The following is a 43,606-nucleotide window of genomic DNA, read 5'->3' as shown; positions in this document are numbered from 1 at the left end:
ATGTCCGGTTCGATGAGCGGGGTGTGGAAACGGGGCTACGGCGAGGTTACTTGGGCACCGCCAGACGAAAGGGGCGGCAACAGACAAACCGAACCTACCGCTACCGCGCCACATCTCGACTCTACCGTGATTAATCGGGTTTTATTCACTGTTTTATGGCCGCATTCGCGATCGGCATTGGAGTTTTCAAAGGCAGAAATGGGATTGATCCCGCTATTCGAACGTCGACGTCCAGGGCAGCGCACCAACGGCAAAAATGCCCGCATCGGATCACGCGAGACCCTCGCGGCAACCGGCCGCAAGTGCCTGTTTTTCCGCGATCCAGGTCAACCGTTGGGCCGTGCAAACGTTCTACAATGGCGACTTCCCCTGATGTGAGTTTCCATGCGCAAATTTTCCCTTCCCGGCTTGACCAGCACGTTTGCAGCCGGCGCGGCGCTCGTCGCGGCAGCAAGCTTCTTCTCCCCGGCAGTTCATGCGAACAACGTGATCGTGCTCAATTCCGGCGAAGCCACGCTGAGCCTGATCGACGAAGCCACACGTCAGGTCATCGATACCGTGCCGACCGGCAAGGAACCGCATCACCTGATGGCGACGCCGGATAATTCCTCGCTGATCGTCGCGAATTCGGTGTCGAACAATCTGATGTTCGTCGACCCGAAAACGGGCAAGCTGCAGCGCTGGGTCGAAAACATCGAAGATCCGTATCAGATCGGTTTCTCGCCGGATCGCAAATGGCTCGTGACGACGGGCCTGCGCCTCGACCGGCTCGACATTTACCACTACGACGGCCACAACATGACGCTGGCGAACCGTCTGCCGCTCGCCGCGATGCCGAGTCACATCGCGTTCACGAACGACAGCAAGACGGTGTTCATCACGCTGCAGGTGTCGGGCGAACTGGCAGCCGTCGATCTCGCCACTCAGACGGTCAAGTGGAAGATGAAAGTCGGCAAGGTGCCGGCCGGCCTGTGGATGACGCCCGGTGACAAGTACCTGCTCGTCGGCATGACGGGGGCGGACTATGTGGCTGTCGTCGACTGGAGAAACCAGAAGGTCGTGAAGACGATCACGACGGGCAAGGGCGCGCACAACTTCCGCTCGCTCGCCGACGGCAAGCACGTCGCGGTGTCGAACCGGGTAGCGAGCACGATCAGCATCATCGACGAGGACACGCTCACCAACGTCGGCGACATCACGGGCCTGATGCCGGGACCGGACGACATGGAACTTTCCGCGGACAAACGGTATCTGTGGGTGACGTTCCGTTTCGCGAAGCACGTCGGCGTGATCGACCTGAGCACGCGCAAGCTGATCCAGACGATCGCCGTGGGCCGCTCGCCTCACGGCATCTATTTCTTCGATCGCGCGCCCGTCACCGCGCCGAACGGAGCGTAACGCGACACATGACGCGGGCGGCGCGCCTTGCCTGAGCGCCCGCCTGCGAGCCGCGCAGCCACGCGGTAAAGTCACGGTAGGCCGAACGCGACGAAGAGCACCATGTTCCACCTGATCGTTTCCAATCTCGATAGCTTCATCTCGTCGATCCAGACGCTGCTGTACGTCGATGTCGTGCAGCCGTTGCTGTTTCGCTTCGACCTGATGGACTACGACGAAGACACGTACGACAGCCTCTACTGGGTGATCGTCGGCGTGCTGGAAGTGCTCGCGATGTACGCGCTGCTGCGGCCGCTCGAAGCGCTGCGGCCGGTGGAGCAGTGGAGGGACCGCAAAGCGGTGCGGGTCGACGTGCTGTACACGTGGATCGCGAAGCTCGGCATTCTCAACCTGTTTTTCTTTTTCGCGCTGCAGCCGTTTTTCGACTCGGTGCAAGGCTGGCTGCGCCTGCATGGCATCGCGAACATCTCGCTCGACAATCTGTGGCCCGGCGTGACGACGCAGCCGATCGTCACGTTCATCATGTATCTGCTGGTGCTCGATTTCGCCGGCTACTGGTATCACCGGGGGCAGCACGGGATCGGCGTCTGGTGGGAACTTCACGCGGTGCACCACAGCCAGCAGCAGATGTCGCTCTGGGCCGACGACCGCAACCATCTGCTCGACGATCTTTTGCAAGCGTGCTTCTTCGCGGTCATCGCGCTCTTCATCGGCGTGCCGCCGTCGCAGTTCGTCGTGCTGGTCGCCGTCACGAATCTTGCACAGAGCGTGCAGCACGCGAACATTCGCATGTACTTCGGCTGGCTCGGCGAGCGGCTGCTCGTCAGCCCGACGTTCCACCGCCGTCATCACGCGATCGGCTACGGCCACGAAGGCTTGAAGTACGGCTGCAATTTCGGCGTGCTCTTTCCGTGGTGGGACATGATGTTCGGCAGCGCATCGTGGAGCCGCGAGATGGAGCCGACGGGCATCCGCGATCAGCTCAGCGGCCGGCACTACGGCGAAGGCTTCTGGGCGCAACACTGGCTGGCGTTCGTGCGCATCGCGCACCGTATCGGCGGCAAGAAGCAGCGGCGCGCGGCCTGACGCGCGCTGTCGACGCACTTTCTCCATTGCCTTTTTCAGAAGCGCACGCGCGCCCGGTAGTCGTCCGCTTCGCGTGCGTCGCCCGATCCGGCGCAGCGGCGCACGTATCTTGCTGCGCCTTGCTGTCCGCGCCGCAAGTCCTGCATTCGCCGTCCGAACTCGACGTGGTTTATCCTGTCCACGTTTTCTTCTTTTCCCTGCGTTCCGGCTACCGTCACTGACTTCGCATGAATGACCTCTTGCGCTCGTTTGGGCGCGCGCTTTCTTCCGTGCTGCATCCGCGCATGCTCTGGCTGACGTTCATGCCGTTTGCGGCGGCGGCGATCGTGTGGGGCGTGGCCCTCTGGTTTTCCTGGCAGACGCTGATCGGCGCGACGCGCGGCTGGCTCGAAGGCTGGCCGCTCACGACCACGCTCTACCGGTTATTCGACTGGCTCGGCTTTTCGTCGCTGCATGCGGCTGTTGCGCCGTTTATCGTGATCGCGGTTGCGATCCCGCTCATCGTCGTGACGGTGCTGCTGCTGATCGCGACGCTGTCGATGCCCGCCGTGATCCGGCATCTGTCCGCGCGTCAGTTCGCCGGGCTGGAGATGCGGCGCGGCGGCACGTGGTACGGCAGCCTCGTCCATGCCGTCTGGACGACGCTCGTGTGCCTCGTCGTGCTCGTGGTCACGCTGCCCTTGTGGCTGATTCCTCCTTTTTTCGCGCTGATCCCGCCGTTGCTGTGGGGCTGGCTCACGTATCGCGTGATGACGTACGACGCGCTCGCGCTGCACGCGAGCAGCGAGGAGCGGCGCGCGCTGGTGAGCCGGCATCGTTTGCCGCTGCTGCTGATCGGCGTGGCAAGCGGGCTGCTCGGCTCGCTGCCGACGCTCATCTGGGCGTCGTCAGTCTGGCTGATCGTGCTGTTTCCTGTCATGACCGCGGCGACCATCTGGATCTATGCTTTCATCCTGGTATTTACGGCGCTGTGGTTCGGCTTCTACTGCCTTCGCGCGCTGCAGCGGATGCGCGCTGAAGAGCACGGCGCGAACGGTCATCACGGTCGCGATGGCCCACACGATGGTGGTCCTTACGGTGCGCGGGACCCGGCGCGCATTTCCTACTGACACTCGACAAGAGGCTGCAATGGCATTTGGCGTCATCATCATCGGCGATGAAATCCTGTCGGGCAGGCGCGTCGACAAGCATCTGCCTAAAGTTATCCAGCTTCTGAGCGCGCGCGGGCTGTCGCTCTCATGGGCCGACTATATCGGCGACGATCCCGCCCGCATCACGGCGACGCTGCGCCGCTCGTTCGCATCGGGCGATATCGTGTTCTCGACGGGCGGCATCGGCGCGACGCCCGACGATCACACGCGCCAATGCGCGGCCGCCGCGCTCGCCGTGCCGCTCGAACTGCATCCGGACGCGAAGGTGCTGATCCAGGAGCGCATCCGCGAGATGCATCCCGCCAACGCGCCGACACCCGTCGATTTCAATTCGCCCGAGAACCTGCATCGTCTGAACATGGGGACGTTTCCGCGCGGCGCGTCGATCATTCCAAACGGCTACAACAAGATTCCCGGCTTCTCTGTCGGCGATCACCATTTCGTGCCCGGCTTTCCGGTGATGGCGTGGCCGATGATCGAGTGGGTGCTGGATACGAAGTACGCGCATCTGCATCACTCGACGCCGCATGCAGAGAAGTCGCTGCTGGTTTTCGAATTGCCTGAGTCGACGCTGACGCCGTTGATGGAAAAGATCGAGCACGACTTTCCGGGCGTGCGCGTGTTCAGCCTGCCGAGCGTCGGCGATGCGGAGCGCGGCGGCATCTATGCGCGCCGTCACATCGATCTTGGCGTGAAGGGCGAGCCCGAGGCCGTCGCGGCGGCGTTCGTGAAGCTGCGCGAAGGCGTGCATCTGCTCGGCGGCGACATCGTGGAGCCGGAGGTGGCGATGGCACAAGCGCAGCCGCGCGGCTGATCGCGTCGAGGCGATATCGGCGCTGCGAGCGGCGCACGCGTTCTGAGGAACATCATTCGCGTGTCACATCGCGCGCGGACGATTCAAATGGAACCGCAAGCGACGCAAACAAAAGCGGCGCACGGTTAGCACCGTGCGCCGCGTGATTCCGGGAAGCCGTCGGCTTCGCTTCTTCGTATTCGTTTCTCGTATTCGAGTCGTAAGTGTCTTACGCGCCGATCCACGGCAGGCCGCGGAAACACCAGCCCGATACCGTCTTGCGATGCCCCTGGCCATCCTTGTCGCCTTCGAAGCCTTCGAGCAGATCCAGCGCCTTCGCGAAGCCGGCCTGCGTGGCGGCAATCGCGGCGAGCTTCGAGCGGGCGGCGCTGCGGCACAGGAACAGCACGGGCGTATCGGGTGTCGCGACCTGGCGCAGTTGGTCGATGAACTCGACATTCGGCACGCCGCCCGGATAGCGCGTCCACTCGACATGCGCATACTGGCCGTCGCCGACGACGGGGCGGCCGACCCAATCGAGCTCGGCGCGCGTGCGGACGTCGACGAGGCGGGTGCGCGGGTCGAGTTGCAGAAGCTCGAACGCTTCGGCAGGCGTGACGGCGCCCGCATACGGAAGCTGGTTTTCGACGCGGCGCTTTTCAGCCTGGCTGTACAACTGTTCGAGCGTACTCATGACAGCAGATCTCCTCGGAGCCAAAAAATCATTCTAGCAAGCACGCGCACGCCGGGACGCACAATCGGAAGCGACGGTCGACGGCACGCGGCAGTGCTTCATTCTGGTGCAAAATGGGCTTCATGCACCAAAATAGTCTATTAAGCAGGTGCGGGTTTTTATAATGCACGACGATGGTGCAAAACCGCGGTTTCTGGCCGCGCAATTCCCGCAAACGGTGTGCGCTGATTCCCCGCAAAGGCGCGTCGGCGTTGGCGCTGCGACGAGCCGGCACGTGCTCGGCAAAAACATGGCATGGAAGCTGCTTTAATGGTCCCGATCAAACTGGCCCGACGCCAGAAACGGTCAACCCACGAGTGCCGGTATTCGAGGGGTGGACGCGTCGGGGCTGGTCAGCTAGATTGGGCGGCGGTCAACCCGCCGAATTCGTTAATCAGGAGATAGGTTATGAGTAAATCCGTGGCCGACGTCATGCAACTCGTCAAGGACGAGGACGTCAAGTTTGTCGACTTCCGTTTCACCGACACGCGCGGCAAGGAGCAACACGTTTCGGTGCCGGTGTCGGCATTCGACGAAGACAAGTTTGAAAGCGGCCATGCATTTGACGGTTCTTCGATTGCCGGCTGGAAGGGCATCGAAGCATCGGACATGCTGCTCGTGCCGGACGCGAACACCGCCTACATCGACCCGTTCTACGAAGAGTCGACCCTCGTGCTGACCTGCGACGTCGTCGAACCGGCTGACGGCAAGGGCTACGAGCGCGACCCGCGCTCGCTCGCGAAGCGCGCCGAAGCGTACCTGAAGAGCACGGGTCTCGGCGACACGGCCTTCTTCGGTCCGGAACCGGAATTCTTCATTTTCGACTCGGTCCAGTGGAACACGGACCAGTCGGGCTGCTTCGTCAAGATCGGCTCGGAAGAAGCACCGTGGTCGTCAGGCAAGGAATTCGACGGCGGCAACACGGGCCACCGTCCGGGCACGAAGGGCGGCTACTTCCCGGTCGCTCCCGTCGACACGTTCCAGGACATCCGCTCGGAAATGTGCCTGCTGCTCGAGCAGATCGGCATTCCCGTCGAAGTCCACCACCACGAAGTGGCGGGCCAGGGCCAGAACGAAATCGGCACGAAGTTCTCGACGCTGGTTCAGCGCGCTGACTGGACGCAGCAGCTGAAGTACATCGTCCACAACGTCGCGCACACGTACGGCAAGACGGCGACGTTCATGCCGAAGCCCATCGTCGGCGACAACGGTTCGGGTATGCACGTTCACCAGTCGATCTGGAAGGACGGCCAGAACATGTTCGCAGGCAACGGCTATGCCGGCCTGTCGGAATTCGCGCTGTTCTACATCGGCGGCATCATCAAGCACGCTCGCGCGCTGAACGCGATCACGAACCCGGGTACGAACTCATACAAGCGTCTCGTGCCGCACTTCGAAGCGCCTGTGAAGCTGGCTTACTCGGCACGCAACCGTTCGGCATCGATCCGTATTCCGCACGTCGCGAATCCGAAGGGCCGCCGTATCGAAACGCGCTTCCCGGATCCGCTCGCGAACCCGTACCTGTGTTTCTCCGCGCTGATGATGGCGGGTCTGGACGGCGTGCAGAACAAGATCCATCCGGGCGAAGCCGCGGACAAGAACCTGTACGACCTGCCGCCGGAAGAAGACGCAAAGATCCCGACCGTGTGTGCCGGCCTCGACCAGGCGCTGGAAGCACTCGACAAGGATCGCGAATTCCTGACGCGCGGTGGCGTGTTCACGGATGCGATGCTCGACGCTTACCTCGAACTGAAGGAAGGCGAACTGCAACGCGTGCGCATGACCACGCACCCGGTCGAATTCGAACTGTACTACTCGCTGTAAGAGGCGCTGCGCCTTGCCTGCGCGTGCGCGGGCAGGCGTAGCCCCGACGCTGCGATCGGTCATGAAGGGACGGCGGCGCCGTCCCTTTTTTGTTGGATCGAAGCGATGACTGTTGTATTGCAGATCGATGTTGCTGTATTGAACCGCGTGCGCTGAAGCCCGCTTCACCATCGCTGCCGGCGGAAGCCAGCGCTCGAGCGCTTGCTGCCGCCCCATGCAACGCTCTCTACCCGACTGCAAGATGGTACTGAAGAACCTGATCAAGGCCAGAAAAGGGCATTCCGACGCGCTGTCGGACGATGTGCAGCTCGTCGAGTCCGGTTTGCTGCCGGGCTTCGAGGCGCTGCCGACGGTCGTGCTCGTGCTCGACAAGCGAACGCTGCGTGTCGCGTTCGCGAACCCGTCGGCGGAATCGATGCTCGAAATGTCGCGCCGGCAACTGACGCAGATGGCGTGGCCCGAGATCTTCGCGAACGGCGAGGAGCTGACGGCGACCATCGCCGCGATCGCCTCTCATCGTTTTCACGCGACGCATCTCGATGCCGTGCTCGAGCGTCCCGGTCACGAGCCGCTGCATGTGCATGCCGTCGTCGGCTTTCTGGAGAGCGCGCAAGACTACGTGCTGCTCGAGCTCTTCGAGAACGAGCGGCACCTGCGCTCCGATCGCGAAGAGCGCATTCACGATCTGACGGCCGTCAACAAGCAGCTGATCCGCAATCTCGCGCATGAGATCAAGAATCCGCTCGGCGGCATTCGCGGCGCGGCGCAACTGCTCGAATTCGAACTCGGCGAGCGCGAGCGCGACGAGCTGCGCGAGTACACGCAGGTCGTCATCAAGGAATCGGACCGGCTGCAGACGCTCGTCGACCGGCTGCTCGAACCGCATCGTCATCCGCATATCGTCGGCGACGTGAACATTCACGAAGTGTGCGAGCGCGTGCGCGCCGTGATTCTCGCGGAGTTTCCGCGCGGACTCACGGTCGAGCGCGACTACGACGTGAGCGTGCCCGATCTTCGCGGCGACAAGGAGCAACTGATCCAGGCGCTGCTGAACATCGTGCGCAACGCGGCCGAAGCGTTGCGCGAACGCATCTCGCAAGGCGATGCGCGCATCGAGTTGCGCACGCGCGTCGCGCGCAAGGTGACGATCGCGAAACGTCTTTGCAAGCTGGCACTGGACTTGCATATCGTTGACAACGGGCCCGGCATTCCCGAAGAGATCCGCGAGCGCATCTTCTATCCGCTCGTATCGGGGCGCGAAGATGGCAGCGGTCTTGGCCTGACGCTCGCGCAGACATTCGTGCAACAACACGAAGGTATGATCGAAGTGGAGAGCCGTCCGGGTCACACCGAGTTTCAGATCCTGCTGCCGCTCAACTGCTGACACGACACGCAATACAAGACTTCTGACGGACCTATATGAAGCCGATCTGGATAGTAGACGACGACCAATCGATCCGCTGGGTGCTCGAGAAAGCACTCGCGCGCGAGAACTTCGCGACGCGCAGTTTCGCGAACGTCCGCGAAGCCGCGGGCGCGCTGGAACACGATAGCCCGCAGGTGCTCGTCTCCGATATCAGGATGCCGGGCGGCTCCGGGCTCGAACTGTTGCAGACCGTGCGCGACCGCGTGCCGGGACTGCCCGTCATCATCATGACGGCGTTTTCCGATCTCGACAGCGCCGTCGCCGCATTCCAGGGCGGCGCATTCGAATACCTCGCGAAGCCGTTCGATGTCGACAAGGCCGTCGAACTGATTCGCCGCGCCGTCGACGAAAGCGTGCGCGGCGAGCATACGTGGGACGACCGCGTCGCCGAAGCGCCGGAGATGCTCGGCCAGGCGCCCGCGATGCAGGACATGTTCCGCGCGATCGGCCGGCTGTCGCATTCGGCGGCGACCGTGCTCATTACGGGCGAATCAGGCACCGGTAAGGAACTTGTCGCGCGCGCCTTGCACCGACATAGCCCACGCGCGAGCGGTCCGTTCATCGCGCTCAACACGGCGGCGATTCCGAAAGATCTGCTGGAATCCGAACTGTTTGGCCACGAGCGCGGTGCGTTCACGGGCGCGCAGGCGATGCGCCAGGGCCGGTTCGAGCAGGCTGAGAACGGCACGCTGTTTCTCGATGAAATCGGCGACATGCCATTCGATTTGCAGACGCGTCTGTTGCGCGTGCTGTCGGATGGGCAGTTCTATCGCGTCGGCGGACACAACCCGCTGCGCGCGAACGTGCGCGTGATCGCCGCGACACACCAAAATCTCGAATCGCGCGTGCGCCAGGGGCTGTTTCGCGAGGACCTGTATCACCGGCTGAATGTGATCCGCTTGCGTCTTCCCGCTTTGCGCGAGCGCAGCGAAGACATTCCGCTGCTGACGCGCCACTTCCTGCAAAAAAGCGCACGCGATCTCGGCGTCGAGCCGAAGCGCGTGTCGGATGAGGCGCTGGCCTATCTGACGTCGCTGCCGTTTCCGGGCAATGTGCGGCAGCTCGAAAACCTCGCGAACTGGCTGACGGTGATGGCGCCCGCGCAGACGATCGAGGTCAAGGACTTGCCGCCCGATCTCGTGTCGACGCAACAGGCGGGCGCGGAGCTGGTGTCGTCCGGCGGAGCGATGCCGATCGATGCCACTTCGGGCGCGGCCGTAGCAAACGGCGCGGCGCCGCTGCTGGGCACGCCCGCCGTGCAGGGCGGCACGGCGATACCGTCGCCTGTCGCCGCATGGGAGAACGGGCTGCGCACGGAAGTCGCGAAGCTCTTGCGCGAGAATGCCGCCGATGTGATGGACGAGCTGTCGCGCCGTTTCGAGGCGGCTGTGATTCGCGAAGCGCTCGACTTCACACGTGGACGCAAGGTGGAAGCGGCGGAGCGCCTCGGCATCGGACGCAATACGATCACGCGCAAGATCCAGGAGTTGAACCTCGAATCCTGATTGCTGGCGCTTTCATCGCGCTCACGTGATGGAAACCAAAGCGGCTCGACGGCGCGACGCGCCATCGAGCCGCTTTTCTATTCGCGATGCAGCTTGAAGTCCACTTCCTCGGGCCGCCCTTCGAGCGACAGCTGCGCCCGCGCCGCCGGCGCGCGGCTCACCACTTTCCCTCGACTCACGACGGCGAGCCGCGCCGCGCGCAAGCGTATCGCTTCGACGGCATCGCGCGCATCGAGCACGACGAGGTTCGCATCGCACCCCGGCTCGATGCCATAACGCTCCAGCCCAAGGATACGCGCCGCGTTTGCCGTGACGGCATCGAAGCACGCATGTATCGCGTCGACGCCTGTCATCTGCGCGACGTGCAGACCCATATGCGCGACTTCGAGCATGTCGCCGGAACCGAGGCTATACCACGGGTCCATCACGCAATCGTGACCGAACGCGACGTCGATGCCCGCCGCCATCATCTCCGGCACGCGCGTCATGCCGCGCCGCTTCGGGTACGTATCCGAACGTCCTTGCAGCGTGATGTTGATCAGCGGGTTTGCAATGGCCGCGACGCCCGCCTCGCGCATCAGCGGCAACAGCTTGCTGACGTAGTAGTTGTCCATCGAATGCATCGACGTCAAATGCGAGCCCGTCACGCGGCCTTGCATGCCGAGACGATGTGTTTGCGCCACGAGCGTTTCGATATGGCGCGACATCGGATCGTCCGACTCGTCGCAATGCATGTCGACGCGCAAGCCCTTTTCGGCCGCGAACTCGCATAGCAGACGCACCGACTCCGCGCCGTCCGCCATCGTGCGCTCGAAATGCGGAATGCCGCCGACCACGTCGACGCCCATCGCGATCGCGCGCTTGAGGTTGTCGAACGCGCCCGCGCTGCGCAGCAGCCCGTCTTGCGGAAACGCGACCAGTTGCAGATCCATATAAGGCGCAACGCGGCGCTTCACTTCGAGCACCGCTTCGACGGCGAGCAGGCGCTCGTCGCACACATCGACGTGCGTGCGGATGGCCAGCAGCCCGCGCGCGACGGCCCAATCGCAATACTGCAACGCGCGAGCGACGAGCGCTTCCTGCGTGAGATGCGGCTTCAGCTCGCCCCATAGCGCAATGCCTTCGAGCAAGGTGCCCGACGCGTTCACGCGCGGCAAGCCATACGACAGTGTCGCGTCCATATGGAAATGCGCATCGACGAACGGCGGCGTGACGAGCGAACCGTTCGCGTCGATTTCTTCGCGCGCGGTGGCCGCGAGCGTCGGCTCGACGGCGGCGATGCGGCCGCCCTCGATGCCGATATCGACGAAGGTGTTCGATTGCGCCGCGCTGCGCGGCAATACGGCACGACGGATGATGAGGTCCATGGGCGGCTCCTTTGCATGATGTCGATTCTATCGGCGGAACAAATGCGTGTGGCGCTGATCCGCATCGTCCCGACGGCATACGACAAACGACCCTGCTGTACCGGCTGGCGGCACGCGATCCGTACCGCTCGCTCGCGCGCGGCCGTCCTATACTCGGCGACGGGATACAACCAACACGAACGGACACGAAGCGACATGAAGACGATAGGCGTGATCGGCGGGATGAGCTGGGAATCATCGGCCGAGTACTACCGGCTGATGAACCGTCACGCAAAGGCGCGCCTCGGCGGCCATCACAACGCGCGCAGCCTGATGCTGACCGTCGATTTCGCGCCAGTCGAAGCGAATCAGCGCGCGGGCGACTGGCATGCGCTCGGCGCGCAGATGGCCGATGCCGCGCGGCAACTGGAGCGCGGCGGCGCCGATCTCGTGCTGCTCGCGACGAACACGATGCATCGCGTGTACGAAGCGATCGAGGCGGCGATCACCGTGCCTTTCCTGCACATCGCCGACCCGACGGGCGAAGCGCTGCGCGCGGCGGGTGTCGAGCGTGTCGGCTTGCTCGGCACGCGCTATACGATGGAGCAGACGTTCTATGCCGGGCGCCTGCGCGAGCGTTTCGGGCTCGATACGCTGGTCCCCGATGACGAGGGCCGTGCGAACGTGCACCGGATCATCTACGACGAGCTGTGTCATGGCGTGATCGAGCCGCCTTCGCGCGACATCTATCGGAGCGTGATCGAGGACTTGAAAGCGCGCGGCGCGCAGGCCGTCATTCTCGGCTGCACGGAGATCACGCTGCTGATCAAACAGGAAGACTCCGCGCTGCCCGTCTTCGATACGACAGCATTGCATGCGCAAAGGGCCGTCGACTGGGCGATCGATTCCGCGCAGTGAGTCCCTGCAGTGAGTCCCTGATACGCGAGCGTCACCGGCCTCTCGCAGAAGCGGGTTAAAAAAATTCGCTCAAGTGTTTGACGCGTGCCGCAGGTGTCAGTACAATTCGCTTCCTCTGACGCGGGGTGGAGCAGTCTGGCAGCTCGTCGGGCTCATAACCCGAAGGTCACAGGTTCAAATCCTGTCCCCGCAACCAGTTTCATGGCACGTGTCCTGCTCCACACGGCCTCAGCATCCGAAGCCCGCATCGCCGCAAGCGTTGCGGGCTTTTGCTTTTTTACTTGCGCACGTTGCCGCACCGAGCCGCGCAGCGCGATCGCGGTAAGATGCGATCCAGCACCCGAGAGAACGAGAACGAGCGATGAAATTAGCCACGTGGAACGTGAACTCCCTGAAGGTTCGTCAGCAGCATGTGATCGACTGGCTCGAACTCAGTCAGACCGATGTGCTGTGTCTCCAGGAACTGAAGCTGCCCGACGAAAAATTTCCGCGCGCCGAACTCGAAGCAAAAGGTTATCGGAGCTGGTTCGCGGGGCAGAAGACCTATAACGGCGTCGGCATTCTCGTGCGCGATGGCGTGAACGTCGATGAAAGCCACATCGTGCGCAACATTCCCGGCTTCGACGACCCGCAGCAGCGCGTGATCGCCGCGACCATCGATGGCGTGCGCGTGATCTCCGCTTACTTCCCGAACGGCCAGGCGCCCGGCACCGACAAGTTCGCGTACAAGCTGCGCTGGCTCGACGCGCTGCACGACTGGGTCGCGAGCGAACTGGCGCAGTATCCGAAGCTCGCGCTGCTCGGCGACTACAACATCGCGCCCGAAGATCGCGACGTGCATGATCCGAAGGCGTGGGAAGGGCAGAACCTCGTGTCGCCGGAAGAGCGCGCGCAGTTCCAGCGTCTCGTCGAACTCGGCCTCGTCGATTCGTTCCGGCTCTTCGAGCAGCCCGAAAAAACCTTCACGTGGTGGGACTACCGGATGCTCGCATTCCGCCGCAATGCGGGTCTGCGCATCGACCACATTCTGCTGTCGAAGCCGCTCGCGGCGAGCTGCACGCATTGCGACGTCGACAAGACGCCGCGCAAGTGGGATCAGCCTTCGGATCACGCGCCCGTCGTCGCGCTGACCGAATAAGCGCACGCGCGAATAAAAAAAGCTGGTCCGGTCATTCCGAACCCGCTTGTCTTGCAGTAGAACGCGCGAGCGCCCGCGTTAAGGCGCTACGCGCGAACGCGCCTGCTGTGCGCCCGTGTCCGCATCGACATCAATGCGCCGCCCCAGGCACTGCGCCAGGCGCCATGCCGTTGTGACGCAGCAGCGCGTCGATATTCGGCTCGCGGCCGCGGAAAGCCTTGAACGATTCCATCGCGGGGCGGCTGCCGCCCACTTCGAGAATCTCCTTGCGATATCGCGTGCCCGTCGCCGCGTCGAGCACGCTGCCGGTGCCCGACTGCGCAGCTTCTTCGAACGCAGCATACGCATCGGCGGATAGCACTTCAGCCCACTTGTAGCTGTAGTAGCCCGCCGCGTAGCCGCCCGCGAAGATATGGCTGAACGTATTCGGCCAGCGCGAGAACGCGGCCTGCGGAATCACGTGGAAGCGCTCGTTGATTTCGCGCGCGAGATCGTTCGCGCTCTTTGCAGCGGACGTATCGAAGTCGACGTGCAGCTTCATGTCGAACATCGAGAACACGATCTGACGCAGCGTGCCCAGGCCGCTCTGGAAGTTCTTCGCGGCGAGCATCTTGTCGAACAGTTCGCGCGGCAGCGGCTTTGCGGTATCGACGTGCGAAGTCATGTCGCTCAGCACGTCCCACTCCCAGCAGAAGTTCTCCATGAACTGCGACGGCAGCTCGACGGCATCCCATTCGACGCCGTTGATGCCCGACACGCCCAGTTCGTCGACGCGCGTCAGCATGTGATGCAGCCCGTGCCCGAACTCATGGAAGAGGGTGATCACTTCATCGTGCGTGAAGCACGCGGGCTTGCCGCCGACGGGCGCCGAGAAGTTGCACGTCAGATACGCGACGGGCGTTTGCACCGCGCCGTCGACGGGCTTGCGGCGCGAGCGCGCGTCGTCCATCCATGCGCCGCCGCGCTTGCCTTCGCGCGCATACAGGTCGAGATAGAACTGCGCGACAAGGCCGCCGTCCTGATTCTCGACGCGGAAGAAGCGCACGTCCGGATGCCACGTGGCTGCCTCGTCGCGACGGATCTTCACGCCGAAGAGCGTCTCCGTGACCTTGAACAGGCCCTTGAGCACCGTGTCTTCGGGGAAGTATTGCTTCACTTCGTTTTCGGAGAACGAATAGCGCTTCTGACGCAGACGCTCGGCGGCGAACGCGACATCCCACGGCTGCAATTCGCCGAGCGCCAGCTCGCTCGCGGCGAACTCGCGCAACTCCTGCCAGTCGTGCTCGGCGTGCGGACGCGCGCGCGTCGCGAGGTCTTCGAGGAACGTCATCACCTGCTCGGGCGACTCGGCCATCTTCGGCGCGAGCGACACTTCAGCGAAGTTTTTGTAGCCGAGCATATGCGCTTCTTCTTCGCGCAGCTTCAGGCTTTCGGCGATGTTCGCGGTGTTGTCCCAGTCGGCGTTGCCCTTGCCGTATTGCGGCCCGAACTCCGATGCGCGCGTGACGTAGGCGCGGTACATCGTCTCGCGCATCGCGCGGTTTTCCGAGTACTGCATCACCGGGAAGTACGACGGGAAATGCAGCGTGAACTTCCAGCCGCTCTTGCCGTCGCGCTCGGCCGCTTCGCGCGCGGCTGCGATCACGTCTTCCGGCAGCCCGGCCAGTTCTTCCTGGCTTTCGGCGATGTACGCATAGGCATTGGTCGCGTCGAGCACGTGATCCGAAAACGCCTTCGACAGCGCGGCCTGATGTTCCTGCAGTTCCGCGAAACGCGGCTTCTGGTCTTCGGGCAGTTCGGCGCCCGACAGGCGGAAGTCACGCAGCGCGTTGTTCAGGATCTTCTTGCGCTCGCCCGTCAGCGATTCGAAATCGCTGGCGGCGGCGATCGACTTGTACTTCTCGTAGAGCGCGAGATTCTGTCCGACGCTCGACCAGAACTCGGTGACGCGCGGCAGGTTCTCGCCATAGACGGCGCGCAGTTCGGGCGTATCGGCGACGGCGTTCAGATGGCCGATCACGCCCCATGCGCGCGACAGCGGTTCCGTCGCGCGTTCGACGGGCTCGACGACGTCGGCCCACGACGCGGGCGTCGACGGCTCGCTCGCGCGGTCGACGGCGGCGTTCGCATCCGCGAGCAGCACGTCGAGGGCGGGCGTCACGTGTTCGGGGCGGATCTCGCCAAAGCGCGGCAGATCGGAGAAATCGAGGAGCGGATTGTCGGATGTCGATTGGGATGTGGACATGTTGCTTCCTGTCTGACGCGTTGAGTGGAGGCCCGGATGACCGTCAGCCGGGCCCGAAACGGAGCGGCGCACATGGCACGGCCCGCACGCGCGCGAGCCGCCGTCTGGCGTCCTGTGGAGCATATTGGGGCGCCATTCGCCATTTCCAGCCGGGATCGATCGGTTGCAGCACAAATTATCAGAACTGCCACCCGCGCGCAGAAGCTGCGGGCTCACGCATATTTGTACCAGAACGGGAAAGTGGGCAAGCGAACGGTCGCAACAGGGATTTTCGCGCATCGTAGAGTGGTCGGCGCGCGCGTCTCGTGTCTTGCGTATGTTTCGCGTGCGCCTTGCGTATGTCTCGCGCGTATCTGTCGTTCACGCCGGTTCGCGCCGATCGCGCATCCTTCAATTGCCGCTCGCCGTTGCGCGGCGGCCGCTTCGCAGCAGGTAGCATCCCGATGACTCCGCCTTCGAGCACTCTCTCGCGCGCGCTCGCTCGCGACGCCAACAACTTCGATCTCGTGCGACTGGTCGCTGCGTGCGCCGTCGTGTATTGCCATGCCTACGTGGTCCAGAGGACGGACGCGACCGACGGCGTCGCGTCTGCGTTGGGGTTCGACGGCGCGGGCAGTCTCGGCGTATACGCGTTCTTTCTGCTGAGCGGACTGCTGGTCAGCGCGAGCTTCGACAGGCAGCGCTCGGTGCCACGCTTTATCGCGTTGCGTCTTGCGCGTCTGCTGCCGGCGCTGGTCGGCGCGTCGCTGGTGGCGATCTTCATCGTCGGGCCGATCTTCACGACGCTCACGCTGCACGGCTATTTTTCTTCGGGCAGCACGTGGCGCAATCTCGACTATTTCTCGACGCTCGTGATGAAGCGCGGCTGGACGCTGCCGGGCGTGTTCGAGCACAACCGTTTCGCACACGACGTGTGCGCGCCGCTATGGACGTTGCCGCTCGAAGTGCGCTGCTATCTGCTCGTGCTGGTCACGGGCGCGTTCGGTCTGCTGTCGACGCGCAAGGGCAGCCTGATCGCCGTGCTGCTCGCGGCGGCCGCGTTTTCGCTGCGCGTGAACGTCGCGGAACTGCACATAGGCTGGCGCGATTTCGCGGACAAGGCGGGCGGCTATTCTTTTTTCCCCGAGCCGTTCTTCTTTCTCGGCATGCTGCTCTATGGATGGCGCGAGCATGTGAACATCAACGGACTGGCCGCGCTCGGACTGATGCTGGTGTTTCTCGTGTTTCGCGATACGGCGGGTGCGCAAGCGCTGTTCTATCTCGCGTTCGTCTACGGACTGCTGTGGGTGAGCGTGACGCCAGCGTTGCGCCGCTGGGTGCCGCGCCATGATTATTCTTACGCGATCTATCTGTATGGGTTCATGGTGCAGCAGTGCGTCGCGGCCCTCGCGCCGCGCATGCCGCCGCTGCTGTCGATACTGGTCAGCGCGCCGTTCATCGTTGCGTGTGCGGCGCTGTCGTCGCGCTGGATCGAGCGGCCCGCGATGAACGGGTGCCGCGCGCGGCTCGCACGCAGCGCGGCGCGCAAACGCGAGCGCAACGCGACGGCCGAAAACGCGCCGACGACGGCAGCGGATCTGACTGTCCGCTGGCCGCCTTTCTGATGATGCGTTAAAGGGCTGACGCCGCGCGCGCGGATGGCTATGGCGATCCGCGCGATTCGACGAAAGAGGGTGGTTGTCCCGAGGGACCGCTCAGGCCTGGCCTGCCGCGCGCTCGGCGGCTTCGATCGTGTTGACGAGCAGCATCGTGATCGTCATCGGGCCGACGCCGCCCGGCACGGGCGTGATATGGCCGGCCACTTCCTTGACGCTCGCGAAATCGACGTCGCCGCACAGCTTGCCGAGATCGTCGCGATTCATGCCGACGTCGATCACGGTTGCGCCCGGCTTCACCATGTCGGCCGTCAGCGTGTTGCGCAGGCCCGTCGCGACCACGACGATATCGGCATTGCGGGTGTATGCGGCGATATCTCGCGTCTTGCTATGGCAGACCGTCACCGTCGCGTTCGCCTGGAGCAGCAGCAGCGCCATCGGCTTGCCGACGATGTTCGAGCGTCCGATCACGACGGCGTTCGCGCCGCTCAACTCGATGCCGTGGGCTTCGAACATCTTCATCACGCCATACGGCGTGCACGGGCGAAAGAGCGGCTTGCCCGTCATCAGCGCGCCCGCGTTCGCGACGTGAAAGCCGTCGACGTCCTTCTCGGGCGCAATCGCTTCGATCACCTTGTGGCTGTCGATATGCGCGGGCAGCGGCAGTTGCACGAGGATGCCGTGAATCTTCGGATCGCGGTTCAGTCCGTCGATGCGCGCGAGTAGTTCCGCCTCCGACATGCTCGCGGGATAGCGGTCGTAAGACGAGAAGAGTCCGTTGTCCTCGCAGGCTTTTACCTTGTTGCGGACGTAGACCTCGCTGGCGGGGTTGTCGCCGACGAGCACGACGGCAAGACCGGGCTGATGTCCGCGGGCGGTGAGGGCGGCGGCGCGCGTGGCGACGTCGGCGCGCAGGGTCTTGGAAAGGGCGATGCCGTCGATCAGTTTGGCTGTCATGGTCGGTCGAGATACGGTGTTCGGAATGCGGGCGGGGCGGGCAGGCGCGGGGCGTGTGGTCACGTTGCCGCGCATGCAGCGCGTGCTGCGCGCGCGTTCGCGACATGCGCTCTCGCGCGGCCGTCGCGAATCGCACGGATGGCGCTCGGAGGCAGGAACAGGTCGCGTGCCGAAAAGCGCACGGCGCGAAAACCGCGCCGCAGCGAAGTTCGACATTATACCGTCGGGGATGGGATCGGTTGGCTTCGTGGATCAGCGCACTGGCCACCGCCGAGGCAAGCGGCCAGTGCGACGCGCGGTCGTCGCGAAGATTTCAACGCGCGTTCGAAGTACGTTCGAAGTACGTTCAATGCGGGGTCAGGGCTGCGTCGCTGTCCACGACTTATCGGGATTGAACGACGTGATCGCGTTCGCCGCGCGTGACGTCTGCGCGCCGAGATTCTTCTCGTAGACCTGGCCGTTCTGGTTGACGATGAAACTCATCACGCCCGTCTTGCCGTATTCCGCCGGCCACGCGACAAGGCCGAAGCCTTTCGACAGCGCACCATCCTGCACGTAGTTCTGCGCGCCGCCCTCGGCGTTCGCGCCCTGCGACGTCAGGATGCGGTAGTGATAGCCGTTGTACGCTTCGCCCGGCGCGACCTGGTGCGGCATCGTCGCGGCGAGCGGCCCGAGCGGGCTGTCGGGTTCGCCGGGCGCCGTGGGCCAGTAGAGTCCGTCGCGCTGGCCGGGCGAGCTGATGAACTTCTGCGCGTAGTGCTGCGTCTGGCTTCGATAGTCGTTTTGCGCATCGACGTAGGCGAGCGACGTGAGAATCGCCGCGCGCTCGTTGCGGCCGATGCGGCGCGTGAGCATCTCGTCAGTGGCGGCGGGCGTGTCGAACTGCCAGCCGCGCGCGCTCTGCACGATCGGAATCGGCAGCGTCCAGCCGTCCTTGCCGACGGCCAGATGCACGCTCTTGCGGCCGTGGCGCGGCGCCGGATCGTCGACGATCTGATGGCCGTTCGCCCATTGCCCGAGGAACGCATAGATGTCGTCCTCGCCGACGTTGGTCGTCGGGATGTAGCGGCCGTAGTTCTTGCCGAGCACTTTCTCCATCGCCGGATGGTCGTTCGTCGCGAGCGCGTCGGCAAACGCGCTGGCGGCCGCGTCGGGCGTCGGATAGACGGCCTGCGCAGCGGCGGGTTGCGCGGCGGCGATCATCGTCATGGCGACGACGGCCGCGAGCGCATTCGATGCGCGCGCAAACGGCAGGACGGGTGAATCGGATGGAGCCCGTGAAAGGGCCGCGCGCGGCGCGATCCGACGCGCGCAAAGCAGCGCGCGCGGTGGGCGGTGGGTCGAAATGCGGATCATGTGTGCCTCCTGGCGATCATTCGTGATCGTTCGCGACGGGTTGCGATTGCTCGTGACTGTTCGTGATCGTTCGCTCAGCGTCGATGGAACTGGCGTCCGCCGCCGCCTGCGCCGCCGCCAAAGCCGCCACCGCCCCTGGCTCCTCCGCCTCCTCCGCCGCTGAAGCCGCCGCCCGCCTGTCCTGCGCCGCCGGCCCCGAGCCGGCCGCCTCCCGCCTCGCCGCCGCTGAACTGCTGACCGCCTCCGCCCGCGCCGACACGGTTGCTCGCGCCACCGTTGCTCGCGAGCGACTGACGGCTTGCCTGTCCGCGCTGCAAGTCCTGCCGCGAGCCAGCGCCATCGCCGGCGCCGCGCAATGCGTTGTCGCGGTTCAGGTTCTGCGCGCTGTTGCGGATCTCGCCCGCGTTCGCGCCCCCTTGATGGATGTTCTGCACGCGCTGGCTCGCGTTGCCGCTCAGGTTCTGGCCGGTGCGGTTCTGCAGCGTCTGCTGTGCCTGCGCGCGCGATGCGTCGCGTCCGCGATATTGATCGCGCTGAGCGGCCAGATTGTTGTTGATGTTGGCATTGTTGCGATTGATGTTCGCGTTGTTGCGGTTGATATTCGCGTTGCGGTTCCAGTTCGAAGTCGCGGTGTTCGAATTGATCCGGTTGTTGACGTTGACGTTGTTGTAACGATTGACGTTGATGTTGACGTCATGGTTGTTCCAGTTGAATCCGCCCCACAGCGAATTGACGACGGCCACGCCCGCGCCGAACGCAAGCCCCGCCGCGAAGCCCGACGCGATCGCGTAGCCGGGAGGAGGCGGCACGTACACGGGCGGATAGGCGGGATAAGCCCACGCGCCGTAGACGACCGTGGGGTTGTACGTCGGCACGTAGACCACTTCCGGATTGGCCGGCTGGATCTGGATCGTGTTCTGCTCGACGATCACCTTCTGCTGCTCGGTCGTCTTCAGATTGCCCGCCGATTGCGCCTGCTTGCGCAGCCGCTGCACGGAGTCCATCACGTCGTTCGGCTGCGCGAGAAACGCGTTGCCGAGCTGCGTGATCCAGTCGAGCTTCGAGGCCATCGTCGCGAGCACCTGCGGGAACGCGACGAGCGATTGCACGCTCGGGTCCCACGGTTCCGATGCGACGGCTTTGACGGCATCGTCGCCCTTGTACTGCGTGTTCGACTTCGACCACGCGGCGGCCGCTTCGACGTCCTGCGGAAAGGTCGATGCCATCAACACCTGCGCGAGCAGCGCATCGGGGTAGAGGGCGATGGGTGCCGTCAGCGAATCGAGTTGCTGGCTCGAGACTTTCGCGGGTGTCTGCGCGACGGCGTCAACGGGTGCGACGATGCACACGGCGAGCGGCATGCCCGCAAGCGCGGCGCAAAGCAGCCATGTGCGGGGCCGGTAGCGTTCGTATCGATTCACGGTGAGAACCTCCTTGCTGCGTTGTGAGCGCGGCGGGTGTCAGTCGAATCCGACATGCGCCGCGACGCGTGTTGTGGCAATGGAGCGATGAGGTAACGACGGTGTAGATCGACTGATAATGGAAGTGAGGTGCGCGTGCAAGCGCGATGTGAGCCGGCGATGTGAACGATGTATGTCGCGCGCATCGAGCGTTGATAGCGAAAACGGCGACAGAGCGAGGCGATGTATGAAAACGCGGCTCGTCAGGCGATACGTTTTAGTTTGGATCACTAATGAAGAGCGGCGCCGCGCGCAAAACGGCGCACGATAGAGATGCGAACACGCACGAGAGGCGAGGGTAAGAAGGGGAATCGACGAAGGGCGCCGCGAAAGCAGCGCCGCATGATGCCATCAACGACGCTTCGGACGCCCGCGCAACACGCAAGCAAAATGGCGGGCGAGGGCTCCGGGCTGCGGGGCCGCCATCACGTGATGACGCCCGCGCGGCGCGCTGGCGTTACTGCGCCTGCTGCGGCTTGTTAGACAACGCGAGACGCAGCAGGTCGGCCACCGTGTTCACGTTGAGCTTTTCCATGATGTTCGCGCGATGCGCTTCGACCGTCTTGATGCTGATGCCGAGGTCGTCGGCGATCTGCTTGTTCAGGCGGCCCGCGATGATGCGCTCGAGCACCTGATGCTCGCGCGCCGTGAGCTTGCCGAGGCGCTCGGCGGCGGCACGCTGCTGCTGGACGCTGGTGCTTTCGCTGCGCGCCTTGTCGAGCATGCGCTCGACGAGCTTGCGCAGTTCGGCTTCGTCGAACGGCTTTTCGATGAAGTCCATCGCGCCTTTCTTCATCGTCGACACGGCCATCGGCACGTCGCCGTGACCCGTCACGAAGATGATGGGCAGCAGCGTGTTGTCGGCGATCAGGCGCTCCTGCAATTCGAGGCCGCTCATGCCCGACATCCGCACGTCGAGAATCAGGCACGCGATCTGGCCAGGATGCTGATGCGGTTGCCATGCGTCGAGGAACTGCTCCGCGGCGGAGAAGCATTGAACGCGATAGCCGTTCGCCTCCAGCAGCCAGCGCAGTGAATCTCGCACCGCTTCGTCGTCATCGACGACAAACACGGTTTCCTGTGTGGTAACTGGGGTGTTCATAGCTCTCCCGTAACGGTTTGTGGTGTCGGCGCCTCGGACCCGCCGTTGCTCGGGCCGTCAGGCTCTCCAATAGGCAGACTGCAATGGAAAGTGGCGCCCGTGATGTGGCCGTCGGACTCGACGTTGTTCACCACCCACAGGCGTCCGCGATGCGATTCGATGATCGAACGGCAAATGTTCAGCCCCATGCCCATGCCGTCGGACTTGGTGCTGTAAAACGGTTCGAAGAGACGCTCGGCCGTGGCTTCGTCGACGCCCGGACCCTGGTCGACGACGCTGATGCACACGAAGCCGGAGTCGAGCCGCACGACGACGCGAATGACAGGGTCGACGGCATCGGGCCGCGCGTCGTGCATCGCTTCCGCGGCGTTCTTCAGCAGGTTCACGAGCACCTGCTCGATCAGCACCGGATCGACATAGATCACGGGCAGGCGCGAGCGCATGTCCGTCACGATGCGGATGCGGCGCTTGCGCGCTTCGATCTCGGCGAGACCCACGGCGTCGGCGACGATGTCGGCGACGCGGGTGGCCTGTCGTTTCGGTTCGCTGCGTTTCACGAATTCGCGGATGCGCTTGATGATCATGCCGGCCCGAACCGCCTGCTGCGCGGTCTTTTCGAGCACTGGTAACAGGTTGTCGGGAGTTGTCCGACCAGATTTAACCAGCGCCACGGTTCCAGAGCAATAGTTATTGATGGCCGCGAGAGGCTGGTTCAACTCGTGCGCGAGCGACGACGCCATCTCGCCCATCGTCATCAGGCGGCTCGTGAACTGCAGCTTTTCGTCCTGCTGGCGCGCGAGTTCCTGTGCCTGCTTGCGCGTCGTGATGTCGGTTGCGATCTGCATCTGCGCGAGGTGGCCATCGACCCACTGGATGTACTGGCGGCGCACCTCGAACCATTTCTGGATGCCCTGCACGTAGACTTCCTGCGCGTCGGCCGTGCTTTCGGTGAGCGCGGCGGCGGGCAGGCCCGCGAACGCGTCGACCATGTCGATCGAGTCCGACGACGCAGCGGAGCTGTCGAAGCTGCCGCCGCCCGCGAGTTCGAGATGGCCGTCGGGACGGATGCCGAACAGATGCCGGTAGTAGCGGTTCGCGAACAGCAGTTCGGCTTCGTCGGCGGCGAGCACGGAGACGGCGGCATCGAGGCTCTCGAGCACCGTCGTGAAGCGTTCGTGCGCGGCGGCGAGTTCTTCGCGCGCGCGCTTCGGCTCCGTGATGTCCGTCATCGACGACATCCAGCCCGTTTGCCGTCCCGAACTGTCGATCAGCGGCGATACATACAGGCGCGCATGGAACAGCGAGCCGTCCTTGCGACGCACGCGCAGTTCGAACCCGGAAGAGGGCGCCTTGCCGCGCAGCGTCATGTCGAGCTGCCGCTGCATCTCCGGGTACGAATCGCGCGGCCAGTAGGGGAACGGCGCGTTCTTGCCGACGAGATCGCTTTCGTCCCAGCCCGTCATCCGGCAAAACGCGGGATTGACATGCGTGATGCGGCCGTGCATGTCGAGCACGCGCATGCCGATCAGCACCGAGTTTTCCATCGCACGCCTGAAGAACGCTTCGGCGTACAGCGCCTGTTGCGCCTCGAAGCGCTGGCGCGTGTGCTTCCACAGGCTCCACAGACTCCACAGCACGAAGCACGACAGCCCCGCGACCAGCCACACGAGCGTGTTGTTCGTGAAGTTGGTCATCTGCGGATACGCATAGACGCGCACCGACACGCCTTGTCCGGGCGGATCGAGCGGCAGGTCGTAGTACGCGTCGCGCGGCAGGCGCGGGCGCGTCGACGTGGTGGCCAGCTCGCGGTTGTTGATGTCGATGATCGAGATCTTGTACTTCGCCGACAGCTCGGGCGGGATGTCGCGCTTCAGTATCCCTTCGATCGAGAACACGGCGGCGACCGTGCCGAGGAAATCGCGGTCGCGATAGACAGGGGTTTGCAACGTGATATAGCCGTTGCCGACATCGTCGTACATCAGCGGCGAATAAACCTGGCGGCGCGTGTTGCGCGCTTCGGCGAACGCGGCCTTGACGGCTTCGTCCATCTGCTGGTCATTGGGCTTGGCGAGGCGCTGGCCCAGGCCCGGCAGCGCGTTGTTCGGCCAGCGCGGCTGCTGCGCGCTCGTGTACCAGTTCATGTAGAGGATCTCGGGATGCCCCTGCATGATGTCGGCCGTCGACACCTGGAAAGAATGCGGATCGGCGCGACCGGAGACGAGATCGCGCGAGAGCGCCTGTAGCTGCTCCTGCGCGCCCGTCATCGACAGACGGATCTGCTGCTGCGCCCACGCGACATTGCGGTAAAGCGTGTCTTCCTGCTGCTGCTGTTCGCGCCGGTTCAGGCTCCACAAAATCAGGCTCATGACGACCAGGAAAACGAGGATCGACAGGAGCGGCGTCAGCAAATAGGAGTTCGACCACCAGGGTCCGTGGTGCCAGCGAGAGGGCGACGAGTCCGCCGGCGATCCGGCGGAGCGCGCCGAGCGTGCGAAAAGCCGATCGGTCAACATGGCTCGCATTGTAGCGCAGCGGCTGACACGCAATTGCCGCAAAAAAGCGATGAAAGTTGCGCAATCGGGCGCAAACTAGCCGACGTACTCGCTGATGGGCAGTCAAACCAGGGTGCGCCGCAACAATTTTCCGCATTATGAGAAACGCTCTCGTAATCTGAAAATTTCCTTGCGCAGGCGTTGTGGGCCTTATTACAATCGGCCGGAAGCTGCCGCGGTCGAGGTTCGTCCGCGTCGCCTGTTCACAGTGCGTTCCCCATATCCAGGAGACGAGCATGTCCGCTGTACCCGACGAAGTCATGAAGTACGTCGCCAACGCCAAAGACGATGGCGACCCGCAAGAAACCGCCGAATGGCTCGAAGCGCTAGATGGCGTGATTTCTGCTGTCGGTCCCGACCGCGCTCACTACCTCATCGAGAAGCAGATCGAATTTGCCCGCGTGCATGGCGAGCATCTGCCGTTCTCCGCCAACACCCCGTACATCAACACGATCCCCGTCGCGAACCAGGCGAAGATCCCCGGCGACCAGGACATCGAGCACCGCATCCGCTCGTACACGCGCTGGAACGCAATGGCGATGGTGCTGCGCGCCGGCAAGGAAACCAACGTCGGCGGCCATATCGCATCGTTCGCGTCGGCTGCGACGCTGTACGACGTCGGCTTCAACCACTTCTGGCACGCGCCGTCCAACGATCATGGCGGCGACCTCGTGTTCGTCCAGGGCCACTCGTCGCCGGGCGTGTACTCGCGCGCGTTCCTGCTCGGCCGCCTGTCCGACAAGCAGCTTGACAACTTCCGCCAGGAAGTGGGCGGCGAGGGCATCTCGTCGTATCCGCACCCGTGGCTGATGCCCGACTTCTGGCAATTCCCGACGGTGTCGATGGGTCTCGGCCCGATCATGGCGATCTACCAGGCGCGCTTCATGAAGTACCTGCAGGCGCGCGGCATCGCGAAGACGGACGGCCGCAAGGTGTGGGCGTTCCTCGGCGACGGCGAAACGGATGAGCCGGAATCGCTCGGCGCGATCGGCATGGCCGGCCGCGAGCGTCTCGACAACCTCGTGTTCGTGATCAACTGCAACCTGCAGCGCCTCGACGGCCCCGTGCGCGGCAACGGCAAGATCATCCAGGAACTGGAAAGCGAATTCCGCGGCGCGGGCTGGAACGTCATCAAGGTGATCTGGGGCAGCCGCTGGGACGCGCTCTTCGCGCGCGACAAGTCGGGCGCGCTGATGCGCCGGATGATGGAAGTCGTCGACGGCGAATACCAGACGTACAAGTCGGAGTCGGGCGCGTTTGTCCGCGAGCACTTCTTCAATACGCCGGAACTGAAGGCGCTCGTCGCCGACTGGTCCGACGAGGACATCTGGAACCTGAACCGCGGCGGCCACGATCCGCACAAGATTTACGCGGCATTCCACGCGGCGACGCAGAAGAAGGGCCAGCCGACCGTGATCCTCGCGAAGACGATCAAGGGCTACGGCATGGGCGAAGCCGGCCAGGCGATGAATATCACCCACCAGCAGAAGAAGATGCAGGTGGAGGCGCTCAAGCACTTCCGCGACCAGTTCCGTCTGCCCGTCTCGGACGAGGAGATCGCACACGTGCCGTACCTCACGTTCGAGGAAGGCTCGAAGGAACTCGAATACATGCGCGCCCGCCGTCAGGACCTGGGCGGCTATCTGCCGGCGCGCCGCCAGAAGGCGGAATCGCTGCCCGTCCCGGCGCTCGACGCATTCGAGCCGCTGCTGAAGGGCACGGGCGAAGGCCGCGAGATTTCGACGACGATGGCGTTCGTCCGCATCCTCAACATCCTGTTGAAGGACAAGGCGATCGGCAAGCGCGTCGTGCCCATCGTGCCGGACGAGTCGCGTACGTTCGGCATGGAGGGTCTCTTCCGTCAGATCGGCATCTGGAATCAGGACGGCCAGAAGTACGTGCCGGAAGACTCCGATCAGCTGATGTTCTACAAGGAATCGGAAACCGGCCAGATCCTGCAGGAAGGCATCAACGAAGCGGGCGGCATGTCGGACTGGATCGCAGCGGCGACGTCGTACTCGACGCACGGCGAGATCATGATTCCGTTCTACATCTTCTACTCGATGTTCGGCTTCCAGCGCATCGGCGATCTGGCCTGGGCCGCGGGCGACATGCGTTCGCGCGGCTTCCTGCTGGGCGGCACGGCGGGCCGCACGACGCTCAACGGCGAAGGCCTGCAGCACGAAGACGGCCACTCGCTGCTGTGGGCGGCATCGGTGCCGAACTGCATCAGCTATGACCCGACGTTCGGCTACGAACTCGCCGTCATCATGCAGGACGGTCTGCGCCGCATGGTGCATGAGCAGGAAGACGTGTTCTATTACGTCACGGTGATGAACGAGAACTACGAGCACCCGGCGATTCCGCAGGGCGAGAGCGTGGCGAAGGACATCATCAAGGGCATGTACGCATTCCGCAAGGGCGCGGACAACGCGAAGGCGCCGCGCGTGCAGCTGATGGGTGCGGGCACGATCTTCAACGAAGTGATCGCCGCCGCCGACCTGCTGAAGAACGACTGGGGCGTCGAGGCCGACCTGTGGAGCGTGCCGAGCTTCACCGAACTCGCGCGCGAAGGCCACGAAGTGCAGCGTCAGAACCTGCTGAACCCGCTGGCTGAAAAGAAGCTGTCGCACGTCGAGAAGCTGCTGAAGGACGCGAAGGGCCCCGTCGTCGCCTCGACCGACTATGTCCGCGCGCTCGTCGAGCAGATCCGCGCATTCGTGCCGCAACGCTTCGTCGTGCTGGGCACGGACGGCTTCGGCCGTTCGGATACGCGCGAGAAGCTGCGTCACTTCTTCGAAGTCGACCGCTACTGGACCACGGTCGCTGCGCTGAACGCGCTGGCCGATGAGGGTACGATCGAGCGCAAGGTCGTGGCCGACGCGCTGAAGAAGTACAACCTCGATCCGTCCAAACCCAACCCGATGACCGTCTAAGGCATCGCCCCCGCGAGCCCCTGACGCGCACCTCGCCGCCCGAAGCGGGCGGTCGTGGTGCGCGCGGCCCTGGAGACAGAAAACAATGAGCCAAGCGATCGAAGTCAAGGTACCGGACATCGGCGATTACAAGGACATTCCTGTAATCGAGGTGCTGGTGAAGGCGGGTGATACCGTCGAGAAAGAGCAGTCGCTCGTCACGCTGGAATCCGACAAGGCGACGATGGATGTGCCGAGCCCGGCGTCGGGCAAGGTGAAGGAAGTGAAGGTCAAGCTTGGCGATACGGTGTCGGAAGGCACGCTGATCGTGCTGCTCGACGGCGAAGGCGGTGCCGCTGCCGCGAAGCCCGCGCAAGGCAACGGAGCGGCCGCGCCCGCGCCTGCCGCGGCGCCCGCTCCGGCGGCTGCTCCCGCTCCCGCTGCTGCATCGACGGCAGGCGGCGTGCAGGAAATCAAGGTGCCGGATATCGGCGACTACAAGGACGTGCCCGTGATCGAAGTCGCCGTGAAGGTCGGCGATCGCGTCGAGAAGGAGCAGTCGCTCGTCACGCTCGAATCGGACAAGGCGACGATGGATGTGCCGAGCCCGGCCGCCGGCGTCGTCAAGGAAGTGAAGGTCAAGGTCGGCGATGCCGTCTCCGAAGGCACGCTGATCGTACTGCTCGAAGCCGAAGGCGGCGCCGGCGCACCGGCTCCGGCTGCCGCGCCCGCTGCGGCGAAGCGCGAAGAAGCGCCGTCGGACGCGCCCGCCGCGCCGTCGCCGGCACCCGCTCAGCCTTCCGCGCTCGCGCAGGCGCCCGTCATTCCGGCAGGCGAAGGCGGCGCGTATCGCGCGAGCCATGCGTCGCCGTCGGTGCGCAAGTTCGCGCGCGAGCTGGGCGTCGACGTGTCGCGCGTGCAAGGCACGGGTCCGAAGGGACGCATTACGCAGGACGACGTCACCGCGTTCGTCAAGGGCGTGATGACGGGCCAGCGCGCGGCGCCCGCCGCGGCTGCAGCGCCGGCTGGCGCGGGCGGCGGCGAGCTCGGCTTGCTGCCGTGGCCGAAGATCGACTTCACGAAGTTCGGCCCGATCGATCCGAAGCCGCTGTCACGCATCAAGAAGATTTCCGGCGCGAACCTGCATCGCAACTGGGTGATGATTCCGCATGTCACGAACAACGACGAAGCGGACATCACCGACCTCGAAGCGCTGCGCGTGCAACTGAACAAGGAGCACGAAAAGGCAGGCGTGAAGTTCACGATGCTCGCATTCGTGATCAAGGCCGTCGTCGGGGCGCTCAAGAAATTCCCGACGTTCAATGCGAGCCTCGACGGCGACAACCTCGTGTTCAAGCAGTACTACCACGTCGGGTTTGCCGCCGATACGCCGAACGGTCTCGTCGTGCCCGTGATCCGCGATGCGGACAAGAAGGGCCTCGTCGATATCGCGAAGGAAATGGCGGAGCTGTCGAAGCTCGCTCGCGAGGGCAAGCTCAAGCCCGACCAGATGCAAGGCGGCTGCTTCTCGATCTCGTCGCTCGGCGGCATCGGCGGCACGAATTTCACGCCGATCATCAACGCACCCGAAGTCGCGATCCTGGGCCTGTCCCGCAGCGCGATGAAGCCGGTCTGGGACGGCAAGCAGTTCGTGCCGCGTCTGACGCTGCCGTTGTCGCTGTCGTATGACCATCGCGTGATCGACGGTGCGGAAGCCGCGCGCTTCAATGCGTACCTCGGGTCGATTCTTGCCGATTTCCGGCGTGTGATTCTTTGATTGTTGATGTGATGGCCGTCGCCTGAACCTCGCGTCAATGCGTTCGTTCAGGCGCGTTCGTCGAGCCTGCGTTGCCGTCTCGCCTGCTGGCGGACGGCGTCGGGCCTGCGCTTCGTGTCGCGGGTTCGGCGTTTTGGCGGCCTTCTTTCAACACGGTCAATAAGAGAAGGGGACACTATGAGTCTCGTCGAAGTGAAGGTGCCGGACATCGGCGATTTTAAGGACGTCGATGTCATCGAAGTCAATATCAAGCCGGGTGACACGATCGAAAAAGAGCAGTCGCTGCTGACGCTCGAATCGGATAAGGCCTCGATGGAAGTGCCGAGCGATACGGCCGGCACCGTCAAGGAAGTCCGCATCAAGGCCGGCGACAAGGTCTCGCAGGGCACTGTCATCGCCGTCGTCGAAACGTCTGGTGAAGCGAAGGCCAGCAAGGAACCGGAGAAGGGGGCGCCTGCGCCCGCGCCCGCAGCCGCATCGACGGCGGGCGGCGGCGTGCAGGAAATCAAGGTGCCGGATATCGGCGACTACAAGGATGTGCCCGTCATCGAAATCGCCGTGAAGGCCGGCGACCGCGTCGAGAAGGAGCAGTCGCTCATCACGCTCGAATCGGACAAGGCGACGATGGACGTTCCGAGCCCCGCAGCTGGCGTGGTCAAGGAAGTGAAGGTCAAGGTCGGCGATGCCGTGTCCGAAGGCACTGTGATCGTGCTGCTGGAAGGCGCGGGCGCGCCGGCGGCTGCGCCGAAGGCAGCGGCTCCCGCACCGGCTCCCGCTGCTGCGCCCGCGCCGCAAGCGGGCAGCTATTCCGGCTCGGCCGACATCGAGTGCGACATGCTCGTGCTCGGCGCGGGCCCCGGCGGTTACTCGGCCGCGTTCCGCTCGGCCGACCTCGGCATGAAAACGGTGCTCGTCGAACGTTATCCGACGCTCGGCGGCGTGTGCCTGAACGTCGGCTGCATTCCGTCGAAGGCGCTGCTTCACACGGCGCTCGTCATGGACGAAGTGGACGAACTCGCAGCGCACGGCATCTCGTTCGGCAAGCCGCAGATCGATCTCGACAAGCTGCGCGACTTCAAGTCGGGCGTCGTCAAGAAACTGACGGGCGGTCTCGCCGGCATGGCGAAGGCGCGCAAGGTCGAAGTCGTCACGGGCGTCGGCACGTTTGTCGATCCGCATCATATGGAAGTGCAGGGCGAGGGCGGTAAGAAGGTCGTCCGTTTCAAGCAGGCGATCATCGCGGCCGGTTCGCAAGCCGTGAAGCTGCCGTTCATTCCGGAAGATCCGCGCGTCGTCGATTCGACGGGCGCGCTCGAACTGCCCCAGATTCCGAAGCGCATGCTCGTGATCGGCGGCGGGATCATCGGGCTGGAAATGGCGACGGTCTATGCGACGCTCGGCGCGCAGATCGACGTCGTCGAAATGCTCGACGGCCTGATGCTGGGCGCGGACCGCGATCTCGTGAAGGTCTGGGAGAAGTTCAACAGCCAGCGTTTCACGAACGTGATGCTGAAGACCAAGACGACGGCAGCGGAAGCGAAGGCCGACGGCATCTACGTGTCGTTCGAAGGCGAGAAGGCGCCTGCCGAGCCGCAGCGCTACGACCTCGTGCTCGTCGCCGTGGGCCGCAGCCCGAACGGCAAGAAGATCGGCGCGGACAAGGCGGGCGTCGCCGTGACGGATCGCGGCTTCATCGAAGTCGACAAGCAGCAGCGCACCAACGTGCCGCACATCTTCGCGATCGGCGACGTCATCGGCCAGCCGATGCTCGCGCACAAGGCCGTGCACGAAGGCCACGTCGCGGCGGAAGCGGCGCACGGCGAAAAGGCGTACTTCGACGCGCTGCAGATTCCGTCGGTGGCCTACACCGATCCGGAAGTGGCTTGGGCGGGCAAGACGGAAGACCAGTGCAAGGCCGAAGGCATCAAGTACGGTAAGGCGGTGTTCCCGTGGGCCGCGTCGGGCCGCGCGATCGCCAACGGCCGCGACGAAGGCTTCACGAAGCTGATCTTCGACGAAGAGACGCATCGCGTGATTGGCGGCGGCATCGTCGGCCTGAATGCGGGCGACCTGATCAGCGAAGTGTGCCTCGCGATCGAGATGGGTGCCGATGCAACGGATATCGGCAAGACGATCCATCCGCATCCGACGCTCGGCGAATCGATCGGCATGGCCGCCGAACTGTACGAAGGCGTCTGTACGGACCTGCCGCCGCAAAAGAAGAAGTGAGCGGCGGGCGGCGTGAGTTCGTCACGCCGCTATCGCGATCAGCGCATGTGACAACGGCGCGTCCCTCGAAAGAGGGCGCGCCGTTTTTCATGGCATCGCGTTGGCGTCGCAATTGCCGCCGCGCCGTCACGCCTTGTATGAAACGCGCGGCGACGCAGATGGCAAAGCGAACGCACAGCGAGCAGGCAAAAAAATCCCGGCCTGAGCCGGGGAAACGATACGCTGTTTAACGTATCGGAGCGTCTGGCCGCCCGGTCGCCGAAGCGTTGACCGTGCGGCGCCATTCCGTTCCGCCAGTCACTTCGACAGTGTCTCTCGCGGCTGCGCCTCGACGGATGCTGGCGCATCCGTCAGGCGCGGGTGAGGCCCGATCCGTTGAAACCGTTTCGTTGATTCTTAGACAGCAGCCTTCTTGGCCGATGCTGCCGTGCGCGAAGCCTGAGCAGCAGCTTGCGAAGCGGCCTTCGATGCAGCCGTTGCAGCAGCGTTGAAGTTGCTTTCAGCGATTTCGACAGCTTGCTTCGTTGCCTTGTGAACCGTTTCGTACGTCGTGTTAGCAGCCGTGATGGCCGACTTGATCACGGCGACAGCCGTTTCCGAACCAGCCGGTGCGTTCTTCGCGACGTTCTCGACGAGCGCTTGCATCTTCTTGTTCTGCTCTTCGTATTGCGCTTCAGCGACGCGTGCGAATTCAGCTTGCGTAGCCGATGCGATTTCGTACAGGTGACGGCCATACGACAGAACTTTTTCTGCCACCGGCTGCGTCAGGCCCGCTTGCAGCGCGAGCAGTTCTTGCGCGTCCTTCACCGACAGCGCGCGTTGTGCGTTTTCCTGGCCTTCCGCGATCGTCGACTTGACGACTTGCAGATTCAGCTCGACCAGCTTTTCGACGCCTTCAAATGCCTTCGAGGTCAGGCCGAACAGGGTTTCGAGATTTGCCTTCTGCGCTGCGGCGAATTGCTCAGGGGTCAGCAGAGTCATGTTTACGCTCCTGGATTACCGGCCCGTCTATCGCGGACCGAGTTGGGTTAACTGCAGATCGGGTTGAGTTCGCTGGTCCGCAGTGCGTTGTGCGTCGCAGCAACGGTTCCCATTTTAGGACGGCTCTGATGGAAGTCAAGAACTATTTTGTGCAACGCACAACGCATAGAAACTGCTGCTAAAACAGTAGGTTATGTAGCGTTTATGACATTGCGGTGAAGCGTGCGCACACTAGGGTTTGCACTGATGTGGTGCCGCAAAAAACGCGCTCTCCCAAGCCGCGAAAGGCGGCGGCACGCCAGCGGCGCATTTTTGATCGAAAAGGTAAAATTCTCAGGTAAACCGAAAACCGTAGCGGAACGTTAAAACTCCATTCCGGTCGAACGCGCGATGTGTTGTTTCCAGTAGTCGCTTAAAAGTTGGCGGCTTGCGGTGTCTGCGAAACGCGCATTGGGTGCGGACGGCAACGTTCCGGGACGTTTGCGAGTCGGATCGATTCCCTACCGTACGCGACCGTACTTCCCCTGATCAAGTTTCTGTCGAATATGCCGATATGCTGATCGAGTGAGTCCCGTTCAGTGGCAAGGCAGTGGCGACGTGCCGGCGTGTCATTGGTATTTTCGATGACACACCCGTGGCTTATTGTCTTTCTTAACGAAGCCTGACAACTTGGTTTAAGGAAGGTCGATAAGTGCTTAATATTGCTAATTTTTAACTGTTTTACTACACTGGCGAAAACTCTCTCGCCGCTCCAAACAGAACACTAATGAAAACCGACATGTTTTCGTCACTGAAAGTGATGCACGGCGCGGCGCTCAGCACCGCTCTGTCGGTGGCTGCCTCGGTGGTCATCGCAGCGGCTTTTGCCGCACCCGTCGACGCGTTCGCCGCGTCCGCCACCGCTCCCGCCAAATCGGCGAAAGCAGGCAAGAAGGCGTCCAAAAAGGCGGCTGCCGAGAAGGTCTCCAGCCGGTCGTCGAAAGCCGTGAAGGCAGCGGCCGTCGCCAACGACGAAGAATCCCGTCCCGTTTCGAAGAAGCGCCGTGTCGCGTACACGATGAACGGCCGGCATCACACGGCCGTTCGCCGTGTCGCGTTCGAGCCGCGTCAGCCGTCCGTCGGCACGGCGTTCGGGCTGCACGAAACACCCGATGCGCTGATGCTGCGCTCGAGCGTCGCTTACGTGGTTGACCAGAATACGTCGGAGACGCTGTTCGACAAGAACTCGCGCGCCGTCGTGCCCATCGCGTCGATCACGAAGCTGATGACGGCGATGGTCGTGCTCGATTCGAAGGCGCCGATGACCGAGCAGATCGAAGTCACGGACGAAGACCGCGATTACGAGAAGAACACGGGCTCGCGTCTGTCCGTCGGCTCGGTGCTCTCGCGTGAAGACATGCTGCACATCGCGCTGATGGCGTCGGAAAACCGCGCCGCAGCCGCGCTGTCGCGCTATTTCCCGGGCGGCCGTCCCGCTTTCATGGCGGCGATGAACGCGAAGGCGAAGGCGCTCGGCATGACCGACACGCACTTCGAAAACCCGACGGGCCTGACGAGCCAGAACGTGGCCAGCGCGCGCGATCTCGTGAAGATGGTCAACGCCGCGTATCAGTATCCGATGATCCGCAGGTTCTCGACGGATCGCAGCTACGATGTGTACACGGGCAAGCGCACGATCGCGTACAACAGCACGAACGCGCTGGTGCGCAATTCGTCGTGGGACATCGGCTTGCAGAAGACGGGCTTCATCAACGAAGCGGGTGAGTGCCTCGTGATGCAGGCGACGATCCACGACCGTCCGATGATCCTGGTGCTGCTCGATTCGTCGGGCAAGTACTCGCGTTTCGCCGACGCTCAGCGTCTGCGCACCTGGCTCGACAACGGCGGTGAACAGCGCATCACGAGCGCGGACGCCAACGGCGCAGGAACCTGAGCGCAAACCTCCCGACGAGACACAACAAAAAGCCCCGCATCAGCGGGGCTTTTTTAATTGCATCGGTTCTAGCGGCTCGCAGCGGTGCTTGCACGCGCAGTACGCGGCAACACGCAAATCATGCGGAATGCGCCGGCGACGTAGCGGCCTGCTGCTCATGCGGGTGATAGCCAAGCGATTCGGAAATCACGAGCGCCGTCTTGCTCAACTGACCGAGCCAGGAATCCTGCAGGCGGTCTGCGGGCGCGGAAAGCGACAGGCCGGCGACCAGCTTGCCCGTATCGTCGTAGATGCCCGCCGCGATGCAGCGCACGCCCAGTTCCAGTTCCTCGTTGTCGCGTGCGCAGGCTTGCTGGCGCACGTGCAGCAGTTCGCGTTCGAGCTTCGCCAGATCGGTGATGCTGTTCTGCGTATGGCCGGACAGGCCCGTGCGCGTCGCATACGCGCGCACGCGCGTCGATTCGTCCGCGGCGAGGAAGAGCTTGCCGACGGAGGTCAGATGCAGCGGCGCGCGGCCGCCGATCGCGCGCACGACCTGCATGCCCGAGCGTTCGGAGTAGGCGCGTTCGATATAGACGATCTCGTCGCCCTGGCGCACCGACAGGTTCACGGTCTGCCCCGTCATTCGGTGTAGCTCGCGCATCGGCATCAGCGCTGCGTCGCGCACCGACAGGCGCGCTTTCACGAGATTGCCGAGTTCCAGCAGCCGCATGCCGAGGCGGTAAGTGCCGGGGTCCGAGCGGTCCACGAGACGGCACGTCACCATGTCGTTCAGGATCCGATGGGCAGTGGAAGGGTGAAGATCGGTGCGCTGCGCGAGTTCCTTCAGGCTGACGGGATCGCTGTGCGCGGCGAGGGCGTCCAGCAGGCGCATCATGCGCTCGATCACCTGGATCGAGGTTTTGGGGTCCGGGTTCGTGTCGCTCATAAGACTAGACGGTTGACGCGTCAAACAGCGGAAAACCGATTGTATCTCGTATTGTGAAAAAAGCGAACGCCGGTCGACATTGTCGTCGACTGGCGGCGTCGCGCGGCTCACTGCGGGTTCATTGCGCGTAGGGGCCGTCACGCGTTGGTATTGCGCGCCAAACAGCGGATAATCAGGGACGTTTCCCCGGAGGAGCACTCATGCGAGTCGGTTTTTTCGTCACCTGCCTGATCGATCTGATGCGCCCCGAAATCGGCTTTTCCGCGATCAAGCTGATCGAGCGCGCGGGCTTCGAAGTTTACGTGCCGCCGGCGCAAACGTGCTGCGGGCAGCCGGCCTACAACTCCGGCGATCGCGGCCTTGCGCGCGATCTCGCGGAAAAGACGCTGCGCGAGTTCGAGCAGTACGATTATGTGGTCGTGCCGTCGGGGTCTTGCGGCGGGATGATCCGCACGCACTACGGCGATCTCTTCGCGGATGACCCGGAGCTGATGGGCCGCTTCGGGCGTCTGCGTCCGAAGGTCTATGAGCTGACCGATTTTCTCGCCACCGTCGCGAAGATCGAACTGACACCGGGCGACTTCCGCGGGCCCGTCACGTATCACGATTCGTGTTCGGGGCTGCGCGAACTGGGCGTCAAGGAGCAGCCGCGCGCGCTGCTCGCGCAGGCGGGCGTCGCCGTGACGGAGATGAAGAACTGCGAGCACTGCTGCGGCTTCGGCGGCACCTTCGCGCTGAAGTTCGGCGATATCTCGACGGCGATCGTCGACGAGAAATGCGGCAACATCCAGGCAAGCGGCGCGAATACCGTCGTGCTCGGCGATCTCGGCTGCATGCTGAACATCGAAGGGCGCCTGCGCCGCACGGGCGATACGACCACGCGCGTGCTGCATATCGCGCAGGTGCTGGCGGGCGACGCATAAGCCGCGCGTTCTGGCCCGGGCAGTGCAGTCAACGGCAGTCAGCAAGCTGGCAGTCAACACCGATAACCCGATCCCCAAGGCCGTCATGCAAGTCCAAACGATGCAGTTCAAGGCGCGCGCGGGCCAGAAACTCGCCGACCAGCGCCTTCAGCAAAATCTGACCAAGCTGTCGACGAAGTTCGTGTCGGCGCGTGCGTCGGCGATGACCGCGATCGACTTTCCGGCGACGCGCGCCGCGCTCAAGGAGCGTCGCAACCGCGCGCTGGAGAACCTCGACGTCTGGCTCGAAGCGTTCGAGCGCGAGGCCACGCGGCGTGGCGTGACCGTGCTGCTCGCCGAGACGACGCAGGAAGCCGCGAAGCTCGTCGCCGATATCGCGCGCAAGCACGACGTGAAGAAGGTGATCAAGACGAAGTCGATGGTGTCCGAGGAGATGCGCCTGAACGAGGTGCTCGGACAGATGGGCGTACAGTCGATCGAAACCGATCTCGGCGAGTACATCCTCCAGATCAACGACAACGAGCCGCCGAGCCACATCATTGCGCCCGTCGTCCACAAGGACAAGGAAGAGATCGCCGATCTGTTCGCGAAGACGCACCAGCGGCCGCGCCTGACCGAAATCCCCGAGATGACGCGCGAAGCGCGCGAGATGCTGCGTCCGCATTTCATGACGGCCGACATGGGCGTGACGGGCGGCAACTTCGTGATCGCGGAAACAGGCTCGGTCGCGCTCGTGACCAACGAGGGCAACGAGGGCATGTGCACGGTGATGCCGCGCGTGCACGTCGCGGTGACGGGCATCGAGAAAGTGCTGCCGACGCTCGAGGATCTCGCGACGGCCATGCGTCTGCTGCCGCGCTCGGCGACGGGGCAGGACATCTCGAACTATTTCTCCGTGCTGACGGGGCCGCGCGCGGCCGACGATCAGGACGGGCCGGACCATATGTACGTGGTGCTCGTCGACGGCGGGCGCACCGGGCTGATCGGCGGCGACTTTCAGGAGATGCTGCGCTGTATCCGATGCGGCGCGTGCATGAACCACTGCCCGGTGTATCAGAAGGTCGGCGGCCATACGTACGGCTGGGTTTATCCGGGGCCGATGGGCTCTGTGTTGACGCCGAGCTACGTGGGCATCGAGAAGGCGCTCGACCTGCCGCAGGCCGCGACCCTCTGCGGGGAATGCAATAGCGTGTGCCCCGTCGGCATTCCGCTGTCGGATCTGCTGCGCAAGCTACGCGAGCGGCAGATGGAGCGTCATCTGCGGCCGTGGCAGGAGCGGTTCGGGTTGGCCGTCTGGGGTTATCTCGCGATGCGTCCGACCGCATACGGACTTTTCACGAAGCTCGCCGTGCGAATCCTGGAGCGGATGGGCGGCACCGGCAAGTCGATCGCGAAGCTGCCGCTCGGCGCCGGCTGGACGAACACGCGCGAGATGCCCGCGCCCGTCGGACGCACGTTCCGGGAGCTGTATGCGGCGAGCAAGACGCATATCGGATAGGTTGCTGCCTGCTTGTCGACTGCATCGTCGGCGCCGAAGACATCAATAGAAAGAGGCTGCATCGCCTGAGCGATGCAGCCTCTTGTTCTTTGGGCGCATAGGAGCCAGTTGGCCGGTTCGCGCCGCGCGTCAATGCCAACTGCTCTGGCCGCCGGCCCAGGGGTTGTGGTAATTGCCGCCGCGATCTCCGCCGCCCCGGTTGCCGCCTTGCGGTTGCCCCCCGCCTGGCTGAGCCGGCGGCCGGCTGCCGTGCCCGCCACCGCCTGCGTTCATCGGCGGGTTGTTCGCTTGCGGCGGCGGTCCGTGCGGTCCGCCGCCGCCGTTCGGTCCGCGGTGATCGTTCCCGTTCCAGTTTCCGCGATCGTGGTCATGGCCGCGGTCGCCCCAGCCGCCCCAATGACGGTGATCGTAATCGCGTCCGGAATAGCCGCCTCCGCCGAAGCCGAGGAACAGGCTCGATTGCACAGGCGGTTCCGCATAGCCGTATGCGGGCGCCCCGTAAGGGTCGTAGTAGCCGTCGCCGTAGCCATAGGCGGGGGCTCCGCCATACGGATATGCGGCACAGCCACCGAGCGCTGCAGCCGCGCAGACGGCCGCGGCAATGGGTGCGAGAGAAGGAATAAGACGTTTCATTTGAGTGTTAGACAGACTGACGAGAGGCACATTGCCCATACGTTATTTGTAGCGCCAGCTGCGTATTACCTGTGTGTGCTTTTGTAAGGATTTCTTTCGGCTACCGAAAGGCACGGCTGCGGCGGCTGCAAACTGGTCAGTGGTCCGACTGTTCATCTGGGCGCAACGCAGCGTTGTCTTTGGGCGGGTTTTTCCGGATTGCGTCTTCATCTACCATTTCGACTGGGCAAAGTGCGTCTGTGCACCTCGGCCCGCTTTGAGAGAACGACATCATGAAAAAGAAAATATCGGTGTATTGGCCTTGGGCGATCATCGTGCCGCTTGCGGCCGCTGCGTACCTGCATCTGTACAACGACGCGGGTGCGCAATCGTCGCAGTCGCCGCTCGCGGCCGACCGCGTGTCGGCGGAACTGGCGCGCGCCGTGTCTTACGGATACGTCGGCGGCGAAGCGTCGATGCCCGCCTCCACGATGCACCCGGCCGCCCGCATGCCGGCCCAGCCGATGTGATCGGCAAGGCTGGCGCGGCGCCGGCGTGATTTTGCACGGCTTTGTATAATCGCGACACTGTTTCACCTTTTATGACACATGCGGCTGAGCCGCTCAGCCATCGATGAATACGGTCGCCATCTGCTTCGTGTGCCTTGGGAACATCTGCCGTTCCCCGACTGCGGAAGGCGTCATGCGGCGCATGCTGGCCGAGGCGAAGCTGACTGATCGCGTGATCGTCGATTCGGCGGGCACGGGCGACTGGCACATCGGCGAAGCGCCGGACGAGCGCGCGCAGCGCGCGGCCAGAAGTCGCGGTTACGATTTGTCGACATTTCGCGGGCGTCAGATCACCGCCGCCGATTTCGAGCGTTTCGATCTGGTCATCGCGATGGACGACAAAAACGTCGCGGCGCTCAGACAGATCTGTCCGCCCGCGCAGCGGGACAAGATTCGTCTGCTGATGGAGTTTGCGACCGACGCAGGCGCGCCGGTCGCGGATGAAGTGGAAAAAGTTGCGCCAGGTTTCGATACGCGTGAAGTCGTCGATCCGTACTTCGGGGGCGGCGAGGGCTTCGAAATCGTGCTGGACCAATGTGAAACCGCCTGCCGTGGCCTCATTGCGGCACTTCGGCCCCAATTGACCCTGTAACAAAAGTTTTCGTTAAGCGAATGACCCAAATCACATTGGGGATACTTGACTAAATCTGTCATGTATTTATACTTGACCAAACTTGTCGAGAATTGCGGTTCCCACCAGATATGAGACTCACCACGAAAGGCCGTTTCGCCGTCACGGCGATGATCGACCTGGCCCTGCGCCAGGAGCAGGGCCCGGTGACGCTTGCGGGTATCAGCCAGCGCCAACACATCTCCTTGTCCTACCTCGAGCAGCTGTTCGGCAAGCTGCGCCGGCACGAGATCGTCGAATCCGTGCGCGGGCCGGGCGGCGGCTACAACCTCGCGCGTCGCGCTGAGGATGTGACGGTGGCGGACATCATCATCGCCGTCGACGAGCCGCTCGATGCCACGCAATGCGGCGGCAAGGGCTCGTGCGAGGGCACGAAGCATCACGACGGCCATTGCATGACGCACGAGTTGTGGTCGACGCTGAATCAGAAGATGGTCGAATATCTCGACTCCGTTTCCCTGAAAGACCTGGTCGACCAGCAGCGCTCGCGCGAAGGCGCGACGGCCGTGCTGCGCGATCGTCGCACCGAAGCGCCCGCCGTCGAGCCGCGCGTGGTGCCGAAAGGTCCGAATTCCGTTTTCAATATGGCCGGCTGACCGAGCGCGCAATCAGACGCGCACGCCAGAACCGCAAAGCCAAATGCACTGATGTCCCCGGAGCGATTGATGAATAACGACATTCCCCACCTGCCCATTTACATGGACTACAGCGCGACGACGCCTGTCGATCCGCGCGTGGTGGACAAGATGATTCCGTATCTGCGCGAGCAGTTCGGCAATCCGGCGTCGCGTAGCCACGCATACGGCTGGGACGCGGAGCGTGCCGTCGAGGAAGCGCGCGAGAACGTCGCGGCGCTTGTGAACGCCGACCCGCGCGAAATCATCTGGACGTCGGGCGCGACGGAATCGGACAACCTCGCGATCAAGGGCGCTGCGCACTTCTACAAGACGAAGGGCAAGCACGTGATCACGGTGAAGACCGAGCACAAGGCCGTGCTCGACACGTGCCGCGAGCTCGAGCGCGAAGGTTTCGAAGTGACGTATCTGGATGTGAAGGACGACGGCCTGGTCGATCTGGACGCGTTCAAGGCAGTGCTGCGCCCGGATACGATTCTGGTGTCGGTGATGCACGTGAACAACGAGATCGGCGTCATCCAGGACATCGAGACGATCGGCGAGATCTGCCGCGAGAAGGGCATCATTTTCCACGTCGACGCGGCGCAGGCGACGGGCAAGGTCGTAATCGACCTGCAGAAGCTGAAGGTCGACCTGATGTCGTTCTCGGCGCACAAGACGTATGGCCCGAAGGGCATCGGCGCGCTGTACGTGCGTCGCAAGCCGCGCGTGCGCATCGAAGCGCAGATGCACGGCGGCGGCCACGAGCGCGGCATGCGCTCGGGCACGCTGGCGACGCACCAGATCGTTGGCATGGGTGAAGCGTTCCGTATCGCGCGTGAAGAAATGGCGACGGAAAACGAACGCGTCCGCATGCTGCGCGACAAGCTGCTGCGTGGTCTGCAAGAGATCGAAGAAACGTATGTGAACGGCGACATGGAACAGCGTGTGCCGCACAACCTGAACATCAGCTTCAACTTCGTCGAAGGCGAGTCGCTGATCATGGCGGTGAAGGACGTCGCGGTGTCGTCGGGCTCGGCATGCACGTCGGCTTCGCTGGAGCCGTCGTATGTGCTGCGCGCGCTCGGCCGCAACGACGAACTGGCGCACAGCTCGATCCGCTTCACAGTCGGCCGCTTCACGACGGAACAGGACGTCGATTACGTGATCAACCTGCTGAAGAGCAAGATCGCGAAGCTGCGCGATCTGTCGCCGCTGTGGGAAATGCACAAGGACGGCGTCGATCTGTCGACGATCCAGTGGGCCGCGCACTGAGCGCGCCCGAATCAGTCGATCACGAACGCAGGTTGAATCGAATCAAGGAGTGACAACATGGCATATAGCGACAAGGTTCTGGACCACTACGAAAACCCGCGCAACGTCGGCTCGTTCGCGAAAGACGACGATACCGTCGGTACAGGCATGGTCGGCGCGCCGGCTTGCGGCGACGTGATGAAGCTGCAGATCCGCGTCGGCGCGGACGGCGTGATCGAGGACGCGAAGTTCAAGACGTATGGCTGCGGTTCGGCCATCGCGTCGAGTTCGCTCGTCACGGAATGGGTGAAGGGCAAGACGCTCGATCAGGCGCTCACGATCAAGAACACGCAGATCGCCGAAGAACTGGCGCTGCCGCCGGTGAAGATCCACTGCTCGATCCTCGCGGAAGACGCGATCAAGGCAGCGGTTGCCGACTACAAGCAGCGTCATGGCGAAACGGCTGGCGCAGCAGCAGCGAGCGCCGAGCAGGCGTAAGCGCATTGCGCGTCGCTTGAGCGCGGTAGTGGCGAGGCGTGGCGACCGATACTTGAAATCGTCGCCCGCCGGAACGATTTGAGATGCAGGCAGGGTCGCGACACGGGTCGTGAGCAACGACGGCGTGCCGCACATTGAGAAACGCTATGGCAATTACGTTGACCGAAAAGGCAGCACAGCACGTCCAGAAATATCTGACCCGGCGCGGCAAGGGCGTCGGACTGCGGCTCGGTGTGCGCACGACGGGTTGCTCGGGGCTCGCGTACAAGCTCGAGTATGTCGATGAACTCGCGCCCGAAGACCAGGTGTTCGAATGCAATGGCGTGAAGATCGTGGTCGACCCGAAGAGCCTCGCCTATATCGACGGCACCGAGCTCGACTTCGCGCGCGAAGGGCTGAATGAAGGCTTCAGGTTCAACAATCCGAACGTGAAGGACGAATGCGGCTGCGGCGAATCGTTCCGCGTGTAAGCGCGCGAATTACGCGGAAAAGGCGGCCTGTGCCGCCTTTTTTCAATTTCGCCACGAGCATCGGAAGATGCCTGCCTGATCTGCGCCACACGCTTTCGACGGACAAACCAATCTGATGGCCTCGCTGAACGACAGTCACTTCAAACTCTTCGATCTGCCCGAGCAATTCGCGCTCGACGCGTCCGCGCTCGACCACGCGTACCGCACGGTGCAGGCGCAGGTGCATCCCGACCGCTTCGCCGCGGCGGGCGACGCGCAGAAGCGCATTGCGATGCAATGGGCGACGCGCACGAACGAGGCGTATCAGACGCTGCGCGATCCGCTCAGGCGCGCGCGCTATCTGCTGTCGCTGCGTGGCGTCGACGTCGGCGCGGAGAACAACACGGCGATGGAGGCGGCATTCCTGATGCAACAGATGGAATGGCGCGAGAGCATCGAAGACGCGTCGGCCGCGAAGAATGTCGGTGCGCTCGATGCGCTGCTCGCGGAACTGCGCGACGAAGAGAAGGCGCGCTTCGCGAAGCTGTCCGCGTTGCTCGACAGCGGCTCGAACCAGGCAGCAGGCGAAGCGGTGCGGCAACTGATGTTCATCGAGCGCGTGGCGTCGGAGATCGGCACGCAGATCGAACGGCTCGACAGCTAGCGCGACGCGTAGAATTGCGCCGCGCGAATCCAGCCGTCTGACTAGCGCTGCGCGAATGCGCAGCCCGAACGACACGCGAACTTACATGATCAGGACCGGGGCCTAATCGATTTCGATGAACCCCCGACGGACCCCGAAGAAGATTCCAGATGGCTTTACTGCAAATTTCCGAACCCGGCATGGCGCCCGCGCCGCATCAGCGGCGACTCGCTGTCGGCATCGACCTTGGCACCACCAACTCTCTCGTCGCGGCGGTGCGCAGCGGCGTGCCCGACGTTTTGCCCGATGACGAAGGCCACTATCTGCTGCCGTCCGTCGTGCGGTATCTGGAGAAGGGCGGCCGGCGCATCGGACGCGTGGCGAAAGCGGAAGCCGTCACCGATCCGCGCAACACGATCGTCTCCGTCAAACGCTTCATGGGTCGCGGCAAGAGCGAAGTCGAGCACGCCGAAAACGCGCCGTACGATTTCGTCGACGCGCCCGGCATGGTGCAGATCCGTACTGTCGACGGCGTGAAGAGTCCCGTCGAAGTATCGGCGGAAATTC

General features: G+C 63.6%; 37 protein-coding genes and 1 tRNA gene (1 of these 38 cut by a window edge). 26 read left to right on the top strand and 12 right to left on the bottom strand.

The annotated features are described in order from the left end of the window. The 3 genes from VSR68_RS17725 to VSR68_RS17715 form a co-directional block, all read left to right on the top strand. A partial coding sequence (locus tag VSR68_RS17725) for a hypothetical protein (protein WP_342941073.1) occupies positions 1-378 on the top strand: 378 nt, incomplete at its 5' end. 6 nt (positions 379-384) lie between these two features. Then, positions 385-1,398, top strand: coding sequence for a beta-propeller fold lactonase family protein (locus VSR68_RS17720; RefSeq protein WP_342941072.1), 1,014 nt, complete (start codon positions 385-387; stop codon positions 1,396-1,398). A 102-nt stretch (positions 1,399-1,500) separates the two neighbouring features. After that, positions 1,501-2,484 carry a sterol desaturase family protein gene (locus VSR68_RS17715; RefSeq protein WP_342941071.1) on the top strand — a complete coding sequence of 328 codons (984 nt, stop codon included), beginning with the start codon at positions 1,501-1,503 and terminating at the stop codon, positions 2,482-2,484. Positions 2,485-2,519: 35 nt separating this feature from the next. Here VSR68_RS17715 and VSR68_RS17710 read toward each other — a convergent pair whose 3' ends face one another. After that, positions 2,520-2,666 (bottom strand): hypothetical protein, encoded by a 147-nt coding sequence (locus VSR68_RS17710; RefSeq protein WP_342941070.1) that lies wholly within the window; start codon positions 2,664-2,666, stop codon positions 2,520-2,522. Positions 2,667-2,711: 45 nt separating this feature from the next. Between VSR68_RS17710 and VSR68_RS17705 the strand changes: the two genes are divergently transcribed. Together VSR68_RS17705 and VSR68_RS17700 are read left to right on the top strand one after the other, a co-directional pair. Continuing rightward, positions 2,712-3,593: an EI24 domain-containing protein gene (locus tag VSR68_RS17705; RefSeq protein ID WP_342941069.1), complete on the top strand. Its 882-nt coding sequence runs from the start codon at positions 2,712-2,714 to the stop codon at positions 3,591-3,593. 19 nt (positions 3,594-3,612) lie between these two features. After that, positions 3,613-4,449 (top strand): competence/damage-inducible protein A, encoded by an 837-nt coding sequence (locus VSR68_RS17700; protein ID WP_342941068.1) that lies wholly within the window; start codon positions 3,613-3,615, stop codon positions 4,447-4,449. Between the two features lie 208 nt (positions 4,450-4,657). On the opposite strand, the gene VSR68_RS17695 is transcribed toward VSR68_RS17700, so the two are convergent. Next, positions 4,658-5,122, bottom strand: coding sequence for a rhodanese-like domain-containing protein (locus VSR68_RS17695; RefSeq protein WP_342941067.1), 465 nt, complete (start codon positions 5,120-5,122; stop codon positions 4,658-4,660). Between the two features lie 447 nt (positions 5,123-5,569). On the opposite strand from VSR68_RS17695, the gene glnA reads away from it, so the two are divergent. The 3 genes from glnA (at position 5,570) to ntrC (ending at position 9,916) form a co-directional block, all read left to right on the top strand. Continuing rightward, on the top strand, positions 5,570-6,985 hold the full coding sequence (glnA, locus tag VSR68_RS17690; RefSeq protein WP_342941066.1) for a type I glutamate--ammonia ligase: 1,416 nt from the start codon (positions 5,570-5,572) through the stop codon (positions 6,983-6,985). 241 nt (positions 6,986-7,226) lie between these two features. After that, the gene (glnL, locus tag VSR68_RS17685; protein WP_342941085.1) at positions 7,227-8,369 is read left to right on the top strand and encodes a nitrogen regulation protein NR(II); all 1,143 of its coding nucleotides are present in this window, start codon (positions 7,227-7,229) and stop codon (positions 8,367-8,369) included. A 35-nt stretch (positions 8,370-8,404) separates the two neighbouring features. Then, on the top strand, positions 8,405-9,916 hold the full coding sequence (gene ntrC / locus VSR68_RS17680) for a nitrogen regulation protein NR(I) (protein ID WP_342941065.1): 1,512 nt from the start codon (positions 8,405-8,407) through the stop codon (positions 9,914-9,916). Between the two features lie 77 nt (positions 9,917-9,993). Here the strand turns inward: ntrC and VSR68_RS17675 are convergent, their stop codons facing one another. Next, a complete protein-coding gene (locus VSR68_RS17675) occupies positions 9,994-11,283 on the bottom strand; it encodes an amidohydrolase family protein (RefSeq protein WP_342941064.1) in 1,290 nt (429 codons plus the stop codon). Between the two features lie 195 nt (positions 11,284-11,478). Here VSR68_RS17675 and VSR68_RS17670 point away from each other — a divergent pair, with 195 nt between their 5' ends. The 3 genes from VSR68_RS17670 to xth all read left to right on the top strand — a co-directional run bounded on the left by VSR68_RS17670 (position 11,479) and on the right by xth (position 13,318). Then, a complete protein-coding gene (locus tag VSR68_RS17670) occupies positions 11,479-12,180 on the top strand; it encodes an aspartate/glutamate racemase family protein (RefSeq protein WP_342941063.1) in 702 nt (233 codons plus the stop codon). 119 nt (positions 12,181-12,299) lie between these two features. Further along, positions 12,300-12,376: transfer RNA gene (locus VSR68_RS17665), tRNA-Met, on the top strand. A 165-nt stretch (positions 12,377-12,541) separates the two neighbouring features. After that, positions 12,542-13,318 (top strand): exodeoxyribonuclease III, encoded by a 777-nt coding sequence (gene xth, locus VSR68_RS17660; RefSeq protein ID WP_342941062.1) that lies wholly within the window; start codon positions 12,542-12,544, stop codon positions 13,316-13,318. 130 nt (positions 13,319-13,448) lie between these two features. Here the strand turns inward: xth and VSR68_RS17655 are convergent, their stop codons facing one another. Continuing rightward, positions 13,449-15,563: a M3 family metallopeptidase gene (locus VSR68_RS17655; protein WP_342941061.1), complete on the bottom strand. Its 2,115-nt coding sequence runs from the start codon at positions 15,561-15,563 to the stop codon at positions 13,449-13,451. Positions 15,564-16,006: 443 nt separating this feature from the next. Here VSR68_RS17655 and VSR68_RS17650 point away from each other — a divergent pair, with 443 nt between their 5' ends. Next, complete coding sequence (locus VSR68_RS17650) at positions 16,007-17,167, top strand: acyltransferase (RefSeq protein ID WP_342941060.1); 1,161 nt, start codon at positions 16,007-16,009, stop codon at positions 17,165-17,167. Between the two features lie 90 nt (positions 17,168-17,257). Here the strand turns inward: VSR68_RS17650 and folD are convergent, their stop codons facing one another. The 5 genes from folD to fixL form a co-directional block, all read right to left on the bottom strand. Continuing rightward, positions 17,258-18,115: a bifunctional methylenetetrahydrofolate dehydrogenase/methenyltetrahydrofolate cyclohydrolase FolD gene (folD, locus tag VSR68_RS17645; protein WP_342941059.1), complete on the bottom strand. Its 858-nt coding sequence runs from the start codon at positions 18,113-18,115 to the stop codon at positions 17,258-17,260. A 357-nt stretch (positions 18,116-18,472) separates the two neighbouring features. Continuing rightward, positions 18,473-19,471, bottom strand: a complete 999-nt coding sequence (locus VSR68_RS17640; RefSeq protein ID WP_342941058.1) for a DUF2950 domain-containing protein — start codon at positions 19,469-19,471, stop codon at positions 18,473-18,475. A gap of 74 nt (positions 19,472-19,545) precedes the next feature. Further along, entirely contained in the window at positions 19,546-20,892 is a 1,347-nt protein-coding gene (locus tag VSR68_RS17635; protein ID WP_428983524.1) for a DUF3300 domain-containing protein, read from the bottom strand. Between the two features lie 496 nt (positions 20,893-21,388). Then, positions 21,389-22,033: an oxygen response regulator transcription factor FixJ gene (gene fixJ, locus VSR68_RS17630; RefSeq protein WP_090864927.1), complete on the bottom strand. Its 645-nt coding sequence runs from the start codon at positions 22,031-22,033 to the stop codon at positions 21,389-21,391. After that, complete coding sequence (gene fixL, locus VSR68_RS17625) at positions 22,030-24,546, bottom strand: oxygen sensor histidine kinase FixL (protein ID WP_342941057.1); 2,517 nt, start codon at positions 24,544-24,546, stop codon at positions 22,030-22,032. The genes fixJ and fixL overlap by 4 nt, the downstream gene beginning before the upstream one ends. A gap of 275 nt (positions 24,547-24,821) precedes the next feature. Between fixL and aceE the strand changes: the two genes are divergently transcribed. The 3 genes from aceE to lpdA all read left to right on the top strand — a co-directional run bounded on the left by aceE (position 24,822) and on the right by lpdA (position 31,506). Then, positions 24,822-27,521 carry a pyruvate dehydrogenase (acetyl-transferring), homodimeric type gene (gene aceE, locus VSR68_RS17620; RefSeq protein ID WP_342941056.1) on the top strand — a complete coding sequence of 900 codons (2,700 nt, stop codon included), beginning with the start codon at positions 24,822-24,824 and terminating at the stop codon, positions 27,519-27,521. An 85-nt stretch (positions 27,522-27,606) separates the two neighbouring features. Beyond that, complete coding sequence (gene aceF / locus VSR68_RS17615; RefSeq protein ID WP_342941055.1) at positions 27,607-29,277, top strand: dihydrolipoyllysine-residue acetyltransferase; 1,671 nt, start codon at positions 27,607-27,609, stop codon at positions 29,275-29,277. A 177-nt stretch (positions 29,278-29,454) separates the two neighbouring features. After that, on the top strand, positions 29,455-31,506 hold the full coding sequence (gene lpdA, locus VSR68_RS17610) for a dihydrolipoyl dehydrogenase (RefSeq protein WP_342941054.1): 2,052 nt from the start codon (positions 29,455-29,457) through the stop codon (positions 31,504-31,506). A gap of 396 nt (positions 31,507-31,902) precedes the next feature. Here lpdA and VSR68_RS17605 read toward each other — a convergent pair whose 3' ends face one another. Further along, a complete protein-coding gene (locus VSR68_RS17605; RefSeq protein ID WP_342941053.1) occupies positions 31,903-32,487 on the bottom strand; it encodes a phasin family protein in 585 nt (194 codons plus the stop codon). A 766-nt stretch (positions 32,488-33,253) separates the two neighbouring features. On the opposite strand from VSR68_RS17605, the gene pbpG reads away from it, so the two are divergent. Next, positions 33,254-34,420: a D-alanyl-D-alanine endopeptidase gene (gene pbpG / locus VSR68_RS17600; RefSeq protein ID WP_342941052.1), complete on the top strand. Its 1,167-nt coding sequence runs from the start codon at positions 33,254-33,256 to the stop codon at positions 34,418-34,420. A gap of 118 nt (positions 34,421-34,538) precedes the next feature. On the opposite strand, the gene VSR68_RS17595 is transcribed toward pbpG, so the two are convergent. After that, positions 34,539-35,348, bottom strand: a complete 810-nt coding sequence (locus VSR68_RS17595; protein ID WP_342941051.1) for an IclR family transcriptional regulator — start codon at positions 35,346-35,348, stop codon at positions 34,539-34,541. A gap of 200 nt (positions 35,349-35,548) precedes the next feature. Here VSR68_RS17595 and VSR68_RS17590 point away from each other — a divergent pair, with 200 nt between their 5' ends. Together VSR68_RS17590 and VSR68_RS17585 are read left to right on the top strand one after the other, a co-directional pair. Beyond that, on the top strand, positions 35,549-36,271 hold the full coding sequence (locus VSR68_RS17590) for a (Fe-S)-binding protein (protein ID WP_342941050.1): 723 nt from the start codon (positions 35,549-35,551) through the stop codon (positions 36,269-36,271). Positions 36,272-36,356: 85 nt separating this feature from the next. Next, positions 36,357-37,769 carry a lactate utilization protein B gene (locus tag VSR68_RS17585; RefSeq protein WP_342941049.1) on the top strand — a complete coding sequence of 471 codons (1,413 nt, stop codon included), beginning with the start codon at positions 36,357-36,359 and terminating at the stop codon, positions 37,767-37,769. A gap of 129 nt (positions 37,770-37,898) precedes the next feature. Here the strand turns inward: VSR68_RS17585 and VSR68_RS17580 are convergent, their stop codons facing one another. Then, the gene (locus VSR68_RS17580) at positions 37,899-38,402 is read right to left on the bottom strand and encodes a hypothetical protein (protein WP_342941048.1); all 504 of its coding nucleotides are present in this window, start codon (positions 38,400-38,402) and stop codon (positions 37,899-37,901) included. Between the two features lie 272 nt (positions 38,403-38,674). Here VSR68_RS17580 and VSR68_RS17575 point away from each other — a divergent pair, with 272 nt between their 5' ends. From VSR68_RS17575 to hscA, 8 genes are all read left to right on the top strand, one after another. After that, on the top strand, positions 38,675-38,911 hold the full coding sequence (locus VSR68_RS17575; RefSeq protein WP_342941047.1) for a hypothetical protein: 237 nt from the start codon (positions 38,675-38,677) through the stop codon (positions 38,909-38,911). 103 nt (positions 38,912-39,014) lie between these two features. Continuing rightward, positions 39,015-39,542: a low molecular weight protein-tyrosine-phosphatase gene (locus VSR68_RS17570; RefSeq protein WP_342941046.1), complete on the top strand. Its 528-nt coding sequence runs from the start codon at positions 39,015-39,017 to the stop codon at positions 39,540-39,542. Between the two features lie 110 nt (positions 39,543-39,652). Then, a complete protein-coding gene (iscR, locus tag VSR68_RS17565; RefSeq protein ID WP_054924799.1) occupies positions 39,653-40,177 on the top strand; it encodes a Fe-S cluster assembly transcriptional regulator IscR in 525 nt (174 codons plus the stop codon). A gap of 69 nt (positions 40,178-40,246) precedes the next feature. Continuing rightward, on the top strand, positions 40,247-41,470 hold the full coding sequence (locus VSR68_RS17560; RefSeq protein WP_342941045.1) for an IscS subfamily cysteine desulfurase: 1,224 nt from the start codon (positions 40,247-40,249) through the stop codon (positions 41,468-41,470). Positions 41,471-41,527: 57 nt separating this feature from the next. Beyond that, the gene (iscU, locus tag VSR68_RS17555; RefSeq protein WP_342941044.1) at positions 41,528-41,947 is read left to right on the top strand and encodes a Fe-S cluster assembly scaffold IscU; all 420 of its coding nucleotides are present in this window, start codon (positions 41,528-41,530) and stop codon (positions 41,945-41,947) included. Positions 41,948-42,093: 146 nt separating this feature from the next. Next, complete coding sequence (gene iscA, locus VSR68_RS17550; protein WP_090864914.1) at positions 42,094-42,417, top strand: iron-sulfur cluster assembly protein IscA; 324 nt, start codon at positions 42,094-42,096, stop codon at positions 42,415-42,417. 115 nt (positions 42,418-42,532) lie between these two features. Continuing rightward, a complete protein-coding gene (gene hscB, locus VSR68_RS17545; RefSeq protein WP_342941043.1) occupies positions 42,533-43,060 on the top strand; it encodes a Fe-S protein assembly co-chaperone HscB in 528 nt (175 codons plus the stop codon). Between the two features lie 149 nt (positions 43,061-43,209). After that, on the top strand, positions 43,210-43,606 hold the 5' end (the start) of the coding sequence (gene hscA, locus VSR68_RS17540) for a Fe-S protein assembly chaperone HscA (protein ID WP_342941042.1). Its footprint extends 1,475 nt past the window's final position; 397 of the gene's 1,872 nt are visible here — the first part of the coding sequence; it begins with the start codon at positions 43,210-43,212; its stop codon lies beyond the right edge, outside the window.

Source organism: Paraburkholderia phymatum (genome assembly GCF_038900715.1).
GTDB lineage: Bacteria > Pseudomonadota > Gammaproteobacteria > Burkholderiales > Burkholderiaceae > Paraburkholderia > Paraburkholderia phymatum_A.
The sequence above is the reverse complement of the archived record's forward strand: the minus strand, read 5'-3'. Positions and strand labels throughout refer to the sequence as shown.

Coding starts and splice junctions, on each gene's coding strand:
- pbpG (WP_342941052.1), top strand. CDS start 33,254: ATGAAAACCGACATGTTTTCGTCACTGAAAGTGATGCACGGCGCGGCG.
- ntrC (WP_342941065.1), top strand. CDS start 8,405: ATGAAGCCGATCTGGATAGTAGACGACGACCAATCGATCCGCTGGGTG.
- VSR68_RS17575 (WP_342941047.1), top strand. CDS start 38,675: ATGAAAAAGAAAATATCGGTGTATTGGCCTTGGGCGATCATCGTGCCG.
- VSR68_RS17700 (WP_342941068.1), top strand. CDS start 3,613: ATGGCATTTGGCGTCATCATCATCGGCGATGAAATCCTGTCGGGCAGG.
- VSR68_RS17715 (WP_342941071.1), top strand. CDS start 1,501: ATGTTCCACCTGATCGTTTCCAATCTCGATAGCTTCATCTCGTCGATC.
- iscU (WP_342941044.1), top strand. CDS start 41,528: ATGGCATATAGCGACAAGGTTCTGGACCACTACGAAAACCCGCGCAAC.
- VSR68_RS17580 (WP_342941048.1), bottom strand. CDS start 38,402: ATGAAACGTCTTATTCCTTCTCTCGCACCCATTGCCGCGGCCGTCTGC.
- lpdA (WP_342941054.1), top strand. CDS start 29,455: ATGAGTCTCGTCGAAGTGAAGGTGCCGGACATCGGCGATTTTAAGGAC.
- VSR68_RS17695 (WP_342941067.1), bottom strand. CDS start 5,122: ATGAGTACGCTCGAACAGTTGTACAGCCAGGCTGAAAAGCGCCGCGTC.
- VSR68_RS17720 (WP_342941072.1), top strand. CDS start 385: ATGCGCAAATTTTCCCTTCCCGGCTTGACCAGCACGTTTGCAGCCGGC.
- aceF (WP_342941055.1), top strand. CDS start 27,607: ATGAGCCAAGCGATCGAAGTCAAGGTACCGGACATCGGCGATTACAAG.
- iscR (WP_054924799.1), top strand. CDS start 39,653: ATGAGACTCACCACGAAAGGCCGTTTCGCCGTCACGGCGATGATCGAC.
- fixL (WP_342941057.1), bottom strand. CDS start 24,546: ATGTTGACCGATCGGCTTTTCGCACGCTCGGCGCGCTCCGCCGGATCG.
- VSR68_RS17595 (WP_342941051.1), bottom strand. CDS start 35,348: ATGAGCGACACGAACCCGGACCCCAAAACCTCGATCCAGGTGATCGAG.
- VSR68_RS17590 (WP_342941050.1), top strand. CDS start 35,549: ATGCGAGTCGGTTTTTTCGTCACCTGCCTGATCGATCTGATGCGCCCC.
- iscA (WP_090864914.1), top strand. CDS start 42,094: ATGGCAATTACGTTGACCGAAAAGGCAGCACAGCACGTCCAGAAATAT.
- VSR68_RS17675 (WP_342941064.1), bottom strand. CDS start 11,283: ATGGACCTCATCATCCGTCGTGCCGTATTGCCGCGCAGCGCGGCGCAA.
- VSR68_RS17640 (WP_342941058.1), bottom strand. CDS start 19,471: ATGATCCGCATTTCGACCCACCGCCCACCGCGCGCGCTGCTTTGCGCG.
- aceE (WP_342941056.1), top strand. CDS start 24,822: ATGTCCGCTGTACCCGACGAAGTCATGAAGTACGTCGCCAACGCCAAA.
- VSR68_RS17705 (WP_342941069.1), top strand. CDS start 2,712: ATGAATGACCTCTTGCGCTCGTTTGGGCGCGCGCTTTCTTCCGTGCTG.
- VSR68_RS17570 (WP_342941046.1), top strand. CDS start 39,015: ATGAATACGGTCGCCATCTGCTTCGTGTGCCTTGGGAACATCTGCCGT.
- VSR68_RS17585 (WP_342941049.1), top strand. CDS start 36,357: ATGCAAGTCCAAACGATGCAGTTCAAGGCGCGCGCGGGCCAGAAACTC.
- VSR68_RS17655 (WP_342941061.1), bottom strand. CDS start 15,563: ATGTCCACATCCCAATCGACATCCGACAATCCGCTCCTCGATTTCTCC.
- VSR68_RS17605 (WP_342941053.1), bottom strand. CDS start 32,487: ATGACTCTGCTGACCCCTGAGCAATTCGCCGCAGCGCAGAAGGCAAAT.
- folD (WP_342941059.1), bottom strand. CDS start 18,115: ATGACAGCCAAACTGATCGACGGCATCGCCCTTTCCAAGACCCTGCGC.
- hscB (WP_342941043.1), top strand. CDS start 42,533: ATGGCCTCGCTGAACGACAGTCACTTCAAACTCTTCGATCTGCCCGAG.
- glnL (WP_342941085.1), top strand. CDS start 7,227: ATGGTACTGAAGAACCTGATCAAGGCCAGAAAAGGGCATTCCGACGCG.
- VSR68_RS17650 (WP_342941060.1), top strand. CDS start 16,007: ATGACTCCGCCTTCGAGCACTCTCTCGCGCGCGCTCGCTCGCGACGCC.
- glnA (WP_342941066.1), top strand. CDS start 5,570: ATGAGTAAATCCGTGGCCGACGTCATGCAACTCGTCAAGGACGAGGAC.
- xth (WP_342941062.1), top strand. CDS start 12,542: ATGAAATTAGCCACGTGGAACGTGAACTCCCTGAAGGTTCGTCAGCAG.
- VSR68_RS17670 (WP_342941063.1), top strand. CDS start 11,479: ATGAAGACGATAGGCGTGATCGGCGGGATGAGCTGGGAATCATCGGCC.
- VSR68_RS17560 (WP_342941045.1), top strand. CDS start 40,247: ATGAATAACGACATTCCCCACCTGCCCATTTACATGGACTACAGCGCG.
- fixJ (WP_090864927.1), bottom strand. CDS start 22,033: ATGAACACCCCAGTTACCACACAGGAAACCGTGTTTGTCGTCGATGAC.